Origin of the sequence: Lipingzhangella rawalii (assembly GCF_031628175.1) — a bacterium.
GTDB classification, from domain to species: Bacteria; Actinomycetota; Actinomycetes; order Streptosporangiales; family Streptosporangiaceae; genus Lipingzhangella_A; species Lipingzhangella_A rawalii.
In genome coordinates this window covers 115343-173013 of record NZ_JAVLVT010000002.1, presented here as the reverse complement: position 1 = coordinate 173013, position 57671 = coordinate 115343, and the positions used below count along the sequence as shown (strand labels likewise).

The 57671-nt window shown below is 67.9% G+C and carries 47 protein-coding genes and 1 pseudogene (1 of these 48 cut by a window edge); 30 read left to right on the top strand and 18 right to left on the bottom strand.

Annotated elements, in window-relative coordinates; translation table 11 throughout:
* Positions 1-35: 35 nt before the first annotated feature.
* The 3 genes from purN (at position 36) to RIF23_RS06020 (ending at position 3357) form a co-directional block, all read left to right on the top strand.
* The gene (gene purN / locus RIF23_RS06030; protein WP_310911536.1) at positions 36-719 is read left to right on the top strand and encodes a phosphoribosylglycinamide formyltransferase; all 684 of its coding nucleotides are present in this window, start codon (positions 36-38) and stop codon (positions 717-719) included.
* Complete coding sequence (gene purH, locus RIF23_RS06025; RefSeq protein ID WP_310911390.1) at positions 716-2284, top strand: bifunctional phosphoribosylaminoimidazolecarboxamide formyltransferase/IMP cyclohydrolase; 1569 nt, start codon at positions 716-718, stop codon at positions 2282-2284. The genes purN and purH overlap by 4 nt, the downstream gene beginning before the upstream one ends.
* A 221-nt stretch (positions 2285-2505) precedes the next feature.
* On the top strand, positions 2506-3357 hold the full coding sequence (locus RIF23_RS06020) for a bifunctional methylenetetrahydrofolate dehydrogenase/methenyltetrahydrofolate cyclohydrolase (protein ID WP_310911389.1): 852 nt from the start codon (positions 2506-2508) through the stop codon (positions 3355-3357).
* A gap of 38 nt (positions 3358-3395) precedes the next feature.
* On the opposite strand, the gene RIF23_RS06015 is transcribed toward RIF23_RS06020, so the two are convergent.
* The gene (locus RIF23_RS06015) at positions 3396-3998 is read right to left on the bottom strand and encodes an FHA domain-containing protein (RefSeq protein ID WP_310911535.1); all 603 of its coding nucleotides are present in this window, start codon (positions 3996-3998) and stop codon (positions 3396-3398) included.
* Positions 3999-4488: 490 nt separating this feature from the next.
* On the opposite strand from RIF23_RS06015, the gene RIF23_RS06010 reads away from it, so the two are divergent.
* The 3 genes from RIF23_RS06010 (at position 4489) to mdh (ending at position 7470) form a co-directional block, all read left to right on the top strand.
* Positions 4489-4977: a DUF3017 domain-containing protein gene (locus RIF23_RS06010; protein ID WP_407659402.1), complete on the top strand. Its 489-nt coding sequence runs from the start codon at positions 4489-4491 to the stop codon at positions 4975-4977.
* Between the two features lie 180 nt (positions 4978-5157).
* Positions 5158-6381: an NADP-dependent isocitrate dehydrogenase gene (locus RIF23_RS06005; protein ID WP_310911388.1), complete on the top strand. Its 1224-nt coding sequence runs from the start codon at positions 5158-5160 to the stop codon at positions 6379-6381.
* Between the two features lie 132 nt (positions 6382-6513).
* The gene (gene mdh, locus RIF23_RS06000; RefSeq protein ID WP_310911387.1) at positions 6514-7470 is read left to right on the top strand and encodes a malate dehydrogenase; all 957 of its coding nucleotides are present in this window, start codon (positions 6514-6516) and stop codon (positions 7468-7470) included.
* A 255-nt stretch (positions 7471-7725) separates the two neighbouring features.
* Here mdh and RIF23_RS05995 read toward each other — a convergent pair whose 3' ends face one another.
* Together RIF23_RS05995 and RIF23_RS05990 are read right to left on the bottom strand one after the other, a co-directional pair.
* The gene (locus RIF23_RS05995) at positions 7726-8370 is read right to left on the bottom strand and encodes a response regulator transcription factor (protein ID WP_310911385.1); all 645 of its coding nucleotides are present in this window, start codon (positions 8368-8370) and stop codon (positions 7726-7728) included.
* Positions 8367-9473, bottom strand: coding sequence for a sensor histidine kinase (locus tag RIF23_RS05990; RefSeq protein ID WP_310911384.1), 1107 nt, complete (start codon positions 9471-9473; stop codon positions 8367-8369). The genes RIF23_RS05995 and RIF23_RS05990 overlap by 4 nt, the downstream gene beginning before the upstream one ends.
* Before the next feature lie 111 nt (positions 9474-9584).
* Here RIF23_RS05990 and RIF23_RS05985 point away from each other — a divergent pair, with 111 nt between their 5' ends.
* From RIF23_RS05985 to RIF23_RS05975, 3 genes are read left to right on the top strand one after another with little or no spacing between them, the layout of a single operon-like run.
* Entirely contained in the window at positions 9585-10328 is a 744-nt protein-coding gene (locus tag RIF23_RS05985) for an ABC transporter ATP-binding protein (protein WP_310911383.1), read from the top strand.
* Entirely contained in the window at positions 10325-11104 is a 780-nt protein-coding gene (locus RIF23_RS05980; protein WP_310911382.1) for an ABC transporter permease, read from the top strand. The genes RIF23_RS05985 and RIF23_RS05980 overlap by 4 nt, the downstream gene beginning before the upstream one ends.
* Positions 11101-11697: a DUF998 domain-containing protein gene (locus RIF23_RS05975; RefSeq protein ID WP_310911381.1), complete on the top strand. Its 597-nt coding sequence runs from the start codon at positions 11101-11103 to the stop codon at positions 11695-11697. Before RIF23_RS05980 ends, RIF23_RS05975 begins: the two co-directional genes overlap by 4 nt.
* A 364-nt stretch (positions 11698-12061) precedes the next feature.
* On the opposite strand, the gene RIF23_RS05970 is transcribed toward RIF23_RS05975, so the two are convergent.
* Complete coding sequence (locus RIF23_RS05970; RefSeq protein WP_310911380.1) at positions 12062-12244, bottom strand: DUF397 domain-containing protein; 183 nt, start codon at positions 12242-12244, stop codon at positions 12062-12064.
* Positions 12245-12268: 24 nt separating this feature from the next.
* Complete coding sequence (locus tag RIF23_RS05965; protein WP_310911379.1) at positions 12269-13120, bottom strand: helix-turn-helix domain-containing protein; 852 nt, start codon at positions 13118-13120, stop codon at positions 12269-12271.
* A gap of 492 nt (positions 13121-13612) precedes the next feature.
* Here RIF23_RS05965 and RIF23_RS05960 point away from each other — a divergent pair, with 492 nt between their 5' ends.
* The 9 genes from RIF23_RS05960 to RIF23_RS05920 all read left to right on the top strand — a co-directional run bounded on the left by RIF23_RS05960 (position 13613) and on the right by RIF23_RS05920 (position 26854).
* Complete coding sequence (locus tag RIF23_RS05960) at positions 13613-13837, top strand: hypothetical protein (protein ID WP_310911378.1); 225 nt, start codon at positions 13613-13615, stop codon at positions 13835-13837.
* On the top strand, positions 13834-14643 hold the full coding sequence (locus RIF23_RS05955; RefSeq protein ID WP_310911377.1) for an ATP-binding protein: 810 nt from the start codon (positions 13834-13836) through the stop codon (positions 14641-14643). The genes RIF23_RS05960 and RIF23_RS05955 overlap by 4 nt, the downstream gene beginning before the upstream one ends.
* A 722-nt stretch (positions 14644-15365) precedes the next feature.
* Positions 15366-16403 (top strand): glycosyltransferase family protein, encoded by a 1038-nt coding sequence (locus RIF23_RS05950; protein ID WP_310911376.1) that lies wholly within the window; start codon positions 15366-15368, stop codon positions 16401-16403.
* Positions 16404-16416: 13 nt separating this feature from the next.
* On the top strand, positions 16417-17565 hold the full coding sequence (locus RIF23_RS05945) for a cupin domain-containing protein (RefSeq protein WP_310911375.1): 1149 nt from the start codon (positions 16417-16419) through the stop codon (positions 17563-17565).
* Positions 17562-19016 (top strand): hypothetical protein, encoded by a 1455-nt coding sequence (locus tag RIF23_RS05940; protein ID WP_310911374.1) that lies wholly within the window; start codon positions 17562-17564, stop codon positions 19014-19016. The genes RIF23_RS05945 and RIF23_RS05940 overlap by 4 nt, the downstream gene beginning before the upstream one ends.
* Positions 19016-19747 carry a class I SAM-dependent methyltransferase gene (locus tag RIF23_RS05935; protein ID WP_310911373.1) on the top strand — a complete coding sequence of 244 codons (732 nt, stop codon included), beginning with the start codon at positions 19016-19018 and terminating at the stop codon, positions 19745-19747. Before RIF23_RS05940 ends, RIF23_RS05935 begins: the two co-directional genes overlap by 1 nt.
* Positions 19744-20535: an SDR family oxidoreductase gene (locus RIF23_RS05930; RefSeq protein WP_310911372.1), complete on the top strand. Its 792-nt coding sequence runs from the start codon at positions 19744-19746 to the stop codon at positions 20533-20535. Before RIF23_RS05935 ends, RIF23_RS05930 begins: the two co-directional genes overlap by 4 nt.
* A 197-nt stretch (positions 20536-20732) precedes the next feature.
* Positions 20733-23711 (top strand): glycine--tRNA ligase, encoded by a 2979-nt coding sequence (locus tag RIF23_RS05925; protein WP_310911533.1) that lies wholly within the window; start codon positions 20733-20735, stop codon positions 23709-23711.
* 716 nt (positions 23712-24427) lie between these two features.
* Positions 24428-26854, top strand: a complete 2427-nt coding sequence (locus RIF23_RS05920) for a M14 family metallopeptidase (protein ID WP_310911371.1) — start codon at positions 24428-24430, stop codon at positions 26852-26854.
* Positions 26855-26933: 79 nt separating this feature from the next.
* On the opposite strand, the gene RIF23_RS05915 is transcribed toward RIF23_RS05920, so the two are convergent.
* Together RIF23_RS05915 and RIF23_RS05910 are read right to left on the bottom strand one after the other, a co-directional pair.
* The gene (locus RIF23_RS05915) at positions 26934-28136 is read right to left on the bottom strand and encodes an LCP family protein (protein ID WP_310911370.1); all 1203 of its coding nucleotides are present in this window, start codon (positions 28134-28136) and stop codon (positions 26934-26936) included.
* A 157-nt stretch (positions 28137-28293) separates the two neighbouring features.
* Positions 28294-29445, bottom strand: a complete 1152-nt coding sequence (locus RIF23_RS05910) for a galactokinase (protein ID WP_310911369.1) — start codon at positions 29443-29445, stop codon at positions 28294-28296.
* A gap of 411 nt (positions 29446-29856) precedes the next feature.
* Between RIF23_RS05910 and RIF23_RS05905 the strand changes: the two genes are divergently transcribed.
* The 7 genes and pseudogenes from RIF23_RS05905 to RIF23_RS05875 all read left to right on the top strand — a co-directional run bounded on the left by RIF23_RS05905 (position 29857) and on the right by RIF23_RS05875 (position 37587).
* A complete protein-coding gene (locus tag RIF23_RS05905) occupies positions 29857-30435 on the top strand; it encodes a dihydrofolate reductase family protein (RefSeq protein ID WP_310911368.1) in 579 nt (192 codons plus the stop codon).
* Positions 30436-30616: 181 nt separating this feature from the next.
* Positions 30617-31243, top strand: coding sequence for a 2'-5' RNA ligase family protein (locus RIF23_RS05900; RefSeq protein WP_310911366.1), 627 nt, complete (start codon positions 30617-30619; stop codon positions 31241-31243).
* 161 nt (positions 31244-31404) lie between these two features.
* Positions 31405-32523: a YihY/virulence factor BrkB family protein gene (locus RIF23_RS05895; protein WP_310911364.1), complete on the top strand. Its 1119-nt coding sequence runs from the start codon at positions 31405-31407 to the stop codon at positions 32521-32523.
* Between the two features lie 502 nt (positions 32524-33025).
* Positions 33026-34139, top strand: a pseudogene (locus RIF23_RS05890) (glutamate--cysteine ligase); the annotation flags it as partial.
* Between the two features lie 294 nt (positions 34140-34433).
* Positions 34434-35684 carry an amidohydrolase gene (locus RIF23_RS05885; protein WP_310911363.1) on the top strand — a complete coding sequence of 417 codons (1251 nt, stop codon included), beginning with the start codon at positions 34434-34436 and terminating at the stop codon, positions 35682-35684.
* A 117-nt stretch (positions 35685-35801) separates the two neighbouring features.
* Entirely contained in the window at positions 35802-36917 is a 1116-nt protein-coding gene (locus RIF23_RS05880) for an adenosine deaminase (protein WP_310911361.1), read from the top strand.
* Position 36918: 1 nt separating this feature from the next.
* Entirely contained in the window at positions 36919-37587 is a 669-nt protein-coding gene (locus RIF23_RS05875) for a PH domain-containing protein (RefSeq protein ID WP_310911360.1), read from the top strand.
* A 52-nt stretch (positions 37588-37639) separates the two neighbouring features.
* Here RIF23_RS05875 and RIF23_RS05870 read toward each other — a convergent pair whose 3' ends face one another.
* On the bottom strand, positions 37640-38479 hold the full coding sequence (locus tag RIF23_RS05870) for a purine-nucleoside phosphorylase (protein ID WP_310911359.1): 840 nt from the start codon (positions 38477-38479) through the stop codon (positions 37640-37642).
* Between the two features lie 135 nt (positions 38480-38614).
* Between RIF23_RS05870 and RIF23_RS05865 the strand changes: the two genes are divergently transcribed.
* A complete protein-coding gene (locus RIF23_RS05865; RefSeq protein WP_310911358.1) occupies positions 38615-40000 on the top strand; it encodes an NAD(P)H-quinone dehydrogenase in 1386 nt (461 codons plus the stop codon).
* A gap of 177 nt (positions 40001-40177) precedes the next feature.
* Here RIF23_RS05865 and RIF23_RS05860 read toward each other — a convergent pair whose 3' ends face one another.
* The 5 genes from RIF23_RS05860 to RIF23_RS05840 all read right to left on the bottom strand — a co-directional run bounded on the left by RIF23_RS05860 (position 40178) and on the right by RIF23_RS05840 (position 46412).
* Positions 40178-41473, bottom strand: a complete 1296-nt coding sequence (locus RIF23_RS05860; RefSeq protein WP_310911357.1) for a chemotaxis protein CheA — start codon at positions 41471-41473, stop codon at positions 40178-40180.
* Positions 41474-41980: 507 nt separating this feature from the next.
* A complete protein-coding gene (locus RIF23_RS05855) occupies positions 41981-43750 on the bottom strand; it encodes an acetyl/propionyl/methylcrotonyl-CoA carboxylase subunit alpha (RefSeq protein WP_310911356.1) in 1770 nt (589 codons plus the stop codon).
* A 79-nt stretch (positions 43751-43829) separates the two neighbouring features.
* A complete protein-coding gene (locus tag RIF23_RS05850; protein ID WP_310911355.1) occupies positions 43830-44063 on the bottom strand; it encodes an acyl-CoA carboxylase subunit epsilon in 234 nt (77 codons plus the stop codon).
* Positions 44060-45664: an acyl-CoA carboxylase subunit beta gene (locus RIF23_RS05845; protein WP_310911354.1), complete on the bottom strand. Its 1605-nt coding sequence runs from the start codon at positions 45662-45664 to the stop codon at positions 44060-44062. Before RIF23_RS05845 ends, RIF23_RS05850 begins: the two co-directional genes overlap by 4 nt.
* A gap of 196 nt (positions 45665-45860) precedes the next feature.
* On the bottom strand, positions 45861-46412 hold the full coding sequence (locus RIF23_RS05840; protein ID WP_310911353.1) for a hypothetical protein: 552 nt from the start codon (positions 46410-46412) through the stop codon (positions 45861-45863).
* A 319-nt stretch (positions 46413-46731) separates the two neighbouring features.
* On the opposite strand from RIF23_RS05840, the gene typA reads away from it, so the two are divergent.
* On the top strand, positions 46732-48630 hold the full coding sequence (gene typA / locus RIF23_RS05835) for a translational GTPase TypA (protein WP_310911352.1): 1899 nt from the start codon (positions 46732-46734) through the stop codon (positions 48628-48630).
* 86 nt (positions 48631-48716) lie between these two features.
* Here the strand turns inward: typA and RIF23_RS05830 are convergent, their stop codons facing one another.
* From RIF23_RS05830 to RIF23_RS05815, 4 genes are all read right to left on the bottom strand, one after another.
* A complete protein-coding gene (locus RIF23_RS05830) occupies positions 48717-49655 on the bottom strand; it encodes a hypothetical protein (RefSeq protein ID WP_310911351.1) in 939 nt (312 codons plus the stop codon).
* A gap of 173 nt (positions 49656-49828) precedes the next feature.
* The gene (locus tag RIF23_RS05825; RefSeq protein ID WP_310911350.1) at positions 49829-50626 is read right to left on the bottom strand and encodes a succinate dehydrogenase/fumarate reductase iron-sulfur subunit; all 798 of its coding nucleotides are present in this window, start codon (positions 50624-50626) and stop codon (positions 49829-49831) included.
* The gene (locus RIF23_RS05820; protein WP_310911349.1) at positions 50623-52575 is read right to left on the bottom strand and encodes a fumarate reductase/succinate dehydrogenase flavoprotein subunit; all 1953 of its coding nucleotides are present in this window, start codon (positions 52573-52575) and stop codon (positions 50623-50625) included. The genes RIF23_RS05825 and RIF23_RS05820 overlap by 4 nt, the downstream gene beginning before the upstream one ends.
* Positions 52576-52631: 56 nt before the next feature.
* Positions 52632-53456: a hypothetical protein gene (locus RIF23_RS05815; RefSeq protein ID WP_310911348.1), complete on the bottom strand. Its 825-nt coding sequence runs from the start codon at positions 53454-53456 to the stop codon at positions 52632-52634.
* A gap of 365 nt (positions 53457-53821) precedes the next feature.
* Between RIF23_RS05815 and RIF23_RS05810 the strand changes: the two genes are divergently transcribed.
* The 3 genes from RIF23_RS05810 (at position 53822) to RIF23_RS05800 (ending at position 57113) form a co-directional block, all read left to right on the top strand.
* A complete protein-coding gene (locus tag RIF23_RS05810) occupies positions 53822-54739 on the top strand; it encodes a sulfotransferase (protein ID WP_310911532.1) in 918 nt (305 codons plus the stop codon).
* An 85-nt stretch (positions 54740-54824) separates the two neighbouring features.
* Positions 54825-55679, top strand: coding sequence for a sulfotransferase (locus RIF23_RS05805; protein ID WP_310911347.1), 855 nt, complete (start codon positions 54825-54827; stop codon positions 55677-55679).
* Positions 55680-55760: 81 nt separating this feature from the next.
* Positions 55761-57113: a glycoside hydrolase family 26 protein gene (locus tag RIF23_RS05800; protein ID WP_310911346.1), complete on the top strand. Its 1353-nt coding sequence runs from the start codon at positions 55761-55763 to the stop codon at positions 57111-57113.
* 23 nt (positions 57114-57136) lie between these two features.
* On the opposite strand, the gene RIF23_RS05795 is transcribed toward RIF23_RS05800, so the two are convergent.
* Positions 57137-57671, bottom strand: partial view of a hypothetical protein gene (locus RIF23_RS05795; RefSeq protein ID WP_310911345.1) — the 3' portion only. The gene runs 338 nt beyond the window's last position; 535 of the gene's 873 nt are visible here — the last part of the coding sequence; its start codon lies beyond the right edge, outside the window; the stop codon is at positions 57137-57139.

Genomic DNA, 57671 nt, shown 5'->3' with positions numbered 1-57671 from the left:
CGGTTCAGCGCTGAGAGAGGAACGAACCCGTGGCGATGCGAGTCGTCGTCCTGGTTTCCGGGGCGGGTAGCACGATGGCTGCGCTACTCGAGGCATCCCGCGCCGCCGACTACGGCGCAACCATCGTCGCTGTCGGGGCCGACCGCAGCGATGCCCGCGGGTTGGAACTGGCCCGTGCAGCCGGCGTCGCCACCTTCGTGGTGCCGTTCGCGCAGTATGACGACCGCTCGGCCTGGGACCGAGCCCTGGCTGAGCGTGTCGTGGACGCCGGTGCGGACCTCGTCGTCGGTGCGGGCTTCATGCGGATCCTCGGCCCGCCCGTACTCCGTGCGGCGCCGGTGGTCAACGTCCATCCGGCCCTGCTCCCGGCGTTTCCCGGAGCGCACGCGGTACGTTCCGCGCTCCAGTACGGCGTGACCGTGACTGGGGCGACAGTGCACTTCATGGACGAGGGCGTGGACACCGGCCCGATCATCGCCCAGGAGCCGGTGGCAGTGCGGGCCGACGACGACGAGCACAGTCTGCACGCCCGGATCAAGCCCGTGGAGCAGCGGTTGCTGGTGGACACGGTGGGACGGCTGGCCCGGCACGGTTGGCGCGTCCACGGCCGGCACGTCCACCTGGGCTCGCAGCCGTCCCCGTCCCCTGATTCCTCGGGCAGCCCCGTATCAGCAGACAGTCCCGACAGTCCTGGGAACACGAAGGAGGAGGCTCGGTGAGCCAGCAGGTGATTCGGCGCGCTCTGATCAGCGTCTATGACAAGACCGGGCTGGAGGAACTGGCCTACGGGCTTGCCGAGGCCGGGGTCGAGATCGTTTCCACCGGGTCCACTGCCGAACGGCTCCGGGCTGTGGACGTCCCCGTGACCCCGGTTGAGGAGGTCACCCGCTTTCCCGAGTGCCTCGATGGCCGGGTCAAAACGCTCCACCCCCACGTGCATGCCGGTCTGCTGGCCGACCGCAGCCGGGACGAGCACCGGGACACGCTGGAGAAGCTGGACATCACCCCATTCGACCTCGTGGTGGTGAACCTCTACCCCTTCGCGCAGACGGTGGCGTCCGGCGCCTCGGAGCAGGACTGTGTGGAGAAGATCGACATTGGTGGGCCGGCCATGGTCCGCGCGGCGGCCAAGAACCACGCCAATGTCGCCGTGGTGGTGGATCCCGGCTCCTATGACCAGGTTCTGGAAGTCCTCGCGTCGGGGGGCTTCACCCTGGAGCAGCGTAAGCGTCTCGCGGCCCAGGCCTACGCACACACCGCCAGTTACGATGCGGCGGTTGCGAGCTGGTTCGCCTCCAGCTACGCCCCGGACGACATTGCTGCCGACAGTGGCTGGCCCGACTTCACCGCGGTGACCTACGAGCGGGTCACTCCCCTGCGGTACGGCGAGAATCCCCATCAGAGCGCGGCCCTGTACCGCGGCACCGACCCGTCCGGGGCCGGACTGGCCGGTGCGGAGCAGCTGCACGGCAAGGAAATGTCCTACAACAACTACGTGGACGCCGACGCGGCCCTACGCGCCGCCTACGACTTCGCCGAGCCGTGCACCGCCATCATCAAGCACGCCAACCCGTGCGGTATCGCGGTGGGGGCGGATATCGCCGAGGCGCACCGCAAGGCCCACGCGAGTGATCCCGTATCCGCCTTCGGGGGAGTGATCGCCACGAACCGGCCGGTCACCGTGGCCATGGCCGAGCAGGTCAAGGACGTGTTCACGGAGGTGGTGGTCGCTCCGGACTTCGAGGATGCCGCCGTGCAGCTCCTCACCCAGAAGAAGAACATCCGGCTGCTGCGGGTGTCCCCGCCCCGGCGCGGGGCCCGGCCGGAGTTGCGCGCGGTCAGCGGTGGCGTGCTGTTCCAGGCCGCCGACCTGATCGACGCCTCCGGAGACGCCATCGACGCCTGGGAGCTGCGGGCCGGGCCCGCGGCCGACGACGCCATCCGCGCCGAACTGGAATTCGCCTGGCGCGCGGTGCGGGCGGTGAAGTCCAACGCCATCCTGTTGTCCGCGGACCGGGCCACCGTCGGGGTGGGAATGGGCCAGGTGAACCGGGTGGACTCCGCACGGTTGGCGGTCTCGCGCGCGGGCGAGCGTGTGCGGGGTGCGGTGGCGGCCAGTGACGCCTTCTTCCCGTTTCCGGACGGATTGGAGGTGCTCACCGAGGCGGGTGTGCGTGCGGTGGTCCAGCCGGGAGGATCCGTCCGGGACGGTGAGGTGATCGACGCCGCGGAGCGGGCCGGGATCACGATGTACCTCACCGGTGCCCGGCACTTCTTCCACTAGTTCGGTGGTGGGGGCGCGGATGCCCCACGTCTGCTGCCCCCATCGGCTTTTCCCAGCCCCCATGGTCTGGGGGCGATCCCCCAGGCGACAACAGCGCCAAAACCCCACCCCGACACACCCCGTGCACCGAACCTGCCTGCCGTCCGCGCGCCCGGAGCCGACCGCTGCGCGGGATATTACGTTTGGTGCCGAAGCTCGGCCTGGTCTGGAAGGATGATCCCGTGAGCGCACAGACACTGGATGGGAAGGCAACCGCCGCAGCGATCAAGGCGGAACTGAAGCAACGTGTGGCCTCGCTCGGGGCCAAGGGGATCGTTCCGGGGCTGGGGACGATCCTGGTCGGAGACGATCCCGGCAGCCACGCCTACGTCGGTGGCAAACACCGAGACTGTGCGGAGGTGGGAATCGCGAGTATCCGGCGGGACCTGCCAGCCAGCGCGACCCAGGCCGAGGTGGAGGCGGCGGTGGACGAGCTGAATGCCGACCCCGCCTGCACCGGCTACATCGTGCAACTACCCCTGCCCGAGGGCATCGACGAGCTGGCGGTCCTGGAACGTATGGATCCGGCGAAGGACGCGGACGGGCTGCACCCCAACAGCCTCGGCCGCCTGGCCCTGATGCGGGAGGGGCCACTCCCCTGCACCCCCCGTGGAATCATCGAACTGTTGCGACGCTACGAGGTGCCCCTGCGGGGAGCCGAGGTCGTGGTCATCGGCCGCGGCGTGACCGTGGGACGCCCGCTGGGGCTGTTGCTGACCCGGCGCAGCGAGAACGCCACGGTGACGCTGTGCCACACGGGGACACGGGACATGGCCCGGCACACCCGCGGTGCGGATATTGTCGTCGCCGGTGCCGGGGTTCCCGGACTCGTCACCCCGGAGATGGTGGCGCCGGGAGCCGCGGTGTTGGACGTGGGGGTGACCCGCACGGACGACGGCCTCGTCGGCGATGTGGATCCGGACGTACGCAGCGTCGCCGGCCACTTCTCTCCGAATCCCGGCGGGGTCGGCCCGATGACCCGGGCGATGCTGCTCGTCAACGTGGTGGAGGCGGCCGAGGCACAGGCCGCCTGAACTGCACCACCGGAAACTGTGTCCGATGCGGGCCCTGGTCAGCTGGCTCGTTGCTGCTCCATGGCGGGAAGGGGACGCACCAGCCCCAGGGCCACGACCTCGTTCGCCAGCCGGGTTCTCCGGTTGGCGCCTTCGGGGATGCGGAACTTCTGGTACAGGCGCAGTAGGTGCTGCTTCACCGCCGCCTCGGTCACCACCAGGTCCTGGGCGATGTCGCGCGCGGTCGCTGGGGCGACGAAGGCGTCATCGGACAGTGCCGGGCGGCACAGGGACGTCAGCACGTCCAACTCTCGACGGGTGAGTTCGGGTGCGGCACTGCGCCGCATCTCCGCCTCGGGGCGGATCTCTTCCCGCACAATCCCGCCGACCCGGCAACGGGCCGAGCCGAAGGTTACGACGTCTCCTTCGGACAGGACCCTGCGGGCGACGGGGCGGCCGTTGACGCGGGTTCCGTTCCTGGACAGTCCGAGATCCACGACATAGACGTAGGGACCTCGACGCACCAGCTCGGCGTGTAACTGGGACACACTGGGGTCCGCAAGCCGCACGTCGACGCCGGAACCGCGGCCGATGGTGGTGACTTCGGCGGTCAGGGGCAGGACCTCGTTGTTCTCTTCCACTCGAAGATAGGGGCCGTCCACTGTGCTCTCTCCCGGGGTGGGCGGGGGCCAGGGGGAGCCCGTACGGCGCGTCGTGGCCGACGAGGTCACCGTCTGGGCTGGACCGGACTCGGTTCGGGCAGGTGGGACGGTCGGTGATGGCGACGTACGTTTCATGGGGGGCAATCCTCGCTCACCGTGGCGCTCATCTCATGTGTGGTTACCCGGGTGGCACAGTTCCTACGCCCCCAAGCGGGAGAACTCTGGCAATTCGGCCAGGGGTGCCCGGATCCTGGGGCATACGGACCTGTGCCGGCTGGGGTGGTGCACCGCCGAAACCGGGTTGGCTCGGTACCCTCGGCGAGGCCAGGGTTTGCGTGGTTTCCGGTCCTGGGTTGCGGCGGCTGGCGGGCCGGGCGGGCCGGGGCCGGTGGGGCACGCCCTAGAATGGTCCACGTCCGGAGGGTGCACGTTCCTGTGTCCCGGTTGCGGTGGGCCGTTCCCGCAGCGGAGCCTGTGGTCGTACCCGTACGTGCTGGTACGTGCTGGTTCGCTGCGGGCGCCGCTCTATCCGTCGGACTGGTCAGGCGAGCGTGAGGTCGAGGTGGCACGGGACGAAGCTGCGGATGCGTCCGGTCAGGATGACGTCCAGGAGCCGGTGGAGACGGCCCGGCCCGCGGACGCGTCCGGCGTGGGTCAGCAGGCCGACACAGCCGGAGGCGATCCGGGTAACGAGTCGGCCCCGCAGCGGGAGGAGCAGCCCGCCTGGCTGACCCAGATTCCCTACTACCTGGTGTTGGCCACCATGGGCGCTGGAATCGTGATTGTCGCCGCGGCGTACTTCAAACGGGGGCCGGCTCTGATCGCCGGAGCTCTGCTCCTGGCCGCGTTGTTCCGCGCGATCCTGCCGCCGCACCTGGCGGGGATGTTGGCGGTCCGCAGCCGCCTGTTCGACCTGACCCTGCTGTTTGGCCTGGCAGTGCTACTCGTCGTGCTTGCGTGGGTGGCGCCGCAACTCTAGGAACGAGTCTCGATTAGGCTGGAATAAGCTTGATATCGAGATAACTGCGACGCACTCGATCCGCGGCCAACCGGTTCGCGATTCGGGGTGCCTGTGCCCACGTCCACGAGACCTGGGGCACGACCCGCGTCGGTTGGGGGCGTCACGCACCACCGGACACGAAGGGACAGCCACACAGCCATGACCAAGATCAAGGTAGCCAATCCGGTAGTGGAGCTCGACGGCGATGAGATGACCCGGATCATCTGGTCCTTCATCAAGGACCGGTTGATCCTGCCGTACCTGGACATCGACCTTCGCTACTACGACCTCGGCATCGAGGAGCGAGACCGCACCGACGACCAGATCACCGTGGACGCGGCCAACGCGATCCGCGAGCATGGGGTCGGTGTCAAGTGCGCGACCATCACTCCGGACGAGGCCCGGGTCGAGGAGTTCGGGCTCAAGCGGATGTGGCGCTCGCCCAACGGAACCATCCGCAACATCCTCGGCGGGGTGGTTTTCCGGGAGCCGATCATCTGCTCGAACGTGCCGCGCGTGGTTCCGGGATGGACCAAGCCGATCATCATCGGCCGGCACGCCCACGCGGACCAGTACAAGGCCCAGGACTTCAAGGTTCCCGGTCCGGGCACGGTGACCATCACCTACACCCCCGACGACGGCGGGGAGCCCATGGAGATGGAGGTGGCGCGTTTCCCTGAGGATGGGGGCGTCGCCATGGGGATGTACAACTTCAAGAACTCCATCGCCGACTTCGCGCGAGCCAGCTTCAACTACGGGCTGGACCGCGGTTACCCGGTGTACATGTCCACGAAGAACACGATCCTGAAGTCCTACGACGGCATGTTCAAGGACGTGTTCGAGGAGATCTACGAGAGCGAGTTCAAGGAGCGCTTCGAGGCCGCGGGACTCACCTACGAGCACCGGCTGATCGACGACATGGTGGCCGCGTCCCTGAAGTGGGAGGGCGGTTACGTCTGGGCCTGCAAGAACTACGACGGGGACGTGCAGTCCGACACGGTTGCGCAGGGCTTCGGCTCGCTGGGCCTGATGACCTCGGTGCTGAAGACCGCTGACGGGCGCACGGTCGAGGCTGAGGCCGCGCACGGCACCGTCACGCGTCACTACCGGCAGCACCAGCAGGGCCAGCCGACCTCCACCAACCCCATCGCCTCCATCTTCGCCTGGACCCGGGGACTGGAGCACCGCGGCAAGCTGGACAACACCCCTGAGGTCGTGGACTTCGCCCAGACCCTGGAGCGGGTCGTGGTCTCCAGTGTGGAGAACGGGCAGATGACCAAGGACCTCGCGCTTCTCGTCGGTGGCGACCAGAAGTGGTTGACCACCCAGGAGTTCCTCGCCGTGCTGGACGAGAACCTCCAGAAGGCGAAGGCGTCGGCCTGAGGCCGGACACGGGGCCGGCCTACGTGCCGGCCCCGCCGGTCCGTTCCGGCGGGCCGGTGGCCGGCCCGTGGCCGCAACACCCACGAACAATGGGGCACCACGCCCCCGATCCCGGTAGGACAAGGAGGCCCGATGGCTCGCAACGGCAAGGTGACGGTGGTAGGCGCCGGCTTCTACGGCTCCACGACAGCACAGCGGCTCGCCGAGTACGACATCTTCGAGGAGGTCGTACTCACCGACATCATCGAGGGCAAGCCCGCGGGCCTGGCACTGGACATGAACCAGTCGCGGCCCATCGAGGGCTTCGAGACGAAGGTCACGGGGGTTACCACCACCGCCGAGGGTGACGGCTACGAGGCTACCGCCGGTTCCGACATCGTCGTCATCACCGCAGGCATGCCCCGCAAGCCCGGTATGAGCCGTATGGACCTGCTCGAGGTCAACGCCAAGATCGTGCGTGGGGTCTCCGAGAACGTCGCCAAGCATTCCCCGAACGCGGTCATCCTGGTGGTGTCCAACCCGCTGGACGAGATGACCGCGCTCGCCCAGATCGCCTCCCAGTTCCCACACAGCCGGGTGATCGGGCAGGCCGGGGTGTTGGACACCGCCCGGTTCACCAACAACGTCGCCGAGGCCGCCGGGGTCGACGTGGCCCGCGTGCGCACGCTCACCCTGGGCTCGCACGGCGACACCATGGTGCCGGTGCCCTCCCAGTCCTCCGTGGACGGAACCCCGCTCAGTGAGGCCTTCTCCGCCGACAAGGTCGAGGAGCTGGTGGAGCGCACCCGTAAGGGCGGAGCCGAGGTCGTGGAGCTGCTGAAGACCGGCTCGGCCTACTACGCCCCCTCGGCTGCCGTGGCCCGCATGGCCAAGGCCGTGCACGAGGATTCGGGCGCGGTATTCCCCGTGTGCGCGTGGGTGGACGGCCAGTTCGGCATCTCCGGGGTCTACCTCGGGGTGCAGGCCAAGCTCGGCAAGGGCGGCATCACCGAGATCGTGGAAACGCCCCTGACCGACCAGGAGCTTTCTGGCCTCAAGGAGGCCGCCGAAGCCGTGCGCGCCAAGCAGGCCGACGTGCAGGGCATGTAGCACCGGCCGCAGGACCGGTCGCGGACCAACGGCCGGGGTCGGGCACGGCAGGGTTCCCCCGTGCGCGACCCCGGCCGTGTGCGTGGGGGCCGCCAGACACGGGCCGGTAGCCGCTCACCTCCACCCGCTTCAGGGGGGCATTGCGGTGGCTCTGGCGCCTCGGGGCGCCCCCACACACGATGGGATGGGGAAAAGGCCGATGGGGGAGGCCCGCCCACCGCTGGGGGGATCCCGGGGCGTACCGCAGCGGCGTTCTCAGCGCAGGATGCCGTCGTGGAGGGCCCGCAACACCGCGTTCGTACGGTCCCGGGCGCAGAGCTTGACGAGAATCGTGGACACGTGGTTTTTGACCGTGCCCTCCGCCAGATACAGCACCTCGGAAATCTCCCGGTTGTTGTATCCCTCGGCCACCAGCCGCAGCACCTCAACCTCCCGCTCGGTGAGTTCCTGCACCGGCGGGGCGTCGGCCCCGACCGGACTGGCCCCACTCTGCACGGCCCGTACCAGCCGGTCGGTGATGGAGGGCGCGATCATGGTGCCACCGCCGGCGAGCGTCTCGACGGCTCGGGTGAGCTGGTCGAGCGTGACATCCTTCAGCAGGTAGCCGCGCGCCCCCGCCCGAAGGGCCTCCAGGACCAGCGTGTCGTCGTCGAAGGTGGTGAGGACGAGCACCGGAACGTCCATGCCCCGGTCGCGGAGCTGCTCCAGGGCCCAGATACCGTCGTGGCCCGGCATGCGCAGGTCCAACAGGACCACGTCCGGTTCCACCTCGGTGATGGTGTCGAGGGCGGCGGCACCGTCGTCGGCCTCGCCCACCACGTCGATCCCCGCGACGTCCAACAACCCCCGGATGCCCTGACGTACCAGCGTCTGGTCGTCGACCACCACAACCCGGGTCATCGGACCGGCACCCGGGCACTCACCCGAAACCCCGAAGTGCCGTCACAGTCCACCCGGCCACCGAGGGCGTCGAACCGTTCCGCCAAGCCACGAAGACCGTTCCCGGGAGTCACCCCGGGCGCCCCCTTGCCGTCGTCGACAGCGGTGAGGTGGATCGCCTCGTCGTCCTGCGTGACGTCGATCCACAGTTCCCGCGCCTCGGCGTGCTTCAGCGTGTTCGTGACGACCTCCTGGGTAGCGCGGATCAGGGCCGCGGTCTGCTCCTCGTCTGCGCGCACGTTTTCGGCAACCTCGATTCCGATGTCCAGTCCGGGCACGTCCCGACCCACGTTCCGCAGCGCCGTGGCTAGGTCCGTCGACGACTCCGTGCGCAGAGTACTCACCGTGGAACGTACGTCCGCCAGCAGTCCCCGGGCCACGTCGTTGGCGCGCTCGATATGGGCCTGGACAGCTTCCCCCTGCCGGTGCCGGGCCGCCTCCAGCTCCAGGGTGAGCACGGTGAGCTGGTGCCCGATGAGGTCGTGCAGCTCCCGTGAGATGCGTAGGCGCTCGGCCGTGCGGGTGGACTCCTCCAGCAGCGCGCCCGTGGCCTGGAGCTCCACGTGGGCCTCGGTGAGCTCCGCACGCATGCGCTGTTCCCGCAGCAGTGCCGTGACGCTCAACAACGCGGCCAGCTGGATCATGGTGTAGAAGCCGACACTCAACAGGACATCGGCGGTGTCCCGCCCACTCAGGACCCAGGCGACGGTGATGACACCGCTGTTCAGCGCCACCACGAGCAGGTTCGCCCGTAACCCCAGTACGTAACATCCGAAGGCGGCGATGACGACCAGCAGGATCGCCAGCATCCCCGGGTTGGGAACGGTCAGCAGGACACACCAGCTGAGCACAACCGCCGCCGCGTAGGTCACGGACTGCACCCGGGGATGGTCGACGTTGATCGCGGTGCCCACCACGGCCCCGAGGGTCGCCGCGTACACCAACAGCCAGGCGACGAGGGGGATGTGGGGATCGATCGGGCCGAGTGCGACGGGCGCGCCGATGCCGACGCACACCGCAAGCATCGCGACCCCCGACCACTCCTCCGGAGTGAAACGACGCATGGCACAAGCTTAGAGCCTGCCGTGGGCTGACCCAGGTGCCGAAAGTCATGGTGGTCATTGCTGACCTTCGGCACAGGCGCCCCTGCCGGCCCTCGGCCTAGCTTTGAGCCCATGAACGAACCAGCCATCCACGCCGAACACCTCCAGAAGCGCTACGGGGACACCCTCGCGGTCGCGGACGTCAGCCTGCGGGTCGAGCCCGGGGAGGTTCTGGGCATCCTCGGCACGAACGGCGCCGGAAAAACCACCACTGTCGAAATGATCGCCGGGCTGCGCACGCCCGACTCCGGCCAGGTCACCGTGTTCGGGTTGGATCCCCGCCGGGATCGTGCGGCACTGCGTCAGGTCCTCGGGGTGCAGCTACAGAAGGCACAACTCCACGACACACTGACCGTCGTGGAACTGGTGAATCTCTACCGCAGCTTCTACCCCGACCCCCGCCCCACCGACGAACTGTTGGACCTGGTGGAGCTCGGTTCGCAGCGCCGCACCCGTTTCGACAAGCTCTCCGGGGGCCAACAGCAGCGGCTGTCCATCGCGCTCGCGCTCGCCGGGCGGCCCCGGGTGGTGATTCTCGACGAGCTCACCACCGGCCTGGACCCCCGGGCGCGCCGACGGATGTGGACATCGATCGAAAGCCTCACCGAAGAGACGGTTGTGCTGGTCAGCCATGCCATGGACGAGGTGGAACGCCTCTGTGACCGGGTCGCTGTCATCGATGCGGGGCGTGTCGTGGCCCTCGACACCTGCGCCGGGATCATCCGCCGGGCCGGAACCGCCGGTCTCGAAGACGCATTCGTGGCACTGACCGGCAAGGAACTCGAGCACGAGAACGACGAGGAGAACGCAGCGTGACCACCTCCACCACCACCCTTCCCGCCCGTCGCCCTGGGATCGGCTCGTGGCTCATGCTGATCCGCTGTGAGGCGAAGATGGTCGCCCGGGACACCGCCGGGCTCGTCGTTCCGATTGGGCTGCCGCTGCTGATCCTCGTCATGAACGCCTCCATGGCCGCCGACGAGGAGGTGGTGGCGGGGCGTTCGGCCCTGGACATCTATGTGCTGCCCATCGTGTTCACGATCGTGATCGCCACGATCGGCGTCATCAACATGCCAAGTTTCCTCGCGACGTATCGCAAGACCGGGGTCCTGCGTCGGCTCGCGGTCACCCCTGCCCATCCCGCGATGGTGCTGATCGCCCAGGTCGTGGTGAGCCTGCTCCAGGCGATCGTGGGCATCACCTTGGCTTTCGGGGTGGCCCTCGTTTTCTTTGACGCCACACTGCCGATGCATGCCGGTGCCGCGCTGGGTGTGGTCGCGTTGACGATCGCCGCGATGTACGCCCTGGGGATGGTTGTGGCCGCGGTGGCGCCGACCCCCAACGCGGCGCTCGCGTTCGGCCTGGTGGGGTTCTTCGCGCTGGGGGCCCTCGGCGGGATGTTCGGGGGGCAAGATTCGCTCCCGGACACGCTGGCCCGCCTCGGAGAGTGGCTGCCGTTCGGGGCCGCGGTGGACGCCCTGTCCCATGCGTGGATGGGGGAGTCGGTGGACGCGTCCAACATCCTGGTCCTGATCGCGTTCACGGTGGTCGGCGGGCTGGTGGCAGCCCTGTTCTTCCGGTGGGACCGGTGACGGTCCTCGCCACAGTCGGCGCCCTCGCCGCGTTGGGATTCCTGGCCGTGTTCACCCTGGACGGGTGGACACGGCCAGGTTTCGTGGTCGGTCGCCATCCCGTCAGCGCGCTTGCCCTGGGGCCACGGGGCTGGGTTCAGACGGCGAACTTCTGGCAGTGTGGCATCGGCATGGTGGTGGGGGCGGCCGGTCTCGCAGCACAGCACCACTGGCTCGCCTCGATGGTCGGGGTGGTGGGTCTGGCGCTGGTGGCCTCGGGAATCTGGCGGATGGATCCGATGCGGGGCTACCCACCTGGTACGCCGGATACGACCCCCGAGGGTTTCTCGCGGCGGCACCAGTGGCACGACCGGGCCGGGGCCGTGGTGTTCGCGGGGGTGCCCGGTGCGGCCCTGGTCGCGGCCCTGGGGGATCTCGAGTCCTGGCTGCGTTGGTATTCGGCGGCGACCGCTGTTGGCACCGCAGTGCTGGTGTGGGTGTTCGCCGCGGCCTGGGAACGGGATGCGCCCGGGGCTGGGTTGTGGCAGCGGCTGGCGCTTCTGGCCGGGTGGATCTGGCTGGCGGTCCTGTTCGTGAGCGTGCCCGGAGCGTAGCCACGGCCCCGGCCGAGTGATCCGCGGCGCTCGGCGGCCACCATCACTTGAAGCACCCGCACATTCAACGACTGGGGAACACGAGCCGAGAGCCTTGGCGGCACCTGTCGCACGCGCCGTGCTGGGCGCCGGCGGCGTCGGGCGTGGGGGGTGCGGTGGTCGTGGGGCGCAGTCCCGCTGCGGAGGGGAGTGCGCTTCTTTACACGGCGCCCGACGCGTGCCGTCCATTTTGGTTGCTGGGGCTGCTGCGTAGACCTTGGTCGTGGTGCTCGGTAGGATCGTTGATGTACCACTCTTTGGAGTGGCTAGGTACGCGTAAGCTCCCCACCGAACCGAGTATGGTGGGGAGCTTCGTGTTTCGTTGCTACAGGCTGTCGGTTCGTGCGGCGTGCACGAATGCTTGCCACTCGTGTGGGGGAAACTCCAGGTGGCCGGCCTCACGGTTCTTCGTGTCGCGTACTGCTGCCCCCTGGGGCTGGTGGGCTACTTCCACGCAGTCCTGGCGGTTTCCGCTGTAGGACGACGTGTGGAACTCCAGGTCAGTCATCGGTACCACTCGTTCTTTCGGAGACTAGGTAAGGTCTCGCATCACTTGGCGGATGGACTCTACCGAGCGAGCCGCTGTCAAAGCGGCGCCTTGGACGTTCGCCCAGACGTCGTTGTAGCTCGCCAGCTCGGCAGGCTCTTCCACTACCAGGCTAGATGTCACGGTTTCGGTGAACGCTACCGGGATGTCGGCCGGGTTGGGGAAGTCGAGGATGGTGAACGAGCCGTTCGATGCCTGGTGTTCTCCGCTGTCGAAGGGCAGGACTCGCAGATCGATGTTGTGACGGGTTGCCATGTTGCAGAGGTGCTCCAGCTGTTCCAGGAGCACGTTTCGCCCGCCGATCTGGCGGCGGATCGCTCCTTCGTCCAGGATCGCGGAAAAGCGGGGTGGGCGTACTCCGTGGAGGATCTGCTGTCGTTCGATTCGGCCTTTGACGTGGCGAGTAACAACCGAGTCGTCGTGTGCGTCGCCGGCGCGGAACACAGCCTCGATGTAGTCGGGCGTCTGTAGTAGGCCTGGGACGAGCTGTGCCTGCCAGCAACGGATGCCGGACGCCTCGGCTTCCCAGTCCGGGAGCGCGCGCTCTCCGAAGATGTCGCGGTACTTCCACCACCAGCCGCGTTCTTTCGATTCCCGGGCGAGGCGCAACATCGCTTCGCGGGTGTCTTGGTCGGTGATGGCGTAGAGGTCCATAGCGGCGGTGAGGTCAGCAGTCTTCACGCCCTGTTGAGCACCTTCGATCTTCGTGAGCTTCGAGTGGGGCCACTCAAGGTTGCGTGCCGCCTGCGCGCCGGTCAGGCCGGCGGCTTCTCTGGCCTTGCGGAGTTCGGCGGCGAGTCGGCGGCGGCGCACGGAGGGACTGTAGGAGCGCTGCATACGCCCACTCTAGCCGGCTTCTGGTCCACAAGTTTCGCATACCCGCTTGAAAAATCGAAGTTTTCTATAGAGTATGGCAAGTGCCTAGCCATTTCGCTGGAACGTCCAGCGTTTGCGAAACTTGGAGTGGTGCTGGTGAGACTCCCGAAACTTCGGTTGCGGCGCGGTGTGGTTGCGCTGCTGCGCATGTTGGCGGCGCCTGAACGAAGCTCGCCCTGGCGGGCAAACACGCTCCCCGGCGTGGAGTCTGTTGCGGTGGGGGGTAATTCGCGCCGGTGGGTCCGGCGGCGCGGGCGTGGGGCTGTGCGGGTACGGCCGTACGTTCGCTTGCGTGAAGAGCAGCGGCTGTGGGCGGATCAGGAGCCGTCTGGGTGTGTCGGCAGGGGTGAGCCTCCGTGTGCTCCGGTGGTGATCTGGCAGTGTCCGGTGGCGGAGTGTTTGTGGTCCTCGGTACATCCGATTGAGCATCCCTGTCCGTTTCCGCTGGTGTGCGTGCCCGCCGGTGATGTCGAGGAGGACCCGTGGCCGGGGAATGCGGTTGGGTCGTCGGTGGATCGGCTTCGGCCAGATTCCCCACCGGTCGCGGTGTTGGAACAGGTGCTCGCGGGCCTGCGGGGGCTGGATTCCGGGCGTGGCCAGCAGCCGGAGGCCCAGCAGCCAGCAGGGGTACTGCGCGGGGATGTGCCTCGGGAGTCGGTGGGGGTGGTGGCCCCATGACCGGCAATCCGGAGCCCCCGCCGGGGTTGGGTTTTGTTGAGACGCATCGACCCCACCGCGCCGTCCAGGCTTTGGAGAAGGCGCCGGAGGATCTGGAGCGGGTGCATGCGAGTGATGCGGGCCGGGATCTGTGGAACACCGGCGGGTGTTCCTGGCCGGGGCTCCTGCTCGAACTGGGTGCGGATCAGGTGGGTGGTCTGGGTGAGCAGCTTCGTGCCGCGGCGACTGGTAGGCCGCTCGTGCGGCCCACGCGGGTCCGCCCGCCGGGGGGGGTGGGCATGATGTGTGAGGTGTTCATCCACGTGCTGCCCTCCCAGACGGCGAGCGCGGGCTGGGCGCGGGCCTGGGCCACAGACCTGCTGCGACCTCGGGTGAGCGATACCGAGGCGATTGAGGCCACGTTGTTGGTGATCAGCGAGCTGGTCACCAACGCCCTGCGCCACAGCGGCCTCACTTTCGAGGTTGCTCCCACCACCGGCGCGGTGACAGGGGTGGTGCGGCTGCGGGTGTTTGTGGCCGCGCGGCGGATCCGTGTGGATGTCACCAATCCCGCCGTGGCTCTCGGTTCCTCCTCGGAAAAGGTGGGTGAGGAGGCTGTCGCTGGGTCGGTGCCGGTGGTGTGCCGGCCAACCGCCGATGCCGAGCACGGTCGCGGGTTGGCGATCACCCAGGAGTTGTGTGAGCGGCTGTTCTGGCGTCGTGCACCCGAGGGGTACACAGTCACCGCCCAGCTCACCCACACCCCTGCCCAGAACCCAACCCCGATGGCAATACACCAGGAAGCCCTGCTGCTCCGCGTGCCCTAAGCACTCTAAGCATGACTTCAGGGATGGCGAAGCGCACTCGGCGCGCCCGCCAGGCGTACGGAGCAGGACACGCCATCCCCGTAAACCACGTTTCCTGGCTCTCCTCTCCACTCTGTTGCGCACCCTTGCCCTGCCGGTCCGAGCGGGCCTTGAGCCCTTGACCACACGCCCGACTCGTACAGGAACCCGCCCTGATGCAGCTACTCACTCGCGCGGAGATGGTCACAAAGTTATGCGTGGCTCCGCGGACGGGCCGCATGGGCGCCTGGACAGCTATCCCGCCACCACTCGGCGCTGCCCGGTCACCGAGAGTTCGATACAAGCCAACCGGAACGGGTGGGGCAAACTGCTCTGTGGCCCTTCTTCGGAAGAATTTCAGATCGTTGCGTCTGCTTTCTCTTTCATTGTAGTTCAAGTTGTTTGAGAGGAATTTCTTATAGCAGAATTTGCGGGCAGCGTCGCTCGATGTTGGTGGAGATCAGGGTGGATGCATCCTATTTTGCACGTTACTGCTGATGGCTGGGTCGAGTATCCGCGGATGAGATCCACGGAGCCATATGGAGGAGTTTTGTGATCTTGGAGTGAGGGGATTTATAGGCACAATGGTTACCTGTGGAACCGGCCATGCCGACGGACGATGGGTCTCCGGTTGGGGCGATGGACGTCCGTCCCCACCGAAGACGTTATTGCAGATTCCGGAGTCGTGTGTATGGAATGACTACGTGAGGTTTGTCGAGGAGTGTATTGCTCGTCTTGGCTATCGAGTCATGCGCCCGGGATTATGTCGAGACGAACCCGGATTCGTATTCCCCGATGCTCTGGACGTGTTGTCACCGTGCCCTGATGTGGTGCACCTCCATTGGCCGGAAAAACTCGGCCGGGGGGTGGGTTTCTCCCGAGCTGTTGAGGTCTTGACAGGCCTGGTTGATGCTGGAGCGCGTCTGGTGCAGACCGTGCACAATCTTGCGCCTCACGAAGGCGCGGATGCCGAAGACGTTCGTGAGTTCCTGTGGGCTGTGGACCGCCTGACCTCAGGGGTGCACTTCTTCTCGGCCGAGCATGAGCAGTTGGCCCGCGAGGAACGGCCGCACCTGCCGGATCTGGCCCTGCATTGCGCGCACCCGCGCTATCCCGATCTCGCCGGGGCGCCTGCCGCCCCACCAGCGAATGACCAAAGCATTGGGTGTTTCGGTCGGTTGCGCGCCTATAAGCGTACGGGCGCGTTCGCCGCAGCGTTTCACCGCTACGCCGGGGCCGAGCAGCGGTTGGTGGTGGCGGGCTATCCGGACGAGGCGAGGATCCACCAAGATCTCCGGGAGCTCGCACGGGCCGATGACCGTATCTCTTACCGGCCGGGTTTTCACTCCGTCGATGACCTGGTGGCGATGATGCGCGAGGTCGGGTGGGTGGCGTTGCCCTATCGGCGGATTTGGTCGAGCGGGATTCTGGTGCTGGCTGTGCAGTTGGGGCGTTCGGTGCTGTCGTCTCGGCCGGTGGGGATGGACGCCTACGGGGCTGCGGCGCGGTCCTGGCTGGTCACCGAGCCCTGGGACGACGCAGGTGCCATCCAAACCTGGCGTGCGATGGCGGAGGAGCGACGAGCGGAGGCGGTGTCGACGCCGACGCCGACGCCGACACCGACGCCGACACCGACGCCGACACCGACGCAGTGTGCGTTGCCCACATGGTCGCAGGCCGCCCAGGACATGACCGCCTTCTATGACCGTGTTTGTTCGATACCAAGACCCACTGCTCCCTGAGGAGGTTCCCCTCGTGTCCCCGCGCGACCTGCGCCCGTTGAAAGGCCGTCTTGAGCACGGAGAGCCATTCGATTTCGGTAGTCATGCCAACGACTTCTTAGTCAGGCGTGAGGAAGCGCGTGGCACGGAGGTGTTCGTCGTCCGGGTTCCGGGACGTGGCGCGGTACCGCCGCACGTGCACACGGACATGGAGCAGACGTTCGTGTTCACCTCCGGGGCTGCGACCGCGGTCCTGGCCCGCGAAGACGAACGGGTGGAGTTTGCCTGCCGGCCCGGCGACGTGGTGTTCGTCCCCATCGGCTGGCGGCATTCCGTGGCCGCGAGCAGTCTGGAGGAAGTCACCTACATCACGGTCAACGCCTTTGTCGACGGGGTGGAACGCGAGGGCGACACCGCGATCGAGCATGCCCAGAGGGCCGAGGACGGATTTCGTGAGCGTGGTGTGGAACGGTTTTTGGATGAGCCGGCACTGGCCAACGTGGACCTGCATCGCACGGTGGAGACGGCGTTTCGTCTGACGCCAGGACAGGTGTGGGGCCAGGATTTCTCCGCTTTCGACGCGACCTTGCGCACCGATCCCAGCGCCTACCGCGTGAACCGGGTGGGCCCGTTTGAGTTCGTCGAACGGGTGGAGGCCAGTGCACGCGTCTTCACGCGCGAACTCGGTGACCTGGTGGCCTCGGTCTCAGTGTTGCCGGTCTTCGTCGAAGGGTCGCAGTCGCCGCTGTCGGTCAAGCACCCTTATGCCCACTCCGACATCGATCTGTTGGTAGCGGTCTCCTCGGCTGAGGAGATCCCGACCGCGCACAAGGTGCTCGACCAGCTCCGCCAGCTCCAGGGCCACTTCGCCGCATCGCTGGCCCCCGGTATCGTCCACCGGGACTGGTTGGGCCTGCCTGCGTTGTACTCAGCGGTCGAGCTGGGCCCGGATGTCCGGGATCGCCAGTGGTGGCAGGCATCTGCCGAGGACCGGTTGGCCGAGGCTCACCGGCGTATTCAGGCCGGTCTGGAACTGGCCGCCGACACCGAGCGGATGCGGCGCCTGTTCGAGGAGTCGCTGTCCTGGGCGCGTGGCGCGGACTTCGATGTCTCGGCAGTGACGGAATGGCGCCTCACGCCCCGCTGGTGGGGTTATGACGTCGCCTACCGGGGGCCCGAATGAGCGTGGCCAGCAGCACTACACGCGAGGCCGTGGTGGATTGGCTCGCCGAACGCTCCCAGGGTTGGCTCGCGCCGCTTGCGGGGGACCAGTCCCTGGACGAGGCGCTGGCCCAGCGGAGTCCGCGCTGGCGTTCCCCGCCCGAGCGCTCCGGTAGGGCCGGTGGCGCGATCCTGTACCCGCTCGTCTATACCGATACGCCCCGGGTCACCGCACAGCAGTTCTGCGAGATCACCGACGCCGCCTGCGAGGCCCAGCGCGCTGGCACGGACGTGGTCCTGGCCGGAATCCCCACCGGCCGCGCGCGGTTGACCAACGACGCCGGGGATCGGGCGTGCCTGGGCCGGATCGTCCAGGCGTGGGAGCACCGCGGATACGCTGTCGAGGCGGCGGATGCCGTACACACTCTGCCTGCGGTGGCTACGCCCCTGGTGGAGCGGGCCCGGCGCAGCGCGTTCAGGCGCCGTGCGCTGGACCTGGCCGACCTGCTGGTCGCGGCCGCCGCCGATGCCGTGGGCGCGCGGCGGGTGTACTTGGGGGCCCATGTCCAGGCCCGGCGGAACCTTGGCGACTTGGAAAGCGTGGCCCCGCTGTGTCGGCTGTATGGGTCCGAGCCGCTTACCGATCCGCCAGCTCATGCCAAGCTGCGCCCGGCCGGCTCTGATGCGCTGTGGTTTCTGGCCTTCACCCTGGGTCTGGTGGGGGCCGAACGCATCAGTTCCGCGCGCCAGGAGGTCTGCCAGCAGGTTAGGGAAGCGGTGGCCGGGGTGTGGAACGACCTGCGCGCCCAGAGCCTCACCGCCCACCAGGCGATGGCACGCCCGGCGGAAAGTCTCGAACTGCGCCTGACCCGGCTGGGCGGCCAGCCCGCGGCGGGCGCGGAAGCGCCCGTGGTGGTGCCCTTGTTCGGCGCCCCCACGCTCGGAGCCAGTACTCGGCATTTTCTCACCGCGGTCACCACCGTTATTCCCGCCGAACGGGTGACGCTGTGCGTGGACGATCTCACCCCGCGCTTCCTCTACCGCGACCCCGGCGATATCGGCGCAACCTACCGGTCGCTGGCCGCCGACCTCGGGTGTGGCCTGCGACTGCTGAGCGAGCTGGATCCCGACGACCTGCGTGAGCGGCTCGCCACCATCCTGGCCCGGCTCTCAGCAGACGACCTCGCCCGCGTGGTGCCCCGCGGCACACTCGCGCGGTTGCGGGGAGGACCTACCGGCTACGACGCCATCCACCTGGCGGTCATCGCCGCCTGCCTACAGACTGGCCCCCAGCCCGGTCTGATCGCGACCAAGAGCGCCAACCTGGCCGCGCTGCACCGCCTGGCCCACGTCACCACGGCCACCGGGGCCCTCGTATGCACCGGGCACGACCACGCCTCCCCAGGCGACACCCCGCGCCTCGTGGTGGAGGATGCCGCCCTACTGCCGACCCTGCGTTTCACGGACTCCTGATGACTCCGCCCTCTCCCGACCAGATCATGGCGGCAGCCCTGCGCGGCGATGCTCCAGGACAGGCGTTGCTGAGCGAACGCGCCGACGGCCACATCAGCACCGCCGATCTGGCCTGGTGGCTTCGCGACCCCCAGGCCGAGCCTCCGGTGGATCTGGCCGCACTGGACCTCATCGACGACGGCCACAGCCTGGACGTAGGATGCGCGACCGGGCGGCATCTGGACACGATCCGGCAACGCGGCCTGACCGGCGAGGGCATCGACACCTGCGCCCACGCCATCGCCCTGGCCCGCGCGAACGGCCATACCTGCCACCACGCCGACATCTGGCACTACCAGCCCGCACGCCCGTACGACACCGTCCTCGCGCTCGGCGGCAACCTCGGTATCGCCGGTTACCTCGCCCGACTGGGACCCTTCCTGGGCCGCATGTGCGATCTGCTCACCCCTACCGGGAGCCTGATCGTAACCAGCGTGGACTGGCGGCACACCACACAGACCAACCCGCACCACGCCGCGCATGCCGCGCGGAAACGCGCCGCTGGCCGCTACCCCGGTGAGGTCGAACTCCGCCTGCGCTTGGGCGAACAGGCCAGCTCCTGGTTCCCCTGGGTGTGGATCGACCCCGACACCCTTACCGAGACCGCCGCGCGCCTTGGGCTCTACCCGGCAACAACGCTGTCCTGGGGCCCCAAGTACGCCCTCCAACTACGCAGAAAGACACCGCGATGACCCACCGGATCATCACCGGCGCCCGCGGGCTCGTGGGCCAAGCACTCACCCACCACCTCACCGAGGAGCCCGGCACGCTGCTGGCAATCGACACCACGCGCGACGAGGCAGCGAGCACCACCGCAGGCGAGATCCACCAGGCCGACTGCCGCAGCGCGGACTTCGGCGACCTCGTCGCTGACTTCCTGCGCGGCGCCAGCCGCGTCGAGCTGTTCCATACCGCGGGCTTCGTTCCTGAGCCGACCCACATCGCCGACATCGACACCGACGCCTTCCGCGCCCTCGTCGACGACAATCTCACCGTTGCCTACGCCGCCCTGCGCACCACCGCACGTATCGCCGCGGAGAACGAAGTTCCCGGTGCACTGACCGTACTGGGATCGGTCGGCGCTATTCGGGCCCACCGCTACAAGGCCGCCTACGACGCCGCCAAGGCCGGTGTTGCGTCCCTGGTACGTTCCTTCGCTTTGGAGTACGGGCCCTACGGTATCTCCAGCCGCCTGGTCGCTATCGGCCCCATCGCCGAATCCGCCAGCACGGCCCAGGACGGGGCCTATGCCGAGCCGCTGGTGCGGCTGGTTCCCCTCCATCGCTACGCCCGTGTAGCCGAGATCGCCGCTGCCGTGGCCGCGTTCGGCTCCGCCGCCTTCGACATGACCAATGGCCACACCTTGACCCTCGACGGCGGGCTCTCCCAACAACTCCGCCCCCTGGACATCGAACGCCCACCCGGATGCCTCGACTGCAAGCCGACGGCACCATGCGGCCGCCCCCACGGGTTCGACTGAGTGGGAGACCAGGGCTTGGATACATGACTAGACTGCGTCTAGGTCAAGGTTGTGCAGCGCTGCTCAAGTTTGCACGCGGGCCTACCTTTCCTAGCTCCTATTCCGCCGCTAGCTGAGTAGCGATGCAGGAACCGTGCAGCGCTACTCAGATGGATACCAGTTTTCACGTTAGTGTGTGGGGTCGTGCCGTGTTGACGATGCAGGAAGCCCTGATCCGGTTGTCCCAGTACTGGGCCGATCATGGCTGCGCGGTGATGCAGCCGATGAATACCGAGGTCGGGGCGGGTACCCTCAACCCGGCCACTGCGCTGCGCGTGCTCGGGCCTGAGCCCTGGCGGGTGGGCTATGTCGAGCCCAGTGTGCGCCCCGATGATTCGCGTTACGGCGATAATCCCAACCGGCTTCAGACCCACACCCAGTACCAGGTCATCCTCAAACCCGAGCCGGCCAAGGCCCAGGAGTTGTATTTGGGCAGCTTGCAGGCACTGGGTATCGACACCGCCGCACACGACGTGCGTTTCGTTGAGGACAACTGGGCCTCCCCGGCGCTGGGTGCCTGGGGGCTGGGCTGGGAGGTCTGGCTGGACGGGCTGGAGATCACCCAGTTCACCTACTTCCAGCAATCCGGCGGCCTCACTCTGGACCCCGTGTCTGTGGAGATCACCTACGGCATGGAGCGCATCATTATGGCGCTACAGGGGGTGAGCCACTTCAAGGACATCACCTACACCCCCGACTTCTCCTACGGTGAGCTGTTCGGCCAGGTCGAGTACGAGATGAGCCGTTACTACCTCGACGATGCCGACATCGCGACCACCCGCACCTTGTTCGACTCCTACGAGGCCGAGGCACGCCGGCTGATTGACGCCCGACTGCCCGTCCCTGCCCACAGCCAAGTCCTCAAGTGTTCCCAGGCCTTCAACGTGCTGGATGCACGCGGCGCGATCGGTACCACCGAACGAGCCCGGGCCTTCGCCCGTATGCGAAACCTCGCGCACGAAGTGGCCAAACTATGGGTGGAACGCCGTGAGGAGAACGGATTCCCACTCGGGGTGGCCTCCACTCAGCAGGCGGAACCGGCCCAGTCCATGGACTTTCCCGAGATCGCGGGGCCCGCGACCCTGGTCCTGGAGATCGGAGTGGAGGAGATGCCTCCCAGTGAGGTGGAGCGACTTCCCGAGGCCCTGCGGCAGGCGCTGCGCGAACGCTTGGCCCAGACCCGCCTCGGCCACGGAGACATTACCGCGTACGCCGCCCCGCGGCGGCTGATCGCCCGCATTGAGCAGGTGCAGCCCCGTGAGGAGGACTATGAGCACACCGTCCGAGGCCCTCGCCTCGCGGCTGCCTACGATGCCGAAAACAATCCCACCAAGGCTGCACTGGGGTTCGCTCGTGGTCAAGGAGTTGAGGTCAGCGATCTGGAGCAGATCACGGTCAGTGGGGGAGAGTACGTGGGCCTCGTCCGTCAGGTGCACGGACGGCAGGCCGCCGAAGTGCTGGCTGAAGTGCTCGGCGAAGCAATCTCGGGCCTGCGCGGTGAAAAGAACATGCGCTGGAGTGCGCCCGGGCTGTCGTTCACTCGTCCGATTCGCTGGATCCTCGCCCTACTCGGCGAACAGGTAGTCCCGTTTAGCGTCTCCACCCTGACGAGTGACAGAACGACACAACTCCATCGCTTCGCCAGCCCATCTAGCACCACCGTGGTCGATGCCGATTCCCTGCTGAGTACGCTGGCTGGACACGGAATCGTCGCCGACGCCACCGAGCGCCGCGAACGGATCCTCAACGCCGCCACCACGTTGGCCGGCGAGGTTGGGGGAGTCATCGATGTTGACGGTGACCACGGCACTGTGGGCGAGATCGTGCACCTGGTCGAGGAACCGGTAGCCATCCGCGGCTCCTTCGACGAGAGCTATCTGAAGCTACCCGCAGACATCCTCACCACCGTGATGCGTAAGCACCAGCGCTACCTCCCGGTGCGTGACCAACAGGGCAATCTCCTGCCCACCTTCATCACCATCGCCAACGGCGCCTGCGATCTTGACCAAGTACGCGCCGGCAACGAGGCGGTGCTCCGCGCTCGCTACGACGACGCCGCCTTCTTCTACCACAACGACCTGCGGACACCACCCGACCAGATCAAGCACGGGTTGGAGAAGCTCACCTTCGAACAGCGCCTGGGCTCCATGGCCGATCGCGCCCAGCGCATCGCCGCTATCGCCACCGATCTCACCGGCCACCTCGACCTCACCGCCGAGGAGAAGACCACCGTGACGCGGGCAGGAGCGTTGGCCAAGTTCGACCTCGCCTCAGATATGGTCATCGAACTTTCCAGTCTGGCCGGGATCATGGCGCGCGAGTATGCCCGCCAGGCGGGTGAAGACCCGTCGGTGGCCCAAGCGCTGTTCGAGATGGAACAGCCTCGGTGGGCCACCGACGCCTATCCCGAATCTCTACCGGGCGCAGTGCTGGCCCTCGCCGATCGGCTCGACCTGCTCACTGGGCTGTTCGCAATCGGATCTGGTCCCACTGGTAGCTCTGATCCGTTTGGGCTCCGGCGCGCGGCACTGGGCCTGACCGGAATCCTCCGCACCCAGCCCCGGCTCGCCCCGCTTAGTGTGTCCCAGCTGTTGACTGTCGCCGCCGCTCATCAGCCAGTGCACGGTGCGGTGGAGGCAGTGCCCGAGGCCGAGCAGTTCATCACCCGCCGCTTCGAGCAGTATCTCATCGACGCCGGCCACGCCGTGGACGTCGTACGCGCCGTGTTGCTGCACGCCGATACTCCGGCCCGCGCGGAGCAGGATGCCACCGATTTGTCCCAGCTCAAAAGCGAATCGGATTTCCGAGAGCTGGCCGCCGCACTACAGCGCGTGCAGCGGATCCTGCCAGACGGACAGTCGTCCACGTATGACCCCGCCCTGTTCACCGAACCGGCCGAACAGGCCCTGCACGAGGCACTCACCGCGACCGCCGGGAAGCTGCGGGAGCACACTGTGAACCTGCGGGAGTTCACCCCCATTGCCAGAACGCTTATCGCGCCGATTAACGAGTTCTTCGACAGCGTGATGGTCATGACCAAGGACCCTGAGGTCCAGGCCAACCGGCTCGGGCTGCTCGCACAAGTCAACGCCTGCACCGCACCCGCGCTCGCCTGGCCGGAACTCGTGTGGTCTTGACCGGTCGGTGTATGGCAGACGACTCAACGTGTGGCTATGAGCGCCCGGTGCCATTGCCATAGTGCGCAGAGCAACGTCGAATGTGACAACAACGGTGCACAACTCCTTGGCGTGGGCCGCGCACCCCGACGGCGTCGGCGCGCATCGGTCACTGTGGGGATCAACGAGGTGGCTCTGGCACTTCGGGGGCACCCCCAATTCATGGGGGCACGGCAAAGCCGATGAGGGGGCTAACCGGATGATGGGGCGGGGCGGCGGGCCGAACCCGGCGTCAAGGCCGCGATAGGCCCTACGACGTCGAGGTTCGTTTGGGGAGGGGCCTATCCCCGGCCGCCGGCCCCCGGCCCCGGACGGACATCGTGGAGCGCCGGGCACCGCTGCCGGGGGAGGTCCGGACGAGGCCAGCGGGGCTCGGCGCATCTCGGGCATTGACTCCAGGCCGCACAAGTGTAAATATCCGACAAATTGCGCGAATACCGCGTGCCGGGCGGGTTCAGTGTGCGCAGCGATAGTCCCCCCATCTCGGTCCCGACGATCCCCCCTCCACCCACCCCCTCGAGTCTTCCGCCGTCCAGTTCGGGGAGTTGCCGCGTGCCTGCGCTGGCTCCGGCGCGCTTCGTCGCACCGGCCTGCCCAGGAGGCATTCCGGTGCCTGGAGACCTTTCGGCCGGCGCCACCGCAGACCGCGGGCGCCCCGATCTAGGAGACGGCCAGCCATGCGCACTCCACACCCCCACGACCGGCGAGAACACCCACGCACGCGAACCGCCCGCTCCGTCACCCTGTCAACCACCGCCGCCGCGGCCGCACTCCTGGTGGCCATGGCCATGCCCCTCCCGGCACACGCGGACCCGGAGGCCCCCGAGCTGGAGGAGGCCAGCATTGTTGAGGTGCCCCTGGCGGGGGTTACCGAGCTGGACGACCTGGTGGACTTCGGCGCCGACATCGCCGCACTGGACCACTCCGAAGCCGGCTTCACCGCCTCGGTCGTCCTGCGTCCCGGCCAGGACGAGGAGCTCGCCAGCTCCGGATTCGAACTGGGCGACATCATCTACACCGAGTCCGACGCCGAGGATCGCCTGGCCGAACGCGAGGCCACCATTGCCGAACACGAGGCGGAGAACACCGCTCTCCAGGAGGAGGCCACACCCCTCGACGACACAGAAACCGACACAGACACAGTGACGGTCGTCCGTGCGGACTACTTCGAGAGCGCCGAGGGCGAGTACCTCTCCGTCGAGGCCAAAACCAGCGACGGCCAGGACGAGAACTTCGAACTGACTGTGGAGCGCGACGACGGCAGTACCCAGACCCTCACCCGGTTCTTCGACGCGGGCGTGTACATGTACCACCGCGGGGCGGCCCCCGTGGACGAACGTCCGGACAGCATCACCGTCACCAGCCCCAACGGCGGTAGTGACACCAGCGAGGTTGACGAGTGGCTTCCCGAGGAGCCGGACGAGAACCCGCCTCCGTTCACGGATTTCGTCACCTCCTACCTCACCCCCGGGGAGCTGGACGAGCGTATCGAACAGCTCGCTGACGAGTTCCCGGAGCTCGCCGAGATCGTGGAGCTCCCCCATCAGACGAACGGCTACCGGCGCCACGCCCAGGCGCTCTTCCCCGAGGGGCACAGCAGCGGATCCGGCAACGACAGTGCCTTCACCGTCCAATCCCGGGACTGGGGACACGAGGGCGGAAACGACATCACGATCGAACTGGTTGACCCCGGCACCGCCAACGCGGAACTCGACGTCACCACCATCGGATCCGGGATCCGGGTCCATCTCGGGACCGACGCCGACGGCGAGCCGACCAGCACCGCCGCGGACGTCGTGACCGCACTCAACAACCACGCCGGCCACCTGGTGCATGCCTTCACGTTCCGGGGAAGCGACGGTGACGGCGTCGTCGAGCCCGCCGAGCAAACCCGGCTCGACGACGGGCTCAGCGCCCCGGACAGCGTGCCCCGAGACCCACAGACCGTACAGATGCTCCGGATCGGCGCCGAACGCACCGGTGACCAGATGGGGGTGTTGGCCTACTCCCAGGAGCACGCCCGGGAGTGGCAGACACCCCTCGTGGCCATCGAGACCGCGGAGCGGCTACTGCGCAACTACGCGGTACACGAACCCACCCGACAGCTCGTTGACAACCTCGACATCTTCATCGTGCCCTCGGTCAACCCCGACGGCACCCACTACTCCTTCCACGACTTCGCCATGCAACGGCGCAACATGACCAACCACTGCCCCGAGCAGACCTCGGATCCGTTGCTGCGCGACCACTGGGGCGTGGATCTCAACCGCAACCACGACTCGCACACCCTGTGGGACGGCTATGCCGGCGCCTCCACCTCCTGTCTCAGCGACTCCTTCGCCGGGCCGGAGCCGCAGAGTGAACCGGAGGCCCAGAATGTGGCCTGGATCGCCGACGAGTACCCCAACATCGAGTTCGCGATGAACATCCACTCCTGGGGTGACTACTTCATGTGGGCGCCCGGAAGCTATATCGCCGATGGGCGCGTGCCCGCCCCACGCCCCGAGATTGACGAGGAGGCCTTTTTCTGGGGCGCCTCCGAACACATTCTCGGCGCCATCCAGAACCAGCGGGGAACCGTGGTTCCGCCCGCCCGCACCGGCCCGATCATCGACGTTCTGTACTCGGCGGCCGGGAACTCCGGGGACTACTTCTGGTACGAGCACGACATCTACGCCTGGGCCTTCGAGCTGGGCACCGAGGGTTTCCAGCCGGAATGGCCCGAGGCACACCAACAGGCCATGGAGTACTCCAACGGCCTCTACGCCATGCTGGAGGTGGCCGACGAACTGGACCGGAACAATGTGGCCCCCCGCTCGCACCTCGACCCGGGCACCGGCAGCTACGACGGGCCGGTAGAGGTCAGTTTCGAGACCACCGAACCGGCGGCGATCTTCTACACCCTCGACGGGTCCCGCCCCGACTTCGATTCCACCCGCCTCCAGAGCGCCGGCGTGCGCGAGGGTGCGGAAACACTCCGGATCGAGGACACGACCACCATCAACTGGTTCGCCGTGGACGCGGCCGGAAACATTGAACGGCACTACGAGCCGGGCGGAACCGACCGCAACTACCGCTCGGCCACCATAACCATCGAGGACTGATCTCGGCGTCCCCGGCCGGGACGGGCACCGACCAGGACCGTTCCGGCCGGCGGCGGCCGCCGGCCCCTCCGGGGGTGCGTCAGTCCTCCATCGCCTCTTCGGGGACGGGCTCTCCCGCGCGCATCGCCGCGAACATCTGCTCGGAGCGCTGCTCGTCCCACATCACGACCGAGCCCAGCCCCTCCAGGGTCGGTGTGCTCGCCACCGGGATGGCGCTGGTTTCGATACCACCCCGCATAGCCAGCCCCATGGACATCAGGTGCCGCAGGCGGTCGGACTCGTCCACCTCGAAATTGTCGGTGCCCTCCAGGACCAGCGGAACCGAGCGAACCGGATTGAACATCACCCCGGGGGAGGTCGTCGTCTCGATCAGCGCCCCGAAGAACTCGCGCTGGCGCTCGACCCGGTCCAGGTCACCGCGCGGTGTCGCCCGGGTACGGACGTACCCCAGGGCCGTCCCCCCGTCCATCTCCTGGCAGCCAGCCTCGATGTCCAACGCAGCCTTGGGATCGGTGATCGCGTCGTCGGGGCACAGCTCCACGCCACCGACCGCATCGACAATGTCTACGAATCCGGCGAAACCGACCTCCACGTAGTGGTCGATCCGGACCCCGGTGGACTCCTCGAATGTGCGGGTCAACAGGGACGGGCCCCCAAAAGAGTAGGCCGCGTTGATCTTTCGGTCCCCGTGCTCGGGGATCGTCACCAGGGAGTCTCGTGGCACGCTCACCAAGGTGGGGTCGCCGCTGGAGGGCACGTACAGCACCATGATGGTGTCGGCCAGCTCCGCGCCGTCGTCACTGCCGGTGGCCAACTCCGCCTGCTCCTCGTCCGACAGTCCCTCACGGCTGTCGTCACCCACGATCATGTAGGTCGTCCCCGGTTGGCTGTCCGGGCGCCCCTCGTAGTCGGTGAGTGCCTCCACGCGATGCAGTCGCGAATCGGCCCAGAGGTAGAACAGTCCGGGAATCACCAGAAGCACCACCAGAACCGTGAGCACCGCGATGCGGCGGCGTCGGCTCCTGCGTTCCCGCTGCTGGCGCTTGCGGCCGGTTCCGTCTCGAACGTCCCCGGTAGCGTACCGCCGCGCCGGGCGACGCGACCGTGACTCGGAGTCACGTTCGCGGGAGGAGCGGTTGGGCGGCCCCGCCCCGGAGGCGCTGCCAGAACGACGTCCGGATTCCCCGGGGCGGTACAACCGCTCGAAGTCGTCCGAGCCGGCCTCGGATCCCGGCCGTCGGAACACTCCCGGCCGATTGTGGTCGTCCTGCGCATCGCCCATGGTTGCGACCGCCTTACCTGTTCGTCTCCGTCCGGTCCCCGGCTTGCGGGCTTCGTTGCCCGTTACTGTTGGGACGGATCACAGCGTAGTCCGGTTCAACCCGGGGCAGGGATGGGCCGACCCCCGCCTGCTGGCCCCACATCCGTGCGGGCCCCGGTCACAGAGGACGCGACGGCCCACCACCGGTCGCGGCGACGGTACGCACCGTGGGTTCCGGCCAGCCCTTGGCCGCGAATGCAGAGCTGATCGCCTCCCGGATCCGGCTGTCCCTGGGCACCGGGCAGAGCACCAGCACCCGCCCCGCCTCGCCGGGGCCGGTGAGGCGCGCTCCGCGCGCGCCGTTGTGGACAGCCGTCTCCACGGCGAGGTCCACCTCCGCCGTGGAGCACTCCAGCTGGTCCCGCAGGGACAGATGCGCCGTGTTGAGCAGGGGTCCCAGCTCCGCCACCACGCCCATCCGCAGCAGCCCGGCGGCCGCGTTCACCCGGTGGATCTCGGTCAACATATGCCGCACCCTGCGCCGGAGTGGCCCCTGGGGCACACGCTGGAGCACCGGACCCAGGTCGGGCTCCTCGGCCACCTCGCGGAGCAGCCCCACACCCAGCCGCTCCGCCGCCTCCACACAGCTGGCCGGCCAGTCGTTAGGGGCGCCGTCCCGGCCCGGAGCGGCCTGCGGATGCGTGTCCACCACCTGGAGACACAGCTCATGATCGGCGAGGGGGAGGGGCAGCCCCCGGCCACCGTGCGTGTGCGTGTCCAGGAACAGCACGTGGTCCGCGCGGCAGCGCACCGCCGCGCTGCGGGCCAGGGTGCCCCACGGGTCCGAAGCGTCGGGTGTGGCGGCCGCGGTGCGTGCGGCAAGCTGGCGCGGCTGAGCCACCAGATCGTCGTGCCCCAGCGTTTCGGCGAGCGCGAGAAGGACGGCACACTCCACAGCGGTGGCGGCGGCGGTGCCCGGGGTGGGCGTGGTGTCCAGGACGATCCGAATTCCGCGGCCCGCCGGGCCGCCACCGGAGATGTAGCCCGCTTCCGACAGCAGCTCGACCGCCCGCAGGGCCGGCGCCGCCCAGTCGAAATCCGGCGAGGAGACGCGGGCGGCAGGGTGCTGCATGCGCAATGGCTCCCTCCCCGGCGCGTGCACCTCGACCGGGCCGCTGTCGGTGAGGTCCAGGGCCACACTCGGCCCCCAGGGCAGCGCGAAGGGCAGCGCCAGACCACCGGCGGGCCCGGTGTGTTCCCCCAGCAGGCTCGCCAGCTCGGGCATGTGCCACACGCTCGTGGGGGCCGTCCCGAGGGTGGCAGTGAACATTCTGGCCACCCGCTGCGGGTGCTGATCAGCAGGTTGAGCTGGCACGATGTTCCTCACAATCGGGGAGTGGGGTCGATTCCAGGTTAGTCGCCAGATACCGACAGCACCGGTCCGGGAGCACATCACCGGCACCGGTGCCACTCCGCGCCGCAGTCCGGGACCGGTGGCCCACGGTCCCCTCCTCAGGTGGACTGGCCTGCGGTTCCAAATTTGAGGGGCCGGTTCGCCGTCTCCGGGGTAGCCCCATAGTTGGGTGGCCCCGCCGGTCCCGTGCTGTAGGGGTGAGTTCGATCCGCTCTTGGTTGATCTGATCACGGCTGGCAGATCACGTCCGCAGACACCGATGAGTGTGCGGCACCGTTGCGGTCAGCCCCGGTGGCACCCGCACACCCAACGCGAGAGGAACGAACGATGCGCGTCCTGATCTACACCGCCTTCGTCTCCCTGGACGGAGTGGTTGACTCCCCCGGAGGTGGCGCCGGGGAGACCCACCGCAGCGCCGGATGGACCTTCCGAGACATCGAGGTCCTCGATGAGGCCTACGCGTTGAAGACCACCGAGCAGGAGGAGGCCGGGGCCGTGCTGCTGGGCCGGGTTTCCTACCAGGCTTTCGCTCCGGTGTGGCCGGAGATGACGGAGTTCGCCACCTACAACGCCCTACCGAAGTACGTCGTCTCCACCACCCTGAGCACGGACGACCTGGTCGACAACTGGGGGGAGACCACGATCCTCCGCTCCCTCGACGAGGTCTCCGCGCTGAAGGAGACCGAGGGTGGCCCGATCCTCGTCCACGGTAGTGCGGCCCTGGGCCGAAACCTCGCCGACGCCGGACTTCTCGACCGGTACCACCTGCTGGTGTTCCCCGTGCTGCTCGGGGCCGGCAAACGCATGTTCAGCGACACCGACAAGGATAAGCAACGGCTGGCGCTGGTCGAGAGCGAGTCCTACCGCAACGGCGTCCAGAAGATGGTCTTCGACGTCGTGCAGTGACCGGGAGTGACCATCCTCGAAGACGGGGGTGCAGCAGACCGAACAACGAGCGGGTACAGATTCGGTTGCGGCACGGTGCACCAGGTGCGGCGCGGGCTGCGCCACGGAGCTAGATTATGGGGAGTGACAGACGCTGACCTCGACGCCGGAGGGCGTCATCGCTGTTGAGAGGTGGTGTCAGGTGGCTCTACGAGGCACCGGGCCCGTGGCCGCCCCGGGGGGCGTCGATCCCGTGGCCACACTCGACCGCGTTCCGGAGCATCCCGCTGACCCGGTTCCGGACCAGGGGGTCGCCACGGTGGGTGTGTCTATCGCGATCCCCGAACCGTTCGGTTCCGAGCTGGAGAGCTGGCGCTCGTCGTTCGGGGATCCCCTGGCGAGTCTGGTTCCCGCACACATCACCCTGTTGCCGCCCACCCCGCTCTCGGTGGAGGCCCTGGACGGGGCGCACCGGCACCTGTGTGAGGTCGCTGCCTCCCACACCTGTTTCGACGTCATGTTGCGGGGAGCGGCGACCTTCCAGCCGGTCTCCCCGGTGGTCTTCGTTCCGGTTGTGCGGGGCATCGGCGACTGTGAGCGCCTGCAACGCAAGGTTCGTTCCGGGCCGCTGGGGCGCAGCCTGTCGTTTCCGTACCATCCGCATGTCACCGTCGCCCACGACCTTGAGGCGCCGAAGCTGGAGCAGGCCTTCGAGTCGCTGTTCGACTATGCCGCGCTGTTCCGCGCCTGCCAGTTCACCCTGTACCAACGGGATGACGCGGGCGTGTGGAGCGCATGGCACAGCTACGACCTGGCCCCCGCCGCCTGAGTGCCTATGGAGTTGGGTTCGCTGGTCCGGGGGCGCATAGTCGCGGAGCGGACGGTCCGCCCGCTTCGAGGCGCGTGTCGCGGCTTTTGTGGGACCGGTAGGTCCGGCTAGGCTGCTCGTTCCAGTCAGGGGCCGTTGCCAGTCTGCGGCGGGAGCGAACAGTGCCCGAACTCGTACGTCGGATGACCGATCGGTTCCGGCACTATGGCTATCTCGCCACCGAGAGCTACTGGAAGCTCCGCAGAACGCGTCCCAGCGTGGACCACGTGGCGCGTGCCGTGGACCGCTACAGCCAGTGTCGGGGTAGCCAGCTCGCCGCGGCCGTGACCTACTTCGCCTTCCTCTCCCTGTTTCCCGTCCTGGCTCTGGCCTTTGCACTGGTGGGGTACGCCACCGTGGTCTATCCCGAGGCGCGCACGGCCCTGCAACAGGCCATCGAGGGAGCCCTGCCGGGCTTCGCGGCGGATGCCGCTGTGGACTCGGTGGCCGAGGCCCGGACGGGAGCTGGACTGTTCGGCCTGCTGGGGTTGCTCTACGCGGGGCTGGGGGTGATCTCCGCACTGCGGGAGGCTCTACGGACCATCTGGCTAAAGGGGCCAGACGAACGGCCCAACGTCGTTGTGGCCAAACTGCTTGACCTTCTGGTCCTGGGCGTGCTCGGGCTGGCGCTGCTGTCCTCGGTTGCGCTGACCAGCTTCGCCCAGGCCGCAACACACTGGCTGTTGACCCAGGCCGGGCTGAGCGGCACGGCTGTGCAGACCCTGTTGTTGCGGCTGCTCGGTCTGGGGATCACCATCGCGTTCAGCACCCTCATCTTCCTGGTGGTGTTCCAGCGGCTGTCCGGAACGCGTCGTCCGTGGCGCATGCTCTGGCGCGGAGCCCTCCTGGCCGCGGTCGGGTTCGAGATGCTCAAGTCCCTGGGTGCGTTGTTGGTCAGCGGAACGATGGGTAATCCCGTGTACGCGTCGTTCGCGGTCACCGTGGGCCTGTTGGTGTGGATCAACATCGTGGCGCGGTACCTGATGTTCACCGCAGCGTGGACGGCGACCTGGCTCCCGATGCCCACAGTGCACGGGCCCGTCGAGCCACACAGCGAGACGGCGGAGGGCAGCCTCGCGAACTCCGCGGGAGAGACGGGGGAGACCGAGGAAGGTCCAGCCGTTCAGCCCCGGCGGGGTTGGGTCCGTCGGGCGGGAGCCGCCCTCATTGCGGCGGGAGCGGTGTCGTACGCCGTATGGGCGCGGCGGCGACGCACCCGCGTCCGCGCGAGCGTGGACTAGGGTGCTTTGTTCCGGTCTGGCACTCGTTGTCGGCTCCTGATCGGATTTTGGTCGTGTGTTCTATTCGATATCGGTCTGGCTGCTGGGTAAGATCATTTAGCACTATGTCCGGTTCGATGTCCGCCGGAGATCCGACACCACAGTTTCGGCGCGCCCCAGTCGGGGCGCCCGGTCATCCGAGTTCAGTTGTCAACACCCATGGGTGCCCGCCCCTGGTGATTTCGGGCTAGTCAGATCACGGGCGAATGGTCAGTTTGGGCCATGATCGGCCGTTCGTCGGCGTCATGGTGCCCGGATCTGGAACGCTCTGGGTGCCGGGATCGGCGCGCGGGTAGCCCGGAACGGCCCCACAGTCGTGTTCCGACGTGCACGCCTTCAGCCGAGAGGAGGTGTCCGGAAGATGTACGTCCCCATCCAGCGATATGCCGGACATCCGTCCTCGCCTATGGTGCCTCCCATAGTCGCCATGACGACGTGGTGGTCGGTTGTGCGGAGGTGGACTGTGGGCATCGAATTCAACGCTTCGTCACGCAACACACTCGGTGTGGAATGGGAGCTCCAGCTTGTCGACGAGTGTTCCCGCCATTTGCGGCAGGAGGCGCAGCAGGTCCTGGCCGACCTTCCCGAGCTGAGCCAGGCACAGGCCATTCCGCCGCTGCGGCACGAGCTCATGCAGTCCCAGGTGGAGGTCGTCAGCGGAATCTGTGAAACGGCCTCCGAGGTGTGCGCGGACCTGGCCTCCAGCATCACGCAGCTGCGGTCGAGCCTGGAGACCCGCACCACGACACTGATCTGTTCCGGAACCCACCCCCTGGACGACTGGCGGGACCAGACCCTGTCCCCGGTGTACCGCTACGGTCAGCTCGTCGAACAGATGCAGTGGCTCGCCCGGCGCATCCTGACCTTCGGTGTGCACGTACACGTGGGTGTGCGCTCCCGAGACACTGCAATTCCCCTGGTCAACGCCTTGGCCCGCTATCTTCCGCATTTCCTCGCCCTGACCGCCTCCAGTCCGTACTGGAGTGGACGGGACACGGGCCTGGCCTCCACCCGTGCCGTCGTCTTCGGATCGCTACCCACGGCCGGTCCACCCCCCCGACTCCCACACTGGTCGGCGTTCGAGGACTACATGGCGACGCTGCTGCACGCCGGAACCATCGCCAGCATCAAGGAAGTGTGGTGGGACATCCGGCCCCATCCCGAGTACGGAACCGTCGAGATCCGGATGTTCGACGGCATTCCGACCTTCCGCGAGGTGGGAATGGCCGCGGCGCTGAGCCAGTGTCTGGTGCGTCTGTTCGAGCATCAGCTGGAGCGCGGCTACACCCTGCCCAGCCCCGCCCCCTGGGTGGTCACCGACAACAAGTGGCGCGCGACCCGGTACGGGCTCGACGCCCGCGTGATCATCGACGACCAGGGCACGACCATGCCGCTGCGGGACGACATCTACGAGCTCCTGCACGATCTGGCGCCGATCGCCACACGCCTGGGATGCAGCGCCGAACTCGACGTCGCCTGGGAGGTCCTCGCCAAGGGAGCCTCCTACGAACGGCAGCGTGCCATCGTCGCCGGCGGTGGCTCACTCAACGATGTGGTGGACGCGTTGGTCGCCGAGATGAGCCAGGACGAGTTCCGTCTCCAACGCCATCCGGCAGGCATTCCCGCGGCCCGCGCAGCAGGACCAGCAGCACCGGCAGCACCGCCCGTGTCCGAACCACAGGACCGTACATCCGGGATCCCGGCCCAGCCCGACGAGGAGCGTGCGGCCACCACCGCCGCGCCCCCTGTTGCGGGGGCCAGCCCGGACTCGACCGACAGCACGAGCGCTGGCGCACCGGACGGCCCGGGAACACACCCGGTTTCGGCCCCGGATGCGCCGGACCGAACGCCACGAGATAGGGGGCCCTCGCATGCAGGGGCGTGACCTGAGCGGTCAGTTGGCGGCGTTCCTGGGACGCCGCGAACAGGAGATGATCGCCTTCCGGCGGGATCTGCACCGCCATCCGGAGTTGGGGTTCGCGGAACACCGCACAACCGAACGCCTGGTCGAGCGGTTGCGCGAGGCCGGGTTGGATCCCCAGCCGCTCTCCTGCGGTACGGGGCTCACCTGTGACGTGGGGCCGGACGACGGCCCCACAGTCGCCCTGCGTGCCGACATCGACGCCCTGCCCCTCACGGACGAGAAGAGAGACGCCCCCTATCGCTCGACCGTACCGGGGGTGGCGCATGCCTGCGGGCATGACGTGCACACCACCATCCTGCTGGCCACCGGCATCTTCCTGGCCCAGCAGGCACGAGCCGGGCAACTGCCTGGGCGGGTGCGTCTCATCTTCCAGCCCGCCGAGGAGCTCGCCAGCGGGGCGCAGCACGTTCTCGACGAGGAGCGGCTGGCCGACGTCGACCGCATCTTCGCGCTGCACTGCGACCCCCAGCTGACCCTGGGCCAGGTCGGTCTGCGCACGGGGCCGATTACGGCCGCCTGCGACCAGGTTGAGGTGCGACTCTCTGGTGCGGGCGGGCACACCGCCCGTCCGCACCTGACCTCCGACCTCGTTTACGCGCTGGGCAAGATCGTCACCGAGGTTCCCGCCGTTCTCTCCCGCAGGGTCGACCCCCGGGCGAGCCTGAGCGTGGTGTGGGGCCGCGTCAACGCCGGATCGGCCCGCAACGCCATTCCGGACGAGGCCGTGGCTGAGGGAACCGTGCGTTGCCTGTGTGAGAAGGCATGGCGGGAGGCCCCGGAACTGATCGGTCAGGTCCTCGAGTCCGTGGCCGGGGTGTACGGCGCCGAGGTTGATCTGACCTACCGGCGTGGTGTCCCCCCGACCGTGAACGACCCCACGAGTGTGCGGATGCTGCGGGACGCCTGCTCGCGCACCATCGGGGCGGACTCGATCACCAGCACCCCACAGAGCCTCGGTGGGGAGGATTTCGCCTGGTATGTGGAGAAGATACCGGGGGCGCTGGTGCGGCTGGGCACCCACTGGCCGGCCTCGGACCTGCCCATGTTGGACCTGCACCGGGGAACCTTCGACGTGGATGAACGAGCCATCGGGGTGGGGATGCACGTGCTGGTCGCCGCCGCGCTGACGGCCTTGTGGGAAGGGGGCGGACTGAGTCCCGAGCCGACCGCTGCCAGCGAGGAACTGCCGATTCCCTGACGCCGGCCCGTCACGGGGCGCCGGTGGAGCATCCCTGGCCCACCGTCCGAACTGGGCAGGGGGAGCCGGTCGCGCCGACCTGCACCATCCGCGCCGGTCTGCTGGCAAGCTGGGGACATGGACACCACGCCGCTTACCGTCGACCAGATCCGACAGGCTCCCAAAGCCCTGCTGCACGACCATCTTGACGGCGGCCTGCGCCCGGCCACGATCGTCGAGCTCGCCGCTGACCAGGGCTACACCGCACTGCCGAGCACCGATCCGGCGGAGTTGGGGACCTGGTTCGCCCAGTCCGCGGACTCCGGGTCCCTGGAACGGTACCTGGAGACGTTTGGGCACACGGTGGCCGTCATGCAGACCCGCGAGGCCCTGGAGCGGGTCGCTGCCGAGTGTGCCGAGGACCTTGCCGCCGACGGTGTGGTCTACGCCGAGGTGCGGTACGCGCCCGAACTCCATGTGGATGGCGGACTGAGCCTGGAGGAGGTGATCGAGTCCGTTCTGGAGGGCTTCCGGCGCGGGCAGGACCGTGCGGCCGAGCAGGGTAACACGATCCGGGTGGGCACGCTTCTGACCGCGATGCGACACGCCGCCCGGTCCCGCGAGATCGCGGAGCTGGCCGTGCGCTACCGGGATGTGGGCGTGGTCGGTTTCGACATCGCCGGGGCCGAGGCGGGATATCCACCAACCCGGCATCTGGACGCTTTCGAGTTCCTCCAGCGCGAGAACTCGCACTTCACCATCCACGCGGGGGAGGCCTTCGGGCTTCCGTCGATCTGGGAGGCACTCCAGTGGTGCGGGGCGGACCGGCTCGGCCACGGGGTGCGCCTGGTCGACGACATCCGGGGCGTGGACAGTAACGGCTCGGTCGATGTGTCCGCTGCCGAACTCGGGCGCCTGTCCAGCTATGTGCGGGATAAGCGTATCCCCCTGGAGATGTGCCCCAGCTCCAATGTGCAGACGGGTGCGGCCTCCTCCATCGCCACGCATCCGATCGGTCTGCTGCGGGCGCTGCGGTTCCGGGTGACGGTGAACACCGACAACCGGCTCCAGAGCCAGACCACCCTGTCCACCGAGTTCGCCAAGCTCAGCGAGGCCTTCGGCTACGGATGGGACGACCTCCAGTGGTTCACCGTCAACGCGATGAAGTCGGCGTTCCTGCCGTTTGACGAGCGGCTCGCCCTGATCAACGGCACCATCAAGCCCGGTTACGCCCAGCTGAAGTGGGCGATCTGACGTGGAGGAGTCACGAGAGCGGGTTTCGCAGAACCCACCACCGGTGCGGGAGCTGCGGCTTCAGCGGCCGGTGCGCGCGCCCGGATCGGTGGTGCTGGGCTGGCTCGGTATCGGCCTCTGCGCGTTGCTCCTCGCGGACGTCCTCTGGCGGGGTGCGGGCCGAACCTCGTGGGTGGCGGGCTTGATACTGGTGCTGATCGGGGTGCTGCTCGCCGTGTTCCTGCTGCGTCCCCGTCTGGTGGTCACCGAGTCCGCACTGCGGGTCGTTAACCCGCTGCGTACCGTGTGGATTCCCTGGTCGGCCTACAGCGGCGTTGACGTCACCGACATGCTGCGCGTGCACGCAGGCCAGCACATCGTCCGGGTGTGGGCGATCCGGGAGAACCGGCGGGCCCAGGTTCGCGCCAATCTGCGCCGGGTCGCCGGGCAGGCCCCGCACCGGCAGGCCGATCCCGCCGGGGATCCGAACGAGCCACAACGCCCGGTGATGCAGGTCGCCGACCAGCTACGGGACCAGGCGCAGCACTACCGGACGGAGGCCGGGTCGACCGCGTCCCCGGATGGTGCGGCGGCGAGCGAAACCGGGCCACGGGTGCGGTGGTCCGGGGCCGCGCTCGGTGCGCTCGGAGCCCCGCTGCTCGGACTGCTGGTGGTCGCACTGCTGGGGTGAGGAGCCACCTGACGACACCGGATCCGGTCACCCGCGTCGACGGCCGTTGTGGTTAGCTGCGTAGCAGGATTCGCCCCAGCAGGTCGGCGAGTTCCTCGGCGTGCTCGTTTCCGACCGTGCGCACGTGTTCCGGTTCCATCGTCGCGCCGAGCAGCCCCGCGGCCTCGTTGGTCACGAGTGCGCAGCCCAGCACCTCGGCGCCCATCTCGACCGCGGCGATCGTCTCCAGCGCGATCGACATCCCCACGAGGTCCGCTCCGGCGCTGCGCAACATACGGACCTCCGCCGGGGTTTCCAGCTCCGGTCCGCGCGTCGCCGCATAGACCCCTTCGGCCAGGGAGCGATCCACCTGGCGGGCCAGATCGCGCAGCCGTGGGCTGTAGGCGTTGCTCAGGTCGACGAACTCCGCGCCCTGAAGCGGCGAGGTGCCGGTCAGGTTCAGGTGGTCGGAGATCAGGATCGGCTGGCCGACAGCGAAGTCCGCACGCAGGGACGCGCAGGAACCGCCGAGCACAACGGTTTCCGCCCCGGCAGCGATGGCCGTGCGTACCCCGTGGGTGGCGGTCTGCGCGTCGTGTCCCTCGTAGAGGTGGGCCCGGCCGATGAACACCAGGACGCGTTTCGCCCCGATCCACACCGTGCGCACCGACGGGGAGCTTCCCGCCGTCGGGGGGACCACGAAGCCGGGAAGCTGCGCGGCTTCCTGATCCCATTCGCCATCCATCTCGCCGAGGTGGTCGGCCACGGTACTCCAACCGGACCCCAGCACGATGGCCGCGTCCACACCGGTGCCGGTTTCGGAGTTAGCGAGGAGCGTCTCGGCTGCCCGCTCGGCGAGTTCTTTCGCCTCGTTCGTCCGCGAAGTCGGAACTTGGTAGGTCGTGTCCGTCACGGATACTGAGTGTAGTCAACCGGGTACCTTGTGCGATTTTCGCCACGCCGTATCGTAGACCGCGCACGCGTCGGTATCACCAATGCAGGACAATGGGGACGGGTGAACAGCGCGATCGAGAAGGTGGGTTAAGGCGTGACCAGAGTCGTGATCATCGGTGGCGGCCCCGGAGGTTACGAGGCAGCCCTCGTTGCCGCGCAGCTCGGTGCCGACGTGACGGTGGTGGACCGGGATGGCCTCGGTGGTGCGTGTGTGCTGACGGACTGTGTGCCGTCAAAGACCATGATCGCGACCTCGGTGCGTATGAATTCCGTCACGGATGCAACGAAGCTCGGCATCGAGATCGGATGTGACCCGGACGACCAGGAGGACGGGGTCCGCGTGGATCTGTCCACGGTCAACGCGCGGGTCAAACGCCTGGCCCAGGCTCAGTCGGCGGACACCGCCGCCCGGGTCGCCAAGGAGGGGGTGCGGGTCGTCCAGGGCACCGCACGGATGGTGGACCCCCGCATCGTTGCGGTCGGGGACGAACGCATTCCGGCGGACGTGGTGCTCCTCGCCACCGGTGCGCACCCACGCGAGCTACCCACCGCCCGCCCCGACGGGGACCGGATTCTGACCTGGCGTCAGCTCTACGATCTCACCGAGCTCCCGGAGCGCCTCATTGTCGTCGGTTCGGGCGTGACCGGCGTGGAGTTCGCCAACGCCTACCAGGCGCTGGGTGCGCAGGTCACTCTGGTGTCGTCCCGAGACCGTGTGCTGCCCACGCAGGACCAGGACGCCGCCGAGGTCCTGGAGGGCGTGTTCCGCCGCCGCGGCATGTCGGTGCTCGCGAACTCGCGGGCCGAGGCCGTGGAGAACACCGGAGACGGGGTCCGGGTCCGGCTGGCGGACGGCGGCGTGCTGGAGGGAACCCACTGCCTGATGACGGTCGGCATGATCCCCAACACCGACCGGCTGGGCCTGGAAGAGTCGGGCATCCGGCTGGACAAGGGCGGCTTCGTGGAGGTGGACCGCGTATCCCGCACCTCCGTACCGAACGTGTACGCCGCGGGTGACTGCACCGGGGTGAATATGCTCGCCTCGGTCGCCGCCATGCAGGGGCGGATCGCCATGTGGCACGCCCTGGGTGAGGCGGTCTCGCCGCTGCGCCAGTCCGCGGTGGCCGCGACAGTCTTTACCAACCCCGAGCTGTCCAGCGTCGGTGTGACCGAGGCCGAGGTGCGGGCTGGCGAGGTGGACGCGCGTAGTGTCACCCTCCCCCTCGACACCAACCCGCGGGCGAAAATGCACGGAACCAAGGACGGTTTCGTGAAGCTGTTCTGCCGCCGACACACCGGCATCGTGATGGGCGGTGTGGTGGTCAGCCCCCGGGCCAGCGAAATGATCACCGCCGTGTCGGTGGCCGTGCAGCAGCGGCTCACCGTGGACGACCTGGCACACACCTTCGCGGTGTACCCATCTCTGTCCGGGAGTGTCACCGAGGCGGCACGAAGCCTGATGCGGGGCTCGCCCGACTGACCGGGCCGTGCCCGTGAAGCCCACGGGCTCCGGCCCTCGGCCCAGCCGACACCACCGGTGTGCGGGTGACCTATAGTCCGGGAACCGGCACCCTGTGGGCCGGCCGGCTCACATCTACGAAGGGCCCCGGGGAACACGGTCCCCAGGGCCCGAGCGCGGTGTTCGGGGAACGGCGACTCAGAAGTCGAAGCCACCGAAGTCGCCGAGATCACCTCCGCCGAAGCTGTCGCCGAATCCACCCCCGAAGTCGTCACCGCCGAGGTCACCGCCCATGTCGCCACCCTCGGCGCCCATGTCACCCATTCCGGCCCCCATGCCGGCGCCCATCATGGACCCCATCATCGAGCCCATCATCATGCCGGTGAACATGCCCATCATCATGTTCATACCGAAGTAGCCGCCGGCGTAGGGGGCGTAGGCGGGGCCCGCGTCATAGTAGGGGCGGCGCTGGCCATCCACCTCGACCATGCGCACATCCGGGTCGTGGCCGGCACGCACCGCCTGGGAGCAGGAGGCGCAGGCCGGAACCGAACGGTCCGTGCCGCCCGGCGGTGCCCACAGCACGTCCTCGACGGACGGGCCGTGCTGCGGATTGAAGAAGCAGGGCGAACGGCGCTCCGGAACGGGGTCACCGTTCAGTCGGGCCCGGGTCGCGTTCATGTAGTAGCGGCCGTCTTCCAGGGCCGTGGTGACCTGCCGAACGTCCTCGGGAGTGCGGATGGCCTCCAGGCTGCTCTTCGCCCGGTCGTAGGCGTCCATCGCCTGTTCGTAGTCGCGGCGGGTGTCCTCGTCGACCTTGGTCAGGTCGATGTCGAGCTGGGTGATGTCCTCACCGAGCCGCGTGACGTCCTCCTCGGCCATCTTGCGAATATCCGCCAACTCCTGGGCAGCCTTCGCGTCCCGCTTGCGCTTGGAGTTGTACAGGAAGAAGCCGCCGCCCAGCACCAGTAGCCCGAGAATACCGAGCAGCACCATGCCGGAGGCCGCGGCCGACTCCTCACCGCTGATCGCCTGGTCGCTCGCATCCGCGACCGTGACCAGGCCGTCCACCGCGGTGGGCTCGCTCTGCGCCTGCCGGTACACGTCCTGCAAGCTGCCGTCGTTCATCACATTGGAGTTCAGGTACAGATTGTTGCCCCACGCCACCGCGTAGGTCCCGTCCGCACCAACCTCGGAGGTGAGGTCCTGGGCGAACGCTTCCGCCGTGGCGTTGGAAGCGAACGCATCCTCCGGCAGTACTGCGATGTACACCGGGTTCTCGGCTTCCTGCGCAGCCGTATACACCGCGTCCGCCTCGGCGTCGGGCAGCTCGTCAATCTCGGGGGCGAAGTAGACGTGTTCCTGTTCGAGTGCCGTGGCAACCTCGTCCACGTCGGGTGCGTCCGCCGCGCTGGCGGGGGCGGCCCCGAGCGCCAGAACGGGGACGGTGAGTACCGCGCCTGCAAGCGCGGGATGCAGCAACCGGCGCACCATGATCGTTCCTCTCCCTCGCTTCTCGCACAAGGGGACGAATGGGCAGGAGAGAAGGTTCCCGTTCAACAGTTCTGGTTGGGGTCCCTGCCCACGGCACCAGCATTCCCCGTGGCACCAAGTCTATGTGGCCGCGTCCAGCCGTGCAGCGGCCCCACCCCGACGTGGTCGCTACGGCAACGCCGGGGTGGGGCCGTGTTTCGGGACATGGTTGTGGGGTGGGGTGTTTCTCGGGAAGATCCGCTTCCGGAGCCGTGCCGGTGTTTCCGGGGTGGTGTCCCCCGGGGGCGACCGGGGGATTGTGCTGCCCGTGATTGCGCATCCGCACGCGCTGTGTTGGCCGCCGGCGGCGTCGCGCCCTGGTGGGTCACCGGTGGTGCCCTGTTCTGGGGCGCTTCGCCGCACGACGGCCAGCGGTGGGGGTGGCGGTGATTGGTTCGCTGCCCACACCACATTTGGGCCCCGTGGGAACGTCCCCGACGGGTGGGCTATAGCAGGCCGATGCTGGAGCTAGTCCGTGATTTCACAGACCACGGTGCCGTTGCCGACCGCGTCGCCGGCGGCCAGGGTAAGCCCGGTGACCGTGCCGGCCTTGTGTGCCGTGAGCGGCTGTTCCATCTTCATGGCCTCGATCACCGCGATGACGTCGTCTGCGGCCACCACCTGGCCTTCCTCGGCGACCACCTTCACCACCGTGCCCTGCATGGGGCACACCAGGGCGTCCCCACTCACGGTGGTCCCGGTGGAGCCGGAGCGGTTGCGGCGGGGTGGTTTCCGCCCGGCTGACTGGCTCGGCTGCGCCGCGGCGCCGAGGCTGGCGGGCAGGGTCACCTCCAGACGCTTCCCGCCGACCTCGACGGTGAGACGCTCCCGGGGCTGGTCCCCGTCCGCACCGGAGGCATCCGGGGTTCCCGATCCCGCATACGGCGGGATGTCGTTGCGGAACTCCGTCTCGATCCAGCGGGTGTGCACCGTGAACTCGCCCGCCTCGGCGGTGAAGGCCGGGTTCACCAGAACCGCCTGGTGGAACGGGATCACGGTGGGCATGCCCCCCACCGTGAACTCGGCCAGTGCCCGCCGGGAACGGCGCAGCGCCTCCTCGCGGCTGGCGCCGGTGACGATCAGTTTCGCCACCATCGAGTCGAACGCCTGTGGGACGGTGAACCCGGGCTCGCAGCCGGTGTCCACGCGCACACCCGGCCCCCCGGGCAGTTGCATCTCGGTGATCGTGCCCGGCGCGGGCATGAAGTTCGTTCCCGGGTCTTCCGCGTTGATCCGGAACTCGATCGAGTGTCCCCGCAGCGCTGGGTCCGGATAGTCCAGCGTTCCCCCCTCGGCGATCCGGAACATCTCGGCCACCAGGTCGATCCCGGCCACCTCCTCGGTAACCGGATGTTCCACCTGAAGCCGGGTGTTGACCTCCAGAAACGAGATCGTGCCGTCGGCGCCGACCAGGAACTCGCAGGTGCCGGCGCCTACATAGCCCGCCTCGGCGAGTAGCGCCTTCGACGAGGAGTACAGCAACTCGGTCTGCTCCTGGGTGAGGAACGGCGCCGGAGCTTCCTCCACGAGCTTCTGGTGACGGCGCTGGAGCGAGCAGTCACGGGTCGAGACGACTACCACGTTGCCGTGGACGTCGGCGAGGCACTGGGTCTCCACGTGGCGCGGCCGGTCCAGGTAGCGCTCCACGAAACACTCGCCCCGCCCGAAGGACGACACGGCCTCGCGTACCGCCGAGTCGAAGGCGTCCGGGATCTCCTCCAGGGACCGCACCACCTTGAGGCCGCGGCCGCCACCGCCGTAGGCGGCCTTGATTGCGATCGGCAGGCCGTGCTTCTCGGCGAACGCCACCACTTCCTGGGCATCCGCGACCGGGTCGGGGGTTCCCGGAACCAGTGGGGCCCCGACCCGCTGGGCGATGTGTCGCGCAGCCACCTTGTCCCCCAGCGAGCGGATCGCGGATGGGGGAGGACCGATCCAGGTGAGCCCGGCGTCCAGAACCGCCTGGGCGAAGTCCGCGTTTTCGGCGAGGAATCCGTACCCGGGGTGCACCGCGTCCGCGCCGGTGCTGGCGGCGATGCCGAGGACTCTGTCGACGTTCAGATAGCTGTCCGCCGGTGTCTGTCCGCCCAGGGCGTGTGCCTCGTCGGCGATCTTCACGTGCGGGGCGTCCAGGTCCGGTTCGGCGTACACGGCGACGCTGCCCAGCCCGGCGTCGCGGCAGGCGCGCGCGATCCGCACCGCGATCTCGCCGCGGTTGGCGATGAGTACCTTGCGCACGTTCGTGGTCCTCCTGGATGGTCGCTGGGCTCGCGGAGCCCGGTCTACCTGCTTCGAGTCTAGGTAGTGGGGGTCGGGGTCATCCTGGATGCATGCTGCGCCGCCAGGCGTCCGGGCCCGGTGTGGGCATGCGACGCAGCGAGGCTTCCGGGGCGCCCCAGGGCGGCCGTGGGTGTGCGGTGGTGGTCGCGGCCGCGGCGGCGCGTTGCCGGGCACGGGCGGCGAGAGTGGTGGTGATCGCGGCCAGTTCCTCGGCTGTGGGTTCGCCCCGCACCACGTGGAGGTGCGGTTGCTCTCCGGTGGGCTCGGTCATAGTGGAATGTTCCCGTGCTTCTTCGGGGGGAGCTGCTTGCGCTTGGTGCGTAGGGCCCGCAGCGCTTTGGTGACCGAGATCCGGGTTTCGCTGGGCAGGATCACCCCGTCGACGTAGCCGCGTTCGGCCGCGCTGTACGGATTGAGCAGGGTGTCCTCGTACTCCTGGACGAGCCGCGCGCGTTCGCGCTCCTCGTCTTCGGCCTCGGCGAGGGTGCGCCGGTAGAGGATGTTCACCGCCCCCTGGGCCCCCATCACCGCGATCTCGGCGGTGGGCCAGGCCAGGTTCACATCCGCGCCCAGATGCTTGGATCCCATCACGTCGTAGGCGCCGCCGTAGGCCTTGCGGGTGATGACGGTGACCAACGGCACCGTTGCTTCGGCATAGGCGTAGATCAGTTTGGCGCCCCGCCGGATGATGCCGTTCCATTCCTGGTCGGTGCCGGGGAGGAACCCGGGAACATCCACGAAGGTGAGTACCGGCACGTTGAAGGCGTCGCAGGTGCGCACGAACCGGGCGGCCTTCTCCGAGGCGTCGATGTCCAGGGTTCCGGCGAAGCTCAGTGGCTGGTTCGCGACCACACCCACGGCCTGCCCTTCCACCCGGCCGAAACCGACCACGATGTTCGGCGCGTACTGCGCGTGTACCTCCACGAAGTCGGCGTCGTCGACCACGTGCTCAATGACGGTACGCATGTCGTAGGGCTGGTTGGCCGAATCCGGCATGAAGGTGTCCAGCTCCGCGTCCTCCGCGGTGACCTCCGGTTCCGCGTCGCTGGCGTAGGCGGGAGGGTCGGAGAGGTTGTTCGACGGGAGGAAGGACAGCAGGGTGCGCACGTAGTCCAGGGCGTCCTGCTCACCGCTGGCCAGGTAGTGTGCCACCCCGGAGCGGGTGTTGTGGGTGCGGGCACCCCCCAACTCCTCGAATCCCACGTCTTCCCCGGTCACGGTCTTGATGACGTCGGGGCCGGTGATGAACATGTGCGAGGTTTCATCCGCCATCACGGTGAAGTCCGTGATGGCGGGGGAGTACACGGCGCCGCCCGCGCAGGGCCCCAGCACCACCGAGATCTGTGGGATCACGCCGGAGGCGTGGGTGTTGCGCTTGAAGATCTCGGCGTAGAGGCCCAGAGCAACCACACCCTCCTGGATGCGGGCTCCCCCAGAGTCGTTGATTCCGATGATCGGGCAGCCGGTGCTCAGCGCGAAGTCCATCACCTTGACGATCTTCTCGCCGAAGACCTCGCCCAGCGAGCCGCCGAACACGGTGAAGTCCTGGCTGAACACCGCAACCGGCCGGTCGTCGATGGTGCCGTGTCCGGTCACAACCCCGTCCCCGTAGGGTCGGTGTGCGTCCTGCCCGAAGTTGGTGGAGCGGTGCCGCGCCAGGGCGTCGAACTCCACGAACGACCCGGGGTCGAGTAGCGCGTCTATGCGTTCCCGCGCGGTGAGTTTGCCCTTGGCGTGTTGCTTCTCGATGGCCTTGTCGGAACCGGCGTGGACCGCCTCGTGCCGGCGTCGCCGCAGGTCGTCAAGTTTTCCCGCAGTGCTGTGGATGTCGATCTCCGCTGCGGGCGGGGGTTCTGGGGCTTCGGTCGCCATGGGGGTCAAGCTTAGCTGTCACCCTGTGGCATCAACCATGCGACCTGGGGTTACCCAACGAGGATGAGGGGAATCACACGTTTCGTGGCCTGCGGGCCGGCCGTGGCCTGAACTGGCCATTCGCGGGAAGCACACCGCCGCTTGGCGCAGGCGGAGCGGCGGTGTGGAGGGCGCGATGCGCCGGTGCGTGCCGGTTTTACTCCTCCGGGTACTGGTAGAGCGTCTCCAGGTTAACCACGAACCACTCGCCGTCGGTCTGTTCCAGCTCGAGGCGCTGGCCGTAGCGAGTGACCGGGTTGTTGATTCCGACCTCGACGGTGGCGCCGGTCTCGTCGTCGGTGGTATCGATCGTGACGATCTCCGACCTGGCTACGTCCTCCTGGGACTCGGCCAGCTCGTCGGGGTTCGCCTCCCACCCGGACTGCATGCCTTCGACACAGGGCTCTTCGTTGTCCGGATGTTTTGGGCCGACCCCCTCACCGATAGTGGCGCAGTAGGCTTCGGCATCGGCGTTGGTGATGGCCTCCATGTGTCGTTCCACCAGTTCCTGAACCGCTTCCTCCGGGGACAGGTCGCCGGAGTCTGCCGCGTCTGCCTCCGCGTCCGCGGTGTCGGTGTCAGTGTCCGCCTCCTCGGCGGTGTCCTCGGAGTCCCCGGTGTTCGGGTCCTCGCCGTCGTCCGCGCACCCGACGAGGGCAAGTGCGAACACCGGAGCAACCGCCAAGGGAAGAAGGTGGGAGAACTGCATGAGTCGCGCTTTCTGGAGAGTTGGGATGGGGGCGGGCATGGGCACAGTGCGGGCTGTGGCTGCTGGCGGGTCTCCGCCGCGCTCCGCCGAAGGAGGATCTCAATCTAGGGCATTCTGGACTCGTCGGCCACAGTGGTGGCTGTGCCCCGCCCCGGCCCGGGCCGCGGGGGAGACGGATTTCGGGCACACACCCGTGCCACATACCGCTGCCGTGCCGGTGGGCCCACCCCAGCGTCCTCGCAGGCGAGTGCGCAGAACATAGACTGAACGCCGGCCGTGACGCGCGGCGACCCCATTCCGAGACAGATCGAGATACTTCATGCCCAGCACAGCCCAGCCGACCACGGATCCCGTCCTGCGCAACGATCTGCGAAACGTCGCGATCGTCGCCCACGTCGACCACGGCAAAACCACGCTCGTGGACGCCATGCTCTGGCAGTCGGGCGCGTTCCGCGCCAACCAGGACGTGGACGAACGCGTGATGGACGCCGGCGACCTGGAGCGGGAGAAGGGCATCACGATCCTCGCCAAGAATACCGCGGTGCACTATCAGCACCCCCCGGCCGAGGGCGGCGGCGAGACCGTGATCAACATTATCGACACCCCGGGGCACGCCGATTTCGGTGGCGAGGTCGAGCGGGGCCTGTCCATGGTGGACGCGGTCGTGCTACTCGTGGACGCCAGCGAGGGGCCGCTGCCGCAGACCCGCTTCGTGTTGCGCAAGGCCCTCGCGGCGAAGCTCCCGGTCATCCTGGTCATCAACAAGGTCGACCGGCCGGACAGCCGGCTGTCCGCGGTCGTGGACGAGACCTACGAGCTGTTTCTGGACCTGGACGCCGACGAGGATCAGATTGAGTTCCCGATCATCTACGCCTCGGCGATTGAGGGACGGGCCTCGTTGACGCAGCCCGCGGACGGGGACCTGCCCGACTCTCCGGACCTCCAGCCGCTGTTCCACACCCTGCTGGAGACGGTTCCCGCGCCGCGCTACACCCCGGAAGCACCGCTCCAGGCGCACGTCACCAACCTGGACGCCTCCCCGTTCCTGGGTCGCCTGGCCCTGTGTCGAGTCCGTGAGGGGGAGATCCACCGGGGGCAGCAGGTTGCCTGGATCAAGGGCGACGGAACCGTGCAGCAGGTGAAGATCACCGAGCTGTTGATGACCCGGGCCCTGGACCGCACCTCGGTGGATCGGGCCGGTCCCGGCGACATCATCGCCATCGCGGGAATCCCGGACATCATGATTGGGGAGACCCTCGCCGATCCCGCCGATCCGCGTCCCCTACCGCTGATCACGGTGGACGAACCGGCCATCTCCATGACGATCGGCACCAACACCTCCCCGTTGGTGGGCCGCACCAAGGGAGGCAAGGTCACCGCCCGCCTAGTCAAGGAACGCCTGGACCGGGAACTGATCGGCAATGTGAGCCTGCGGGTGCTGCCCACGGAACGTCCCGACGCCTGGGAGGTGCACGGCCGTGGGGAGCTGGCGCTTGCGGTGCTGGTGGAGACGATGCGCCGTGAAGGCTATGAGCTCACGGTGGGCAAGCCCGAAGTGGTTACCCGGGAGATCGACGGGAAGACCCACGAGCCCGTGGAGCGGCTCACCGTGGACATCCCCGAGGACTACCTGGGGGCGGTCACCCAGCTGTTGAGCGTGCGCAAGGGCCGGATGGAGCAGATGACCAACCACGGCACCGGCTGGGTGCGGATGGACTGGCTGGTGCCCTCCCGGGGACTGATCGGGTTCCGCACCGAGTTCCTCACCGAGACCCGCGGCACCGGCATGGCGCACCACGTGTTCGAGGGGTTCGAGCCGTGGTTCGGGGATCTGCGCACCCGCCCGTCCGGTTCCCTGGTCGCCGACCGCAAGGGCCAGGCCACCACGTTCGCCATGTTCAACCTTCAGGAACGGGGCACCCTGTTCGTGGATCCGGGCACCGAGGTCTACGAAGGCATGATTGTTGGGGAGAACGCCCGCCCTGACGACATGGACGTCAACATCACCAAGGAGAAGAAGCTCACCAACATGCGTTCGGCCGGTGCCGAGGAGCTGGAGCGTCTGGTTCCGCCGCGGCGCCTGTCGCTGGAGGAGGCCCTGGAGTTCTGCGCGACCGACGAGTGCGTAGAGGTCACCCCGGACGCGATCCGGATGCGCAAGGTGGTCCTGGACGCCAAGGAGCGTGGCCGGATCACCGCCCAGCGCAAGCGGGGGTGAGTCCCGGCGTTCACCCCCATCGGCCTTTCCGTTCCCCCAGTGCCTCCTGCTCGTACCGATCACCTGGGGGTGCGCATTCAGCTGCCCTAGCGACCAATCACCACCCCGGGCGCGGCAAGGGCGAGGCGTAGCGTTTCGATGAAGCCGTCTGGATCGGATCGGATCTGCCGGGGTGTGAAGGGCAGTACGCGCACCCCGTGAGCAGCAGCGAGGGCACGTCGACGCAGGGTACGGGCCCAGTGTTCGGCGTTGACGTGCCACTCGTAGGACTCGATTTCCAGGGCCACCAGGTGTTCCTGCCACCAGGCGTCCGGAATGCACAGGAGTGATCCGTCCGGGGCGAGGAGTTTGGGGTTCCACAGCGGCTGTGGCAGGCCGCTCGTCTTGACCAGGTGTACGGCTTCGCATTCGGGGGCTGAGGCGGCGCCCGCCATCACTTCGGAGAGGACGTCGCGAAGCATGGCCGAGTCGCGGATCGGGCCGTCACGTAGTTCGGTGTCAAGCTGTGCCACCGTGCAGATTCCGCTTTGCACTGCCTCGGACACCAGGGCTCTGGCCACGTTGGGCATGCTGGTTTTGCGAACGGCATCCGCGACCGCCCGATAGGCGGGGGCGAGACGAAACGGTCCATGCATGCGCGGCTTGGGCATACGGCGGGTGCGGTGTACGTCAATGCCACGGCGGCTGAGCACCGCCTCATCATGCGGAATGAGTAGGTCGATATCCGTTGGTTCCGGCAGATAACGCATTCGGTAGTGCCCCAGGGCGGCAGCCCCGGTGAGTAGGGATCGGGGCCCGGCGTAGAGCAGCGCGGCGATCTGCTGTTGGTTGCGCGTCGGCTGCGTTGGGAAGGCGAAGTAGACCCCGCGGGGGCCGACGCGCCATGGGCCGCCCCGGCGGGTTCGGTGCTTGATTGCGGCTGGTGTGAAACCGAGGGCGAGAGCCTGTTCTCGGGATAGGACATGGTCCTGCTCGCGCAGCAGGGTGTTCAGGGCGTGGTTGGGGTGTGGTTCACGTACCGGCATGCCCCGACTATGTGCCGGGGCTGCTCTGGGGCCCAACGGGGTAGTGCACGGTGTGGAAAAGTTTGTGCTGGGTGGCTGCGAGGTCGAAATGGCAGCTCGGGGGCCACAGCGAGTTGACGAAGGTTGGGAAAGATTGATGAGGGCGGGGAAAGGCCGATGGGGGTGGGGTGGCGTCAGGTCTGGGTGGGTTTCGTGTTCGGCACGATCGGGGTGTCGTGTTTCAGCCCGTCCCGGAGTCCGATCTTCTCGCCGAGCCACACCAGCGGGTCGTACTTGCGGTCCGCCACCCGTTCCTTGAGCGGGATCAGGGAGTTGTCGGTGATCTTGATGTGCTCCGGACAGACTTCGGTACAGCACTTGGTGATGTTGCAGTAGCCCAGCCCGAACTCGTCCTGGGCGATCACGCGCCGATCGGCGGTGTCCGCGGGGTGCATCTCCAGCTCGGCGATCCGCATCAGGTAGCGCGGTCCGGAGAAGTTCTCCTTGTTCTCCTCGTGGTCGCGGATCACGTGGCACACGTCCTGACACAGGAAGCACTCGATGCACTTGCGGAACTCCTGCGAGCGCTGCACGTCCTCCTGTTGCATCCGGAGCTCCCCCGGCTCTGTGCCCGCCGCGGGAGTGAACGAGGGGATCTGGCGGGCCTTGACGTAGTTGTACGACACGTCGCAGACGAGGTCACGCACGACGGGGAAGGTACGCATGGGGGTGACGGTGATGGTTTCGTCGGCGTCGAAGGTGCTCATGCGTGCCATACAGGACAGGCGGGGCCGCCCGTTGATCTCCACGGAGCAGGATCCGCACTTGCCCGCCTTGCAGTTCCAGCGCACCGCGAGATCGGGTGCCTGGGTCGCCTGGATGCGGTGTAGGACGTCGAGGACGACTTCACCTTCGTTCACCGCCACCTCGAAGGTCTCGAAGTCGCCCGCGCCGGCCTCGCCGCGCCAGACCCGAAAGGTCCTGCTGCTCATTGAGGGTTCTCCTCTCCCGCGGGGGGTGGACCCGCATCGGTGCCGTGGGTTTCGCTGTGTCCCGGAAGACGGCCCAGTTCGTCCTCGGTGAGATATTTCGCCAGCTCGTCACGGTCGAAGAGCGCGAGGAGCTCCGGGCGCATCTCGGGGAGGTCCTGGTGACTGAGGGTGATTCCGCTCTCCGGGGAGTAGTGGGTCACCACGTTGACGCGGCGCCAGTCCCGGGAGGGCTCGGGGAAGTCGTCCCGGGTGTGTCCGCCGCGGCTCTCCTCGCGTTCCAGGGCGGAGCGTGCGATCGCCTCCGAGACCAGAAGCATGTTGGACAGGTCGAGTGCGAGGTGCCAGCCCGGGTTGTAGGCCCGCGGGCCGGGGGCGTGGACGACGGCGACCCGTTCCGCCAGCTTCCGAAGGGTGGCGATCGCCTCGGTGATCTCGGGCCCGGTGCGGATGATGCCCACCAGACGGTTCATGGTGTCCTGGATCTCGGTGTGCAGCTCGTAGGGGTTCTCCCCGGCATCGCGGCGCAGAGGAGCCTCCGCGCGGCGTGCGAGTTCGTCCACCGTGGCTTCCGGAATCGCGGTACGGTCCCGGCCGGTCGCGGCGGCGTACGCGGCGGCGCTGTATCCGGCCCGGTTGCCGAACACCAGCAGGTCGGACAGGGAGTTGCCCCCGAGCCGGTTCGAACCGTGCATTCCGCCGGCGACCTCTCCGGCCGCGTACAGCCCGGGGACCGTGGCGGCGGCGGTGTCCGCGTCGACCTGCACTCCGCCCATGACGTAGTGGCAGGTGGGGCCGACTTCCATCGCCTCCGCGGTGATGTCGACGTCGGCGAGTTCCTTGAACTGGTGGTGCATGGAGGGAAGCCGCCGCATGATCTCCTCGGGGGACTTGCGGCTGGCGACGTCGAGGTAGACCCCGCCGTGGGGGGAGCCGCGTCCGGCTTTGACCTCGGCGTTGATGGCGCGGGCGACCTCATCGCGGGGGAGCAGTTCCGGGGGGCGACGGTGGTTGGCCGGGTCGGTGTACCAGCCGTCGGCCTCGGCTTCGGTTTCGGCGTACTGGGCGCGGAACACGTCCGGCACGTAGCTGAACATGAACCGTTCCCCCTGGGAGTTCAGCAGTACCCCGCCGTCGCCACGGACCGACTCGGTGACGAGGATGCCGTTGACGGAGGGGGGCCAGACCATTCCGGTGGGGTGGAACTGGACGAATTCCATGTTGAGCAGGCTGGCGCCGGCGCGTAGGGCCAGGGCGTGTCCGTCGCCGGTGTACTCCCAGGAGTTCGAGGTGACCCGGAAGGACTTGCCGATTCCTCCGGTGGCCAGGACGACCGCCGGTGCCTCGAACAGGAGGTAGGCACCGCTCTCCCGGGAGTAGCCGAAGGCTCCGGCCACCGCGCCGCTGTCGCTGTCGGTGACAAGCTCGGTGATGGTGGTCTCGGCGAAGACCCGCAGGCCGGCCTCCGGGTCGCCGTGGTTGGTCGCGTCCTCCTGCTGGAGCTGCACGACACGCTGTTGCAGGGTGCGGATCATCTCCAGTCCGGTCCGGTCGCCGACGTGTGCGAGTCGGGCGTACTCGTGGCCGCCGAAGTTGCGTTGGCTGATCCGTCCGTCGGTGGTGCGGTCGAACAGGGCGCCCCAGTGCTCCAGCTCGTTGACCCGTTGGGGGGACTCTTGGGCGTGGAGTTCGGCCATGCGGGGGTCGTTGAGGAATTTTCCCCCGCGGATGGTGTCGCGGAAGTGCACGCTCCAGTCGTCGTTCGGGTTGACGTTGGCGAGTGCGGCGGCTGCCCCACCCTCGGCCATTACGGTGTGTGCCTTGCCGAACAGGGACTTGGAGATGACGGCGGTGCGCTGCCCCTGCTCCCGGGCGGCGATGGCAGCACGCAGCCCGGCGCCGCCGGCGCCGATGACGACGACGTCGTAGTGGTGGCGGGTGATCTCAGACATGGTTTCGTTTCTCTCGTCCGGCGGGTGGTCGGTGTGTCGCCCGGGTGGATGGGGGCTCATCCGGATGTGGCGAACAGCCGTGGGTCCGCGATGGTTTCGCTGGCGACCAGCAGGACGTAGGCGTCGGTGAGCATGAGCGTGCCCAGGGTGATCCAGGCGAATTCCATGTGTCGCGTGTTCAGGCGCGAGATCTGGGTCCACATCCAGTAGCGGATGGGCCGGTTGCCGAAACTGCGCAGGCGCCCGCCGAAGACGTGCCGACAGGAGTGGCAGGACAGGGTGTAGCACCACAGCAGAACCACGTTGGTGAGCATGACGAGGTTGCCGAGCCCGAGGCCGTGCCCGCCGCCGAGACCGTATCCGAGGGCGAGCGCGGCATCGTAGGTGTTGAGCAGGGTGATCGCGAGGGCCACGTAGAAGAAGTAGCGGTGGCTGTTCTGAAGAATCAGCGGGAGGCGGGCTTCGCCCGTGTAGCTCCGGTGCGGTTCCGGTACGGCACAGGCGGTGGGGGCCTGCCAGAACGACCGGTAGTAGGCCTTGCGGTAGTAGTAGCAGGTGAACCGGAATGCGAGCAGTAACGGCAGGCTGACTACCGCATAGGGCAGAAACCAGGGAAATTCCCAGGGCAGTGTCCCGAAGACCGCGGATCCCGGGGCGCAGTCGGCGCTGAGGCAGGGGGAGTAGAAGGGGGTCAGGTAGTGGTACTCCGCGACCCAGTAGTGATCCTGCTGGAGGACGCGTGCCAGACCGTAGACCAGGAATGCGGTCAGCCCCAGCACGGTCAGGGTGGGGCCGATCCACCAGTGGTCCGTGCGTAGACTTCGTTTCGATATCCGAGCGCGGCCAGTGTGTGGTGCGGGCTGTGGTGCTGTTGCGGTCATGGCGCTGGTCAGCTCCGTGGGTCACGCACTTCGGGCGCACGGTTTCGGACGCCCAAGGTGTTGGGTTCTGTTCGGCGATACCGGGTTGAGCTTGGCACGCCACCGTAGGGCGCAAACCGTGTGAATTTCAGCACCCCACGCGGGGGTTAATTCTGTGAAAAATGCCACGATTTGTTGGTGTTTTATTGGATTTTGTTGATAAATGAGATCAGTTTGCTGTTTGTCTTTTTTGTGACTTATGTTCTTTTTGTTCCATTTGGGGTTGTTGATGGCGTAGTAGGGGTGGCTCGGGTTCGGGTTGCGGTCGTCGTCACGTGTTGTAACTTACAGTAGTATTATCATTACTCGTGGTTGATTATCGAGTTGTGTTCGTGGGTGGCATGGGGCGCTCCGGATCCACACTGGTGGAACGGTTGCTCGGCGAACTGCCGGGCGTCTGTTCCCTCGGTGAGGTGGTCCATCTCTGGCAGCGTGGACTCATCGACAATGAGCGGTGCGGGTGCGGAACCCCGTTTCGGGACTGTTCCTTCTGGCACGAGGTCGGCACGGCCGCCTTCGGTGGCTGGGACGCACTCCGGCCGTCCGAGGTGCTGGCCCTGCGCAGCGAGGTGGATCGCATCCGTTTCGTGCCACGGCTCCTGCGAACCCGCCTCTCCGCCACCCACCACGCCCGGGTCCTGCGCTACGTGCAGCTGTACCACCGGCTGTATGCGGCCGTAGCTGCCCACACCGGGTGCCGCGTCGTGGTGGACTCCAGTAAACATGCCTCCCTTGCCGCCTGTCTGCGCTGGTACGAAGACGCAGAGCTGAGTGTTGTCCACGTCCTGCGCGATCCTCGCGCCGTGGCGCACTCCTGGCGCAAGCGTCTGCCGCGGCCGGAGGCCACCAGCACCAGCCCCGAGCAGGAGATGGCCCGGTCCTCCCCGGCGCGCACGGCCGTGCACTGGAGTGTCCAGAACCGGATCCTCAGCGCCCTGGCCGCGCGCGGGGTACCGACGTATCGGGTGCGCTATGAGGACTTCGCCGCCGATCCGCAGCGGCACGTGCGGGAGGTGGCCCGGTTTATCGGCGGCGTGCAGCCGGTCGGTGCCGGCTGGCCCTTCACCGGATCGCACACCGCCCGACTGGCTCCGGCACACACCGTCTCCGGCAATCCGGGGCGGTTCACGGCTGGTGATGTGGCGGTGCGCTGCGACGAGACGTGGCAGCAACAGCTGTCGTGGCGGCACCGGGTGGTGGTGTCGGCGCTGACGGCGCCGGTCCGCGCCCGCTACGGCTACTGACCCCTCCGTTCGCTTCTCGGGTGACCCGTCGGTCACTCGATCCGCAGCCACCGCGGCGGGCACCTCGACTGGGAAAGGAACAACTATGGGGCGTGTGGATCACCGGATGGTTTTCGTCGCCGGACTGCACCGCAGCGGCACCAGCCTGCTCGCCCGCTGCCTGGCCGCGCATTCGGAGGTCAGCGGGCTGGGCGGGACCGGCGTGCCCGAGAACGAGGGCCAGCACCTCCAGGATGTCTACCCCCCGGCGCGGGCTTACGGCGGTCCGGGGCTGTTCGCGCTCGATCCGCGGGCTCACCGCTCCGTCGAGGCGGCACACGCTCCCCTGGCCGAAGCGTGTGGGGATACCGCCGAGCCCGCCCGTTGGCGGGCACGCCGCCTGTTCGAGGCATGGGCGCCCTACTGGGACCTGTCCCGGCCGGTCCTGGTGGAGAAGTCCCCGCCGAACCTCCTGATGCTGCGTTACCTGAATGAGCTGTATCCGGACGCGGCGTTTGTGGTGGTGCTACGCCATCCCGTCGTGGTGTCCCTGGCCACCGCGAAGTGGTGCCCCATGCCCCTGCCCGCACTGGTTGAGCACTGGTTGCACGCCCACGAGCTGGCGGCGGCGGATCTGCCGTGGCTACGTCAGGTCCGGATCGTGCGGTACGAACACCTGGTGCAGAATCCCGAGCGGGTTCTCGGCGAGCTCGCCGGCCTGCTGGGCCTCGATGGGCCGATACCGGCCGTTGGAGTTACCGCGGGGCACAGCCGGCGCTACGAACGCCTCTGGCGCAGCTACGCCAGCCCAGTGCACCCCCTGCGCCGGGCTGAACGTCGTCGTGTCGAACGCACCATGGGGGAACGCTGCGCACGCTTCGGATACGACCTGTCCGACCTGCGCCAACCATGCGCATCCTGGCCCAGTCTGTCCATTCCGCAACCACTTGACGTTATTTAGAGTTAGATCTTAACTACTCAGGGCAACCATGTCGGCATGCGTAGTTTTTGGAGGGTCACGGGCGGGAGGACAACACCAGGCATGCAGCCGAATCAGGCAGGGAGTCCACGCCGTCCACGCCAGACGTCCGGAGCGCAACGCTGGGCGTGCCTTGTCCTCACCTTCGGTGTCCTGGTGGCCCCGCTGGGGGCGGGAACCACAGCTTCGGCACAGGGCGACCCGGATCCGGAGTCACCCCCGGACGTTGTCATCCCGCCGCCGCCCCAGCCCCCACTGATTCTGATTCCCCGGCCGGGTGTTCCCGAGCCGCCGGCCCCCGAGCCGCCGGAGCCCAGCCCGGAGCAGCCGCCGGAGCCCAGCCCGGGACAGCAACCGGAGCCGACTCCGGAAGAACCGCCGGAGCCCACTCCGGAAGAACCACCGGAGCCTGACCCCAGTCCGGGCGACCCGCCCCCCACCGGGCCCGGTTCGGACGAGTATCCCGACCCCGAGGAATGCGATGTGTCGGACATTCTGGAACCGGAGTGTGGGGTCTGGTGGGGGGCCAGCCCCGGGCCGGACGAGGTCGCGGACCTGGAAGACATCATCGAACGTCAGCTCGACCTGGTTTATGTCTGGCACGGCGTCGACCAGACCGACCTGCCCACCGAGGAGCAGCATCAGATGATGGAGGAGGGCAGGCTGATCCACGCCAACGTGGAGGCCCGCGAGTTCACCCAACGGGGTCACCCGGCCCTGCGGTACGAACAGATCATCGATGGGGAGTTCGACGACTCGTTGAGCGCACAGGCCCGCAATTTCGCGGATCTGGACCTGCCCGCGTTCGTTACCTTCGACCACGAGGCGGACGCCAACCACCGGTACAACACCCGCGGCAGCCCGGAGGAGTTCGTCGCCGCCTGGCGGCACATCGTCGATATCTACGATGACCACGGTGCGGACAACGTCATCTGGGTCTGGAACGTCACTGGCTGGCCCGGCAACATGGATCGGCTGCCCGGCCTATGGCCCGGCAACGACTACGTGGACTGGCTCAGCTGGGAGGGGTACAACATGACGGGTTGTCCCCAGCACGAGAACTGGGACCACGTGCAGAGTTTCGGTGAGGCGGTTCGGCCCACCTACGAGTGGGTTCAGGAACACGGGGAGAGCCACGGCATCAACCCGGACAAACCGGTGATGGTCGGGGAGATGGGCACGGTTCCCCTCCCGGACGACCCGCGGGGCACCTTCAACTGGTACCGGGAGATCCCCGAGGTGCTGCGGGAACTGGACCGTATCCAGGGCGTGAAGCTGTGGAACAGCAAGACGAGCCCAGACTGTGACTTCCGGGTCACCCAGGACCTCGCAGCCGAACTCGGATATCTGGTGGCCAGCCAGGACTCCCACGTGCGGGTCCCCGAGGAGGTGCACCAGCGGGTGTTCGACCGGTGAGTAAACCTGAGCCGCCCCAGGCGTCAGCGCTGCTGCGGCCCGGAGGGGTCGCGCCCGACCGCGCCCCGGTACGCGGCGACGGTGTCGGGGTCGGCGAGCTCCCTCCGGTGGGCGGGATGCTGACGGTAGCGATCCAGCTCGATAACGAGGGGACCGGTGGGCAGACCCAGGAGGCCACAGGGCACGCTCACCGTGCTCCGGCTGCGGCCGCGCCCCCACAGCCGGGGGATGCGGTAGAGCCCTGTCTGCTGGAGGGCGTCCGGGGTGCTCGTGTGCAGCAGGACGGTGTCGGCCTTGTCGCGGTTGAGTAGGCTCTGTGTGTCGTGGATAGCGTCCCAGGGCAGCCAGATCGTGCCGAGCGCGGTCCGCAGGAACACGCCGTCGGGGAGCAGGGCCACGCCGGTCCGTGGCCCCACCAGGTGGCCCACGGTCAGAGCCAACAGGAACACGCAGCCCACAACCAATACAAGGCCGACGCCACCATAGATGACAGTCTTCAACCACCACTGTCCGGTCCAGCGCCCGGATGAGCTCAGTACCCCAGCGCAGAACCCGAGC

What these genes read in the sequence shown, in the direction of transcription:
- RIF23_RS06005 (WP_310911388.1), top strand. Translation starts at nt 5,158, where the DNA reads ATGACCAAGATCAAGGTAGCCAATCCGGTAGTGGAGCTCGACGGCGAT.
- RIF23_RS05880 (WP_310911361.1), top strand. Translation starts at nt 35,802, where the DNA reads ATGGACACCACGCCGCTTACCGTCGACCAGATCCGACAGGCTCCCAAA.
- RIF23_RS05935 (WP_310911373.1), top strand. Translation starts at nt 19,016, where the DNA reads ATGACTCCGCCCTCTCCCGACCAGATCATGGCGGCAGCCCTGCGCGGC.
- RIF23_RS05925 (WP_310911533.1), top strand. Translation starts at nt 20,733, where the DNA reads ATGCAGGAAGCCCTGATCCGGTTGTCCCAGTACTGGGCCGATCATGGC.
- RIF23_RS05915 (WP_310911370.1), bottom strand. Translation starts at nt 28,136, where the DNA reads ATGGGCGATGCGCAGGACGACCACAATCGGCCGGGAGTGTTCCGACGG.
- RIF23_RS05940 (WP_310911374.1), top strand. Translation starts at nt 17,562, where the DNA reads ATGAGCGTGGCCAGCAGCACTACACGCGAGGCCGTGGTGGATTGGCTC.
- RIF23_RS05860 (WP_310911357.1), bottom strand. Translation starts at nt 41,473, where the DNA reads ATGGTGCGCCGGTTGCTGCATCCCGCGCTTGCAGGCGCGGTACTCACC.
- RIF23_RS05995 (WP_310911385.1), bottom strand. Translation starts at nt 8,370, where the DNA reads ATGACCCGGGTTGTGGTGGTCGACGACCAGACGCTGGTACGTCAGGGC.
- RIF23_RS05845 (WP_310911354.1), bottom strand. Translation starts at nt 45,664, where the DNA reads ATGGCGACCGAAGCCCCAGAACCCCCGCCCGCAGCGGAGATCGACATC.
- RIF23_RS05985 (WP_310911383.1), top strand. Translation starts at nt 9,585, where the DNA reads ATGAACGAACCAGCCATCCACGCCGAACACCTCCAGAAGCGCTACGGG.
- RIF23_RS05840 (WP_310911353.1), bottom strand. Translation starts at nt 46,412, where the DNA reads ATGCAGTTCTCCCACCTTCTTCCCTTGGCGGTTGCTCCGGTGTTCGCA.
- RIF23_RS05800 (WP_310911346.1), top strand. Translation starts at nt 55,761, where the DNA reads ATGCAGCCGAATCAGGCAGGGAGTCCACGCCGTCCACGCCAGACGTCC.
- purN (WP_310911536.1), top strand. Translation starts at nt 36, where the DNA reads ATGCGAGTCGTCGTCCTGGTTTCCGGGGCGGGTAGCACGATGGCTGCG.
- RIF23_RS05815 (WP_310911348.1), bottom strand. Translation starts at nt 53,456, where the DNA reads ATGACCGCAACAGCACCACAGCCCGCACCACACACTGGCCGCGCTCGG.
- RIF23_RS05830 (WP_310911351.1), bottom strand. Translation starts at nt 49,655, where the DNA reads ATGCCGGTACGTGAACCACACCCCAACCACGCCCTGAACACCCTGCTG.
- RIF23_RS05910 (WP_310911369.1), bottom strand. Translation starts at nt 29,445, where the DNA reads ATGTTCACTGCCACCCTCGGGACGGCCCCCACGAGCGTGTGGCACATG.
- RIF23_RS05805 (WP_310911347.1), top strand. Translation starts at nt 54,825, where the DNA reads ATGGGGCGTGTGGATCACCGGATGGTTTTCGTCGCCGGACTGCACCGC.
- RIF23_RS05850 (WP_310911355.1), bottom strand. Translation starts at nt 44,063, where the DNA reads ATGACCGAGCCCACCGGAGAGCAACCGCACCTCCACGTGGTGCGGGGC.
- RIF23_RS05905 (WP_310911368.1), top strand. Translation starts at nt 29,857, where the DNA reads ATGCGCGTCCTGATCTACACCGCCTTCGTCTCCCTGGACGGAGTGGTT.
- mdh (WP_310911387.1), top strand. Translation starts at nt 6,514, where the DNA reads ATGGCTCGCAACGGCAAGGTGACGGTGGTAGGCGCCGGCTTCTACGGC.
- RIF23_RS05885 (WP_310911363.1), top strand. Translation starts at nt 34,434, where the DNA reads ATGCAGGGGCGTGACCTGAGCGGTCAGTTGGCGGCGTTCCTGGGACGC.
- RIF23_RS05970 (WP_310911380.1), bottom strand. Translation starts at nt 12,244, where the DNA reads ATGACTGACCTGGAGTTCCACACGTCGTCCTACAGCGGAAACCGCCAG.
- RIF23_RS05990 (WP_310911384.1), bottom strand. Translation starts at nt 9,473, where the DNA reads ATGCGTCGTTTCACTCCGGAGGAGTGGTCGGGGGTCGCGATGCTTGCG.
- RIF23_RS05920 (WP_310911371.1), top strand. Translation starts at nt 24,428, where the DNA reads ATGCGCACTCCACACCCCCACGACCGGCGAGAACACCCACGCACGCGA.
- RIF23_RS05930 (WP_310911372.1), top strand. Translation starts at nt 19,744, where the DNA reads ATGACCCACCGGATCATCACCGGCGCCCGCGGGCTCGTGGGCCAAGCA.
- RIF23_RS05955 (WP_310911377.1), top strand. Translation starts at nt 13,834, where the DNA reads ATGACCGGCAATCCGGAGCCCCCGCCGGGGTTGGGTTTTGTTGAGACG.
- RIF23_RS05825 (WP_310911350.1), bottom strand. Translation starts at nt 50,626, where the DNA reads ATGAGCAGCAGGACCTTTCGGGTCTGGCGCGGCGAGGCCGGCGCGGGC.
- typA (WP_310911352.1), top strand. Translation starts at nt 46,732, where the DNA reads ATGCCCAGCACAGCCCAGCCGACCACGGATCCCGTCCTGCGCAACGAT.
- RIF23_RS05820 (WP_310911349.1), bottom strand. Translation starts at nt 52,575, where the DNA reads ATGTCTGAGATCACCCGCCACCACTACGACGTCGTCGTCATCGGCGCC.
- RIF23_RS05965 (WP_310911379.1), bottom strand. Translation starts at nt 13,120, where the DNA reads ATGCAGCGCTCCTACAGTCCCTCCGTGCGCCGCCGCCGACTCGCCGCC.